Genomic DNA, 57,671 nt, shown 5'->3' on the forward strand with positions numbered 1-57,671 from the left:
CCACTTCCTTTGCGACGGCGTCGGCCGCGAGGTCCACCAGCATCGCGACCGTCCGCGCCACGATCAGTCCGGGGACCAGCCGGATGACGCTGACCTGCTTGCCGAGCGCCTGGAAGAGCCCGACGGCCTCCGCGAGCGCCGCGTCCGGCACCTCCGGGGTCCGCGCGAGCGCCATCCTGGTGGCCGTCGTGTAATCGGCCGCCAGGTCGAACTGGATACCCGGCTCCAGGGTGCCGTCCGCCGGGTAGAGATACGTTCCGTCACTCAACTCGAAGCCCTGGACGCCGTCGTCCTCGGTGACCTCGATCCCGGCCGCGCGCACCAGGCCGACGAGGGCCTCCGCGGGACCCAGATCGCCGTGCACCACGCGCCGCGGCGCGTCCGCGGGCTCCGCGGTGTGCGGTCCGGGCGCCGCGCCATGCTCCGGCGCCGGTTCGTACACGAACCAGCCGCGGCCCGTCTTGCGGCCGAGGCGGCCGGACTCCACCAGGCGGCGCTGGGCGAGCGACGGCGTGAATTTGGGGTCGTGGAAGAACGACTCCCACACCGATCTGGTGACCGCCTCGTTCACGTCCTGGCCGATCAGGTCGGTGAGCGCGAAGGGGCCCATGGCGAAGCCGCCGCATTCGCGCAGCACCGCGTCGATGGTGGCGGGGTCCGCGGCCCGCTCCTCGTGGACACGCAGGGCCTCGGCGTAGAAGGGACGGGCGATCCGGTTGACGATGAAGCCGGGGGTGTCGGCGCAGCGCACCGGGGTCTTTCCCCAGGCGGCGGCCGTGTCGTAGGCGGTGTCGACGGCTGCGGGGTCCGAGGCGGCGCCCGCGACGACCTCGACCAGCGGGAGCAGCGGGGCCGGATTGAAGAAGTGCAGGCCGACGAGGCGGCCGGGCAGCCGCAGGGCGCCCGCGACGGCGGTCACCGACAGGGAGGAGGTGTTGGTCGCCAGCAGGCAGCCGTCGCCGACGGTCTCCTCCAGTTCGGCGAAGAGCCGCCGCTTGACGGCCAGATCCTCCACGACGGCCTCGACGACGAGCGCGGCCGGTGCCAGGTCCGCGATGCCGTCGGCGGGGACGAGCCGGTCCAGCGCGGCCCGGTGTTCGGCCGTGTCGAGGCGGCCCTTCTCGGCCAGCCGGGCCAGCCGCGCCCCGACGCCCGCCGCGGCCTTCGCGGCCAGTCCCGGCGCGGCGTCGTACAGCAGCACGCGGTGCCCCGCGAGCAGCGCGACCTGCGCGATTCCCTGGCCCATGGTGCCTGCGCCGACGACGGCGACGACACCGCCGCGGTCAAGTGCGGTCACGGTGGCACAGCTCCTTCCCGAGGTACTGCGGAGATCCTGCCGGGTCTTTCCGAGTTATCCACAGGCCGGGACGTCCCTCTTGTCCCGACCGAACATTCGGTTAATCTAGCGTTGTCTCTGCTACTCAGCCCAGCTCGACGAGGAGTTGGTCCGCCATGTCCGCCACTGTCTCCGCCGTGACCTTGATCGAACGCCATCGTGACACGCTTGACAAGGCGCTCGATGCCGTCAGGACCCGGGCGTACTGGTCGCCCTACCCCGAGCACCCCAAGGCGTACGCCGACGCCGACGAGGGCAAGGCCGCCTTCGACGCGCTGCTCGGCCACCGCTTCGAGCTGGACCAGCCCGGCACGGACGGCTGGACGGGCACCGAGCGCTCCCCGTACGGGCCGGACCTCGGCGTGGAGTACCCGCACCCCGATCCGGACGTGCTGCTGCCCGCGATGCGCGCCGCGATGCCCGCCTGGCGGGACGCGGGACCCGAGGCGCGCGCCATGGTGTGCCTGGAGATCCTGGCGCGGATCAACGCGCGGACGCACGAGTTCGCGCACGCCGTGATGCACACCTCCGGGCAGGCGTTCACGATGTCCTTCCAGGCCGGCGGCCCGCACGCGCAGGACCGCGGCCTCGAAGCGGTGGCGTACGCGTACGTGGAGCAGGTCCGCACCCCGGAGACCGCGGAGTGGATCAAGCCGCAGGGCAAGCGCGACCCGCTCAATCTGCGGAAGTCCTTCACCGCGGTGCCGCGCGGCATCGGCCTGGTGATCGGCTGCAACACCTTCCCGACGTGGAACGGCTATCCGGGGCTCTTCGCCTCCCTGGCCACCGGCAACGCGGTGCTGGTCAAGCCGCACCCGCGCGCGGTGCTGCCGCTGGCCCTGACCGTACGGGTGGCGCGCGAGGTGCTGGCCGAGGCGGGCTTCTCGCCCGACCTGGTCTGCCTGGCCGTCGAGCGGCCCGGCGAGGGCCTGGCCAAGACCCTGGCGCTGCGCCCCGAGGTCCGGGTCATCGACTACACCGGCTCCACCGCCTTCGGCGACTGGCTGGAGGCCAACGCCCGCCAAGCGCAGATCTTCACCGAGAAGGCCGGCGTCAACACCGTGGTGATCGACTCCACCGACGACTACCGCGGCATGCTCTCCAACCTCGCCTTCTCGCTGTCCCTCTACAGCGGCCAGATGTGCACCACCCCGCAGAATCTGCTGATCCCGCGCGACGGCATCGACACCGACGCGGGACGGCGGAGCTACGACGCGGTGGTCGCCGACATCGCTGGCGCGGTCGACGGGCTGCTCGGCGACGACGCGCGGGCCAACGCGCTGCTCGGCGCCCTGGTGAATCCGGACGTCAAGACACGGCTCGACGCCGCCCCCGGGCTGGGCGAAGTCGCCCTCGCCTCCCGCTCGGTGACCCACCCGGACTTCCCCGACGCGGTCGTCCGCACCCCGGTGCTGGTCAAGCTCGACGGCGCCAAGCCGGACGCCGAGGCGGCGTATCTGTCGGAGTGCTTCGGCCCGGTCGCCTTCGCCGTGGCCGTGGACTCGACCGCCGACGCGCTGGAGCTGCTGCGCCGTACCGTCCGCGACAAGGGCGCGATGACGGTCGGCGGCTACACCACCTCCGCCGAGGTGGAGCGCGGCCTGGAGGAGGTCTGCTGGGAGGAGTGCGCGCAGCTCTCGCTCAATCTGACCGGCGGTGTGTACGTCAACCAGACGGCCGCCTTCTCCGACTTCCACGGCTCCGGCGGCAATCCGGCGGCCAACGCGGCGCTGTGCGACGGCGCGTTCGTCGCGAGCCGCTTCCGGATGGTGGAGGTGCGGCGGCCCGCCTGATCGCGGGGTTCAGGGGCGGCCGGGTACCCGCGGCGAGCGGGACGTGGCCGCCCAGTGGAAGAGCGCCATGCCGACGCTGGTGGCCAGGTTGTAGCTGGAGACCTGCGGACGCATCGGCAGCGCGACCAACTCGGCGGCGCGTCCGCGCAGTTCGGCGGAGACGCCGTGCCGCTCCGAGCCGAAGACGATGAGCGCGTCGTCGGGGAGTTCGACGGAGCGGATGTCCTTGCCCTCCGGGTCGAGGACGTACAGCGGTCCCGGCGGCAGCGCGTCGGCGGCCGTACGTTCCACCGCGGTCGCGTAGTGCAGTCCGGCGCCCGCGCGCAGGGCGTTGGGGTGCCAGGGGTCGAGATCTCCGGTGCTCACCACGCCGGTGACGCCGAATCCGGCCGCCAGCCGGATCACCGCCCCGACGTTGCCGAGATTGCGCGGGCTGTCCAGGACGACGACCGGTGCCTGCCGGGGCCGTTCGGCCAGCAGCGCCAGATTGGCCGCCCGGTCGCGCCGGTCGGCGAGCGCGGCCACCGCGGTGGGGTGCACCCGCGTCACCAGCCCGCGCAGCGCCGCGGCGGGGATCTCGGTGACGCCCGCCGCCAACTCCTCGGCCAGGTCGGGGGCCAGCTCCGCCGCGAGGCGCAGCACGGCCGCCTTGTCGCTGCTGACCGCGGTGCGCACGCGGGCGCCGAAGCGCAGCGCGTGCTTGAGGGCGTGGAAGCCGTCGAGCAGCACCGCGTCCGGCGCGGCGGCCTGCCAGGCGAGGACGGCGGCCGTGGCGCTTGTGGTGGCCGCGTCGGCCCCGGTGGCCTGAGCGGCTCCGGTCGCCGGGTCGGCTCCGGCTGCGGCGCCGGGTCGGTGGCGGGCCTCGTCCTCGGTCATGGCCTCAGCGTACGGTGCGGCCCGCCTGCCCGATCACGTCATGTCACGGCGCTGGGCGGCGGTGGTCCCACCGCCGGTTCCCCCGGCCCGGCGGACGCGTCGTCGGGGGCGGTGCGCTGCCCGTGGACCACCGGCCGCGGGCGCGCGGCACCCGGCCGCAGCCGCCGTACGAGCCGGTCCCCGGCCCAGACCAGGAAGGCCGTCGGCAGGAACACCGCGTCGGCGGCGATCATCGCGAGCGAGAAGAAGGGCAGGCCGAGCACGACGGCGATCGAGGCGTGCTCCAGCATCATCGCGACCAGCAGCACGTTCTTCACCCGGCGGTTGAACAGGGTGAAGGGGAAGGCGACCTGGACGATGACCGTGCCGTAGGTGATGAGCATGACCATCAGCTCATTGCCCGCCAGGGCGTGCGACAGGGCGGGCCAGGGGGTGAAGTCGTCCAGATGGAGCGGGTAGTAGAGCGCGGTGCCGTCCTGCCAGCGGCTGCCCTGGATCTTGTACCAGCCCGCGGTGGAGTAGATCAGGCAGACCTCGGCGACGATCACGAGCATCGCGCCGTTGTGGATGACATTGGCGACGATGTCGAGCACGGTGCGCGGCTCGCCGGGCGCGACCCGCCGCACCGCCCACCACAGCGCCTGGACCAGCCAGAACAGCCAGAACAGCACCGCCCATCCGGTGCTGAGCTTGCCGAACAGCGTCGCCGCCACGAGCGCGAAGCCGAACACCGCCCACAGGGCGACGCCGACCGGATCGGCGCCCGGCTCCGCGTCGGACGCGGAAACGGCCGACGGTCCGGCACCCGCCTCGGCCGCCTCCCCGCGGGCCGCGCGGCGCCGGTCGAGCGACCAGACCTGGCCGCAGCGGGTGAAGACGAGGTAGATCGCCATCAGGTGGATGACGTTGTCGCCGCCGTCGCCCTCGAAGACGCTGCGGTTCTGGAGCGACAGCACGCCGATCATGAAGAACACCGAGGCGGTACGGGTCCGCCAGCCCAGGAGCAGCATCGCGCTGGCGACGATCGCGAAGGCGTAGACGCACTCGAACCAGGCGCGGCCGTCGTTCCACAGCAGCACGGTGAAGGCGTGGTTCCCGGCGACCAGCCGCTTGGCGAGGTCCCAGCTCCAGGGCGCGTCGGGGCCGTACAGCTCGGCGCGGTGCGGGAATTCGCGCAGCAGGAACAGCAGCCAGGTCAGCGAGAAGCCGATCCGGATGATCGCGCTCTGGTACGGGCCGATGGCCCGGCCGGTGATGGCGTTGATCCCCCGCGCGACGGCGCGGTCGAGTCCTTTGCCGAGTCCGGCGAACGGCGAGGGGACGAAGGAGGCGCGCGCGCTCACGATGCGTTCTCCTGACCGGCGGGCGCGGTGGTGACCGGCCACCAGGGCAGTTCCCGGTAGTAGGGCTGGGTGCCGGTCTGCTGCCCGTTGCCCGACGGCGGCGGGACCGCGGTGGTGGCGGAACGTGCCTGCACGCGGACGACGTCACCGCCGTTGAGCCGCGGGCCGAAACGCTCCTGCAAAATCCGCTGGAGATACGTACGGCTCATGTCGCTGCGGTCGCCGCCGGTGGGCTGCTCCTTGTCGTCGTGAGTGTCGGTGTAGAAGCTCCAGGCGCGGCGCAGCTCGTTCTGCTGGGTGTGACTGGGGGCGGGGTTGTGCCGCATCGCGGCGACGTCCATCGCGGTGAGGTCGACCCAGCCCGTGGTGGAGAGGCTGCCGTCGGGCTTGCGGACCTCGGCGCGGGCCTGCACATGGATGTTCTGTTGCAGCGGGTCGGGCGCGAACAGCTTCCAGTTCTGCTCGAACTCCGGATAGACGTAGTCGTCGACCGCCGCGCCGTGCTCCCTGCTGAGCGTGTTCGAGGGCGCGACGTGCAGGAACACCATGCCGAGGTGGTACAGCGCGCCCACGACGACCGCGCCGATCGCCAGGGCGACGGCTATGCGCGCGGGCGTGGACAGCGCCGCGGTCCGGGGCGGCGGCCCCTCGAATGACTCCATCGTCTCTCCGCTCTCACCCGTGCCGGGCACGCACGCCTGCCGGGCAGCACGCTACCCACCGCAGGTCCCGGCGGGGACCATACCGAGTTATCCACAGGCGTGGGAGGTGGCCTTGACACCCTTCGGCCCGCCACCGACCATGGAATGAACCGAACGATCGGTCGGTCGGTTGAGGAGTCGGCCGGCCGGTCGTCCGATGGAGCCGGTGACGGTGACGGGACGGGTGGTCGAGCCCGCGCCGAAGCCCGAGTGGCACGCCTGATGGCACCGATGACGGTGATGACGAAGGAGGGGTCCGCATGACGACGACGGCAGAGCCGGCGGCGACCGCAGGGGAGGCGGTGGCGGCAGGGCAGGACGCCTTCCTGGCCGCGTTCGACGCCGCGGTGGCCGAGGACGCCAGGATTGAGCCGCGGGACTGGATGCCGGACGCCTACCGCGCCACCCTCGTCCGCCAGATGGCCCAGCACGCGCACTCCGAAATCATCGGGATGCAGCCGGAGGCCAACTGGATCAGCCGCGCGCCCTCGCTGCGCCGCAAGGCGATCCTGATGGCCAAGGTGCAGGACGAGGCCGGGCACGGGCTCTATCTGTACAGCGCCGCGGAAACCCTCGGGGTCAGCCGCGAGGAGCTGCTCGACAAGCTGCACGCGGGCCGCCAGCGCTACTCCTCGATCTTCAACTACCCCACCCTGAGCTGGGCTGACGTCGGCGCCATCGGCTGGCTGGTGGACGGCGCCGCGATCACCAACCAGGTGCCGCTGTGCCGCTGCTCCTACGGTCCCTACGCCCGCGCGATGGTGCGGATCTGCAAGGAGGAGTCCTTCCACCAGCGGCAGGGCTACGAGCTGCTGCTGACGCTCAGCCGCGGCACCCCGGCGCAGCACGCGATGGCGCAGGACGCGGTGGACCGCTGGTGGTGGCCCTCGCTGATGATGTTCGGCCCGCCCGACGACGAGTCCGCGCACTCCGCCCAGTCCATGGCCTGGAAGATCAAGCGGCACTCCAACGACGAGCTGCGGCAGCGCTTCGTGGACATCTGCGTCCCGCAGGCCGAGGTGCTGGGGCTCACCCTCCCCGACCCCGACCTGCGGTGGAACGAGTCGCGGGGCGGCTACGACTACGGGGCGATCGACTGGACGGAGTTCCAGGAGGTGCTGCGCGGCAACGGGCCGTGCAATGAGGAGCGGATCGACCGGCGCCGCGCCGCACACGACAACGGCGCCTGGGTCCGGGAGGCGGCCACCGCATACGCGGCCAAGCACGGGGAGGCACGGGCATGACCGAGCAGACGGGCGGCGACTGGCCGCTGTGGGAGGTCTTCGTCCGCAGCCGCCGCGGCCTGAGCCACAGCCACGCGGGCAGCCTGCACGCGCCCGACGCGGAGATGGCGCTGCGCAACGCGCGGGATCTCTACACCCGGCGGGCCGAGGGCGTCTCGATCTGGGTGGTGCCGTCGTCCGCGGTCACCGCCTCCTCCCCCGACGAGAAGGACCCGTTCTTCGAGTCGGCCTCCGACAAGCCGTACCGGCACCCGACGTTCTACGAGATCCCGGAAGGGGTGAAGCACCTGTGAACACGGCACCGAACCCCGCACCGGGCCCGGCCTCGGCTACGGCTACGGCTACGGCCTCTTCTACGACCACGGCATCGGCCACCGCGGCGCGCCCCGCACGGGCCTCCGCCCCCGCCGCGCTCGCGCTGGGCGACGACGCGCTCGTGCTCGCCCAGCGGCTGGGGGAGTGGGCGGGGAACGCGCCGGTGCTTGAGGAGGACGTCGCCCTCACCAATATCGCGCTCGACCTGCTGGGGCAGGCCCGCACCCTGCTCTCGCTGGTCGGCGACGAGGACGAGCTGGCGTTCGGCCGCGAGGAGCACGAATTCCGCAATGTGCAGCTCGTGGAGCGGCCCAACGGGGACTTCGCCGAGACGATCGTTCGGCAGCTCTTCTTCTCCGTCCACCAGGAGCTGCTGTTCACCGCCCTGGCGGCCGGGGACGGCGAGCTGGCGCCGCTGGCCGCGAAAGCGGTGAAGGAGGTCGCCTACCACCGCGACCACGCCGAGCACTGGACGCTGCGGCTGGGCGACGGCACCGAGGAGAGTCACCGGCGCACGCAGCGCGCGGTGGACGGCCTGTGGCGCTACACCGGGGAGCTGTTCGAACCGCTCGACGGGCTCGGCACCGACCTTCCGGCGCTGCGCGAGCCGTGGCTGGAGCGCGTCACCGACGTCCTGCACCGGGCCACGCTGGAGATACCCCAGGGCGTCGACCGGACGCCGTGGTCGGCGGGGGCCGGACGGCAGGGTGTGCACACCGAGGCGTTCGGCCGGATGCTCGCCGAGATGCAGCACCTGCACCGCGCTCACCCGGGTGCGTCATGGTGACCGGAAGCGCGCCCGCCGCCGAGGCGACGAGCGCGCTGGAGAAGGAGCTGCTGCGGCTGGCCGGAGCCGTGCCGGATCCCGAGCTGCCGGTGATCTCGCTGGCCGAGCTGGGGGTGCTGCGCGACCTGCGGGTGACCGGGCCCGGCCGGGTCGAGGTCGAGCTGACGCCGACGTGGACGGGCTGCCCGGCACTGGACACGATGGCCACCGACATCACCGAGGTGCTGACCGAGCACGGCATGTCGGACGTCGAGGTGCGCACCGTGCTCTCCCCCGCCTGGTCGACCGACGCGATCAGCGCGGAGGGCCGCCGTAAGCTCGCCGAGCACGGTGTGGCGCCGCCGCGCCCGCTGGCCGGCGCGCGACCGGCGGGCGGCGGACCCGTCGCCGTGGAGCTGACCGTGCGCTGCCCGCACTGCGGCTCCACCGACACCCGGCTACTCAGCCCGTTCTCGTCCACCGCCTGCAAGGCGCTGCGCCGCTGCGAGTCCTGCCGCGAGCCCTTCGACCACTTCAAGGAGCTGTGAATGTTCCATCCGCTCCGGGTGACGGAGGTCAGCCCGCTCACGGACGACTCGGTGACCATCGCCTTCGAGGTCCCCGAGGAGCTGCGCGCGGAGTACCGGTACGCGCCGGGGCAGCACATAGCGGTCCGCCGGTTCGCCGACGGGGTGGAGATCCGCCGCACGTATTCGCTGTGCGACCCGGTGCTGCCCGAGGAGGGTTTCGGGAACGACGGCGTGGAGACCGGGCCGCGGACCCTGCGGGTGGGGGTGCGGCTGGTCGAGCAGGGGGAGTTCTCCACCTACGCGCTCAAGGAGCTGGCCGCGGGCGATGTGCTGGAGGTGATGACGCCCGCGGGGCGGTTCGTGCTGGAGCCGAGGCCGGGGCGGTTCGCCGCGGTGGTCGGCGGCAGCGGCATCACACCGGTGCTGTCGCAGATCGGCACCGCGCTGGCGCGTGAGCCGGGGGCGAGTTTCTGCCTGGTGCGCAGCGACCGTACGGCGGCGTCCACGATGTTCCTGGAGGAGGTCGCGGACCTCAAGGACCGCTGGCCCGACCGCTTCCACCTGGTGTCCGCGCTGTCCCGCGAGGAGCAGCAGGCGGGGCTGCCGTCGGGGCGGCTGGACGCGGAGCGGCTGACGGCGCTGCTCCCGGCGCTGATGCCGGTGGCGGCGGTGGACGGCTGGTATCTGTGCGGCCCGCTGGGACTGGTCGGCGCGGCCGAGCGGGCGCTGCGCACGCTGGGTGTCCCCCGGTCCCGCGTCCATCAGGAGATCTTCCATGTGGACGAGGTACCGGCGGCCGTCACCGCGGCCGAGCCGATACCCGGCGGCGGCACTGTACGGGCGACGCTCGACGGCCGTGGCGGTCAATGGCCGTCCCTGGCAGGGGAGTCGGTGCTGGAGACGGTGCTGCGCAACCGGTCGGACGCCCCGTACGCCTGCAAGGGCGGGGTCTGCGGGACCTGCCGGACGCGGCTGGTCAGCGGCGAGGTGCGGATGGACCGGAACTACGCGCTGGAGCCCGAGGAGACGGAGGCCGGATATGTGCTGGCCTGTCAGTCGCACCCGGTGACTTCCGTCGTCGAGGTGGACTTCGACGCCTGACCGCCCTAATCTGACGCATCGTCAGAATTGGTGGCGGGAGGAGCGGATCGTGGACTTCGGCTTCACCGAGGAGCAATTGGCGGCGGTCGAGGCGGCGAAGTCCGTCCTCTCCGGGGTGGCGGTGGACGGGGTGCCCAGCCCCGCGCTGACCCCCGGAGCGGTCGCCGAGGACTTCGACCGCGCGCTGTGGCGCAAGCTCGCCGACGGCGACCTGCTGAGCCTGACGCTGGACGAGGCGTACGGCGGGGCGGGGCTCGACCCCATCGCGCTCTGCCTCGTACTGCGCGAGGCGGGGCGGGTGCTGGCGCGGGTCCCGCTGCTGGAGAGCTGCGCCGGGGCGCTCGCCGTCCAGCGCTACGGCTCCGCGCCCCTGCGCGAACGGCTGCTGGCGGCGGCCGGTCGCGGCGAGACCGTCCTCACCGTCGCCGCCAACGGCCGCAGCGGGCACGACGGGGCCGAACTCGCCGTCCGGGCACAGCGGGTGGACATCGGCGGCACCGACGGCGGCGGCTTCGTGCTCGACGGGGTGCAGACCGGGGTGCCGTGGGCGCGGAGCTGCGACCTGGTGCTGGTGCCCGCGCACACGGCGGACGGCGCGGCGGTGGTGGCCGTCGTTCCCCTGGACGCGGACGGGGTGGCGCCGGCGGAGCAGGTCTCCACCAGCGGCGAGCGGTTCGCCGAGGTCACGCTGGACGGTGTGGGGGTGCCCGCGACGGATGTGCTGGACGCGGACGGCGCCTGGGAGTGGCTGCGGCAGGCGCTGACCGTCGGCACCTGCGCGCTGGCGCTCGGGCTGGGGGAGGCGGTGCTGGGGATGACCAGCGCGTACGCCTCGAAGCGGCAGCAGTTCGGGTATCCGATCGCCACGTTCCAGGCGGTCGCGGTGCAGTCCGCCGACCGTTACATCGACCTGCGGGCGATGGAGGCCACCTTGTGGCAGGCGGCCTGGCGGCTCAGCACCTCGGCGTCCGGACCCCTGCCGGTCGCGGGTGATGTGGCGGTGGCGAAGATCTGGGCGGCCGAGGGCGTCCGCAGGGTCGTACAGACCGCGCAGCACCTGCACGGCGGATTCGGCGCGGACACCGACTATCCGCTGCACCGGTACCACGCGTGGGCCAAGCAGTGGGAGCTGGCGCTGGGCCCGGCCGCGGCCCACGAGGAGGCGTTGGGCGACCTGATCGCCGCCCATCCGCTGACCACGTGACCCCTGCGGGGCTGCTTACAGGACGAAGCCGTCGCTCCCGCTGCCGTCCACCACCGGGCGGCCCGCGGCCTCCCAGTCGAGCATGCCGCCGCTGACGTTCACCGCGTCCACGCCCTGGGCGATCAGGTACTGCGCGACCTGGGCGGAGCGACCGCCGACGCGGCACACCACGTGCACCCGGCCGCCCTCCGGCACCTCACCGATCCGCGAGACGACCTCGCCCATCGGGATGTGCACGGCGCCCTCGGCGTGACCGGCCGCCCATTCCTCGTTCTCCCGCACGTCCAGCAGGATCGCGTCGGCCGGTACGGCGGCGGCATCCACCGCGGGCAGCTCAGAGCGGAACATCGGACGCGGCCTCCTGGGCACGAAATCGCGGCCCGCGAAACCGCGACCCGCTCACCTTGGCTCACCAGATCACTGGCTGACCCGAAAAAACCTACCTCAGCCCCCAACCACCCCCCGCCCCGCCCGATTCCCCGGGGTCCCCCCGCGCCCGCACCGGGACCGGGCCCGCAGGGGGCGTCCGGGCGGAAGCGCGGGTCGTGCGAGCGGGCCGCGGAGGGCGCTATTCGGGGTCGCGGACCAGTTCCGCCAGGCGGGCCTCGCGTTGGGCGACCTGGGTCAGGAGCTGTTCGGCGATCTCGTTGAGGAGGGCGTCGGGGTCGTCCGGGGAGAGCTTCATCATCTGGCCGATGGCGCTCTCGTCCAGCTCGACGGCGATGGCGGCCAGCTTCTCCTTGCGTTCGGCCAGCCACTCCAGCCGGGCGTAGAGGACCTCGGCCTCGCTCGGCAGCTCCTCGTCCGCGACGGGACCCGCGTCCCACTCCGCGGACAGGGCGCGCAGCGTGTCCTCGTCGGCGTAGGCGTACGCCTCGTTGACGCGGGCGATGAAGGCGCTGCGGCGCTCCTTCTCCTTCTCGTCCTGGGCGAGGTCGGGGTGCGCCTTGCGGGCCAGCTCGCGGTAGAGGCGCTGCGCCTCCTTGCCAGGGCGGACGCGGCGCGGCGGGTTCGGGTCGTCGACCGGCCGTACCCCGTCCGTGCCGAGCAGCCCGCCGAACAGCTCCTCGACGCCCGGCATCGGCATCACCAGCGCCCTGGCCTCCCAGGCGCGCTCGATGTCCTCCCGCTCACCGCTGTGGGCGGCGACGGCCTCCGCGACCAGCGCGTCCAGCTCGTCCAGCCGCGCGTACATCGGGCCGAGCCGCTGGTGGTGCAGCCGGGAGAAGTTCTCCACCTCGACCCGGAAGGTCTCGACCGCGATCTCGAATTCGATCAACGCCTGCTCAGCCGCGCGTACCGCCTTCGCCAGCCGATCCTGCGAGCCGGGCTCGGAGGGTCCGGCGAAGGTGGCGGAAGAGGCGGAGGACTCGGTTCCTGAGCTGTTCGTCACTCGGACAGCCTAGGCCCTGCACGGCCGATCTTCGCGGGGCCGCGGGGCGCGGCAGCGCCCGCCCGCCCGGATCACGCCACGGTGCCCCGCCCACCTGCGCCGACCCGCGCGCCCGCCCCCGTACGGGCTCGCACCGCCCGGCCCTGACACCGCCCTGACAACCCGGACGCCCCAGGCAACCCGGACGCCCCCGGCAACCCGGACACCCCGGACACCCCGGCCGGGGAACCCCCCTACACCCCCAGCTCCGCCGGCAGCCGCCCCGACCGGACCGCCGCCAGCAGCTCCGCGTGGTCCGCCTCCGTACGGTCCGCGTAGCCGACGGCGAAGTCCGCGACGGCCTCGTCCAGCGCCTCGCCCTTGCCGCAGTAGCCCGCGATCAGCCGGGGGTCGGCGCTGTGGGCGTGCGCCCTGGCCAGCAGGGCGCCGGTCATCCGCCCGTAGTCGTCGAGCAGGCCCGGCTCCAGCCCGGCGGGATCGACGCTGCCCTTGCGGTTCCTGAACTGCCGCACCTGGTACGGCACCGCGTCCACGTCCGTCCACCCCAGCAGGAAGTCGCTCACCACCTGCATACGTTTCTGGCCCAGCACCACTCTGCGGCCCTCGTGCCCCACCGGATCGGCCGGAAATCCGGCCTTGGCCACGTACGGCAGCAGCGCCGACGCCCTGGCCTCCTTGATCTGGAGCACCAGCGGCTCTCCCAGGTGGTCGAGGAGCAGCACCACGTACGAGCGGGTGCCGACGCTTCCGGTGCCGACGACGCGGAAGGCCACGTCGTGGACGGAGTAACGGGCGAGCAGCGGCAGCCGGTCCTCGCCGACCGTCCGCAGATAGCCGTCCAGGGCGCCCGCGACCGCCGTCGCCTCGCGGTCCGCGACCCGGCGCAGCACGGGCGGCGCGTCGGTGAAGCGCCGCCCGCCGCCGTCCACGGCCGCCGTGGCCTTCGCCGCGAATCTGGCGCTGGTGTTGGCCATGGCCTTCGCCGAGACCCGCTCGATCGTGCCGAGCAGGTCGCGGGCGTCGGCGTGGGTGACCAGTTCCTCGTCGGCGATGGCGTTCCACGCGTCGAGCACGGGCAGCGTCGCCAGCAGCCGCATCGTCCGCCGGTACGCGCCCACCGCGCCGTACGCCGCCGCCCGGCACACGTCCTCGGCCGCGCCCGCCTCCCGCCCGGCCAGCACCAGCGAGGCCGCGAGCCGTTTGACGTCCCACTCCCAGGGGCCGACGACGGTCTCGTCGAAGTCGTTGATGTCCATGACAAGACGGCCGCGGGCGTCGCCGTAGAGGCCGAAGTTCGCGGCGTGCGCGTCACCGCAGATCTGCGCGCCGACACCGGTCACCGGGCTGTCGGCGAGGTCGGCGGCCATCAGCCCGGCGGACCCGCGCAGGAAGGCGAAGGGGCTCGCGGCCATACGGCCGACGCGCAGCGGTATCAGCTCGGGTATCCGGCCCGCGTTGGAGTCGTGGACGGCCCGGAGCGCGGCCGAGGTCCAGGGCGCGGCCGAAGTCCAGGGGGCAGCCGAGGTCCGGGGCCCGGTCGAGGTCCGGGGCGCGGTCGAGGTCCGGGGCGCGGTCGCCGCGAGCGCGCCGGCCACCGCGGGGACGACGTCCGCCGTGTCGCGCCACATGCCGGAGGGCGGCCGGCCGTGCGCGGCGCGCGGCACCTTCTCCCGCAGCGCCTTCCCCGCCCGCTTCGGCGACGCCCCGTGCGGCCATCGCGCGAATCCCGCCACATGCGGCACTCTCGAATCCACCGGTCACCCTCCCCACCGCCCACGTCAACGGACGGACGCCAAATCCCCACCGCCGGGGGTAATCCGGCCAATAGGTCGACCCCGCACAGGGTTTCGTGCTTGCCTTGACGTCAGGACCCTACTCAGCGCCGAACCGCAGGTGCACGACGTTGGACGAGATCACCCGGCAGCCCGCAGCCAGCGACGCAGAACACCGGACGGACCGCTCCGCCCGCTACGAACAGCGCGAACAGCAGGACCTCCACGACCAACCGGAGCATCCGGAACCCCGGGCCGACGAGTCGGCACAGGCAGACCGGCCGCGCCAGGGCACCGAGCGGCACCCACGGCGCGGCCCCCATGCCTCCGACCACCCGCCGACCGGTGGCAGCGACACCAGCAGCCGTACGGAGGACGTCGATACGGACAGGGCCGGTACGGAGCACGCCGGTACGGACAGCGTCCGTACGAGCCTCGACGCGCCCCACAGCGCAGGTCACGACAGCGCGGGTCACGAAAGCGCGGGTCCCCACACGCGAGAGTCCGACGGCCAGGTTCCCCATGCCCAAGGCCCCAACGCCCCAGACCCCACCACCCAAGTCCCCGGCGGCCGGAGCGCCAACGGCCGGAGCCCGCTCGGCGACGGCCTCACCGGAGTGGCCGCCCTGCTACGCCTCGCCGTCCTCTGCGTCGACCCCGACGGCCGGATCTCGTACTGGAACCGCGGCGCGGAGGAGCTGTTCGGGCACCGCTGGGATCACGTCTTCGGCCACCGGGCCTCGGGGCTGCTGACACCCGCCCGGTCCGCCGCGGGCGCCGCGCGCACCTCGTCCTCGCCGCACCAGGACACCCTCGACCTGCTGGACGACCTCACGCAGCCCGCGTGGGCGGGCGCGCTCGCGGCCACCGACCGGGACGGCGCGCTGAAGGACGTCCTGTGGTGGACGTACCGCGTCGCCGAGCCGGGCGGACGCAGCCTGCTGGCCATCGCGGCGCACGCCAAACCGCTGCGCACGGGCGGCCTGCGGATCGCGCTCGGCGGTCGCTTACTCCCCTACACCGCGGAAGGCCCGCAGCGTCAGGACATCTCGGTGGCCGCCGTCCTGGGCAGCGTCGCCGACCCGGCGCAGGCGCTGGCCCTCGCGGCCCGGCTGGGCACCGTACTGCCCGGCGTCAGCGCGGGACGGCTCGACCGGCTCGTCCGGCAGATCGCGCCGCTCGGTCCCCCGGCGCTCGAAGTGGACGGCGGCACACGGCTCCCGGTCACCCCGCACGACTACGCCCGCATGGCCGCCGCCGCCCGCGCCGACCAGCAGGACCCGTCCCTGCGCAGGGAGTTGCTGCCCGGCCCGCGCCCCGGAGCGGAACACGGCCCCGGACCCGCACCCGCACCCGGCCCCGGACCCGCACCCGGACCCGGCCACGACCAGCCCCCCGACCAGACCCCCGGACACGCCGCCGCGTACGGCCCCGGCCGCGACCCCGAGTACGTCCACGGGGCGAACGGCGGCGCGGAGGCCGCCCCCGCAGGCGACCGTTCCAGCGCCTCGGCACTGACCGCCGTGCCCTTCGCCTCCCTCACCTCCCTGACCTCCGACCTCGGCCCCAACGGCTCGGCGGACGCCCTGACCGGCCAACAGCCGCTGTCCCCGACCGAGTTCACACCTGGTCTCGCCCCCGGCTTCGCGCCCGGCCTCGCCCCGGTCCTCAGCGGCCCGCCGTCCGTCCAGCCGCTCGGCACGCCACCGGGCCAGGCCCCCTTCGGCCAACCGCCCTACGGACAGGCCCCGTTCGGACCCGAACCCGGCGCCCCCGCGTCCGGCGCCCACCCGCTCGGCGGCCACGTACTCGGCCGCCCCTACGGCTCCCACCTGCCGGGCACCGCGCTGGACGAGCAGTTGGCGCTGCTGCGCGAGACCGGCGCGGTGGTCGGCTCCACGCTCGACCTCCAGACCACCGCCCGCGAGCTGTGCGCGGTGACCGTGCCGCGCTTCGCGGACTTCGCGGCCGTCCTGATCGTGGACCAGCTCTTCTCCGACTCCGAACCGCCCAAGGACGACCGCCCGGCCGCCACCGTGCTCGTCCGGCGCGTCGCCATCGCCCACGACGGACCGCCCGGACCGTGGGAAACGGCCCTGCCGGAGGGCGAGTTGCTCTCCCTCGCCGTCGACGGGATCGTGCCGCGGCTCGGCGATCACGTCCTCGTCCCCGTCGTGGACTCCTCGGTCGCACCCGACATAGCGCTCGACCTCGGCGTGCCCGCGCTCGGCCCGCTGCTGCCCGGACACTCGATGATCGTGGCGCCGCTCACCGCGCGCGGCACCGTACTGGGCCGGGTCTGCTTCCTGCGCGGCCCCGGCCGCCGCCCGTTCGACGCGCGGGACGCCGCCACGGCCACCGAGGTCGTCGCGCGCGGCGCCGTCCACATCGACAACGCCCGCCTGCACCGCCAGGAATCGCGCGCCGCCGCCACGCTGCAACGCTCGATGATGCCCACCCGGCCGCCGCGGATTCCCGGTGTCCGGATCGCACACCACTACATGCCAGGCGACCGGCAGGCCCAGGTCGGCGGCGACTGGTTCGACGCCATCCAACTGCCCGGCGGGCGCGTGGCGTTGATCGTCGGCGACGTGATGGGCCACGGCCTCCAGGCAGCGGCCGTGATGGGCCAGTTCCGTACGGCGGTCATCACCATGGCCGCCCTGGACCTGCCGCCCGCCCAGTTGCTGCGGCACCTGGACAACCTGGCGCACCGGCTCGGCACCGAACACCTCGCCACCTGCGTCTACGCCGTCTACGACCCGATCCACCGCAGCCTCACGCTCGCCAACGCCGGTCACATCCCGCCGGTCCTGGTCGGTTACGACGGGCGGGCCGAGCTGCTGGAGATCCCCGGCGGCGCGCCGATCGGCGTCGGCGGGGTGCCGTTCGAGACGGTGGAGATCCCGGTGCCCGACGGCAGTTGGCTGGTGCTGTGCACGGACGGCCTCGTCGAGGTGCGCGGCCAGGGCATAGACGCGGGGCTCGCCGCGCTGTGCGCCACCGTCATCGAGCCGGAGCAGACCCCCGAGGACGTCTGCGCGCAGATCCTCGCGCGCCTGCACTCGGAGGACCGCAGGGACGATGTGGCGCTGCTCGTCGCCCGGTTCGAGGGCATCGCACCGCGGGACGTGGCCGAGTGGACGCTGCGGCTCGACCACGCCGAGGTCGCCACCGCCCGCGACCTGACCCGCCGCCAGCTCGCCGCGTGGGGCCTCGAACGCCTCAGCGACACCACGGAGTTGCTGGTCAGCGAGCTGGTCACCAACGCGATCCGGGCCGCCTCGTACGAGGTCGAGCTACGGCTGATGCGGGTCGGGAAGCTGCTGGTCGAGGTCAGCGACGACAACCACAATCTGCCCCAGTTGCAGCGCGCGGACGCCGACGACGAGCAGGGGCGCGGGCTGGCGCTGGTGTCGAATCTGTCGCGGCGCTGGGGCACCAGCAGGAAGGCGGTCGGGAAGGTCGTCTGGTTCGAACTTCCGTTGCCCGCTTGATACCGTTGCGTCCCACAACGGCGCAGGTGGAGACGGGATGGAGTGGCCGCGATGTCCGCACGGGAGGCGTCCGTGGAGAGCATCCAGCGGGAGTTGACCGCCTTCGCGCGCCGGGCGCGTGCCACGGCCGCGCGCATGCACCCCGAGCTGTCGCTGGTGTCGTTCACCATCCTCGCGCACCTTGAGGAGCAGCAGGGCTGCCGGGCGACGGACCTCGCCGCGCACTATCTGCTCGACAAGTCCACGGTCAGCCGCCAGGTGGCCGCGCTGGAACGGCTCGGGTACATCGAGCGCCGGGTGGACGCCACCGACCACCGTGTGCAGGTGCTGCACCTCGCGCAGCACGGCATCGAGACGCTGGCCGCGGCGCGGGTCAGCCGCAAGGAGATCTTCCAGGAGCGGCTGGCCGCCTGGGACCCGGAGGATCTGGCGCGCTTCGCCGCGTATCTGGTCCGCTACAACGCGGACGCGGCGGCGCACCCGCTGCCGTAACCCGCGGGCGGCCCCGTCCTACAAGGGCCCGTCACGCACGGGCCCCTCACAAGGACCCGTCGCACAGGGGCCCGTCACGCACCGGCCCGTCACGCGCAGCCTCGTCAAGCACGGGCCCTCCAAGCGAAAACGGCCCCGCCCGCGACCTGCACGGTCGCGGGCGGGGCCGCTACGAGCCCGACTCTACGTCAAGCGCCGCGTCGAAAACGACGGCGTCACGTCAGAGGTTGACGCCGAAGTCCTGGGCGATACCGCGCAGGCCGGAGGCGTAGCCCTGGCCAACGGCCCGGAACTTCCACTCGGCGCCGTTGCGGTACAGCTCGCCGAAGACCATCGCGGTCTCCGTGGAGGCGTCCTCGGTGAGGTCGTAGCGGGCGATCTCGGCGCCGCCCGCCTGGTTGACGACGCGGATGAACGCGTTGCGCACCTGGCCGAAGCTCTGCTGACGGCTCTCGCCCTCGTAGATCGAGACCGGGAAGACGATCTTGTCGACCTCGGCGGGCACGGTGGCCAGGTTGACCTTGACCGCCTCGTCGTCGCCCTCGCCCTCACCGGTGAGGTTGTCACCGGTGTGCTCGACGGAGCCGTCCGGGCTCTTGAGATTGTTGAAGAAGATGAAGTGCTTGTCCGACAGGACCTTGCCCGTGGCGTCGAGCAGCAGCGCGCTCGCGTCCAGGTCGAAGTCCGAACCGGTGGTCGTGCGCACGTCCCAGCCCAGGCCGACAGTGACCGCCGTGAGTCCGGGGGCCTCCTTGGTCAGTGAGACATTGCCGCCCTTGGAGAGGCTGACACCCATGGTGTATCTCCCTGCTCAATCCGGCGCGGGCCGCGCCACTTGACGATTCCTTTGCCCAATGACTCCAACGCACACCACCCTGCACCGGTTCCCGCCCCGATGCCACCATTCGCCGCCGTTCGATCCCCCGGGCCTTCAGTACGTCACCGGGATGCGCCGCGCGGGGCCGTCCGCCGTGACCGATCCGCGGGGATCGGCGGGGATCGGCGGGGGAAGGCGACCTGCCGGCCGGAGCCGGCCCGCCGGGGAATGAGAAACGGACCCCCGGCCGCGACTTTCGTCACTTCCGGAGGCCCGTGTCGTCGGTACCTCTTTGTGGTCCACCGACGAAAAGCCCCGGTCAGGGGCCATGCAGAGCCGCTGAAGATCGTTTCCCACAGCCCAGGTGGGCCCAGCACTCAGCTATTGATCCCGCGCTCGCGCCCGGACCCGGGGGCTCAGTCGTACGACGTTCGTGCGCCAACCAGACCCCAGGAGGGCTTGGGCCGCAGTTGCTCGTGCGGCTCTCTTCGATGGGCCGGTGCCATCGGCCGTGCGGCCAGTGCGAGTGCGTGCGATGGCGCCGACTTCCGTAGAGGGCCGGCCCAAGTAGGGCCAGACGGCGGCAACGAGCCGACTGGCGACCTCGTGCTCATCGCAGAGGCTTAGAAGTCGTCTCATTTGGCAGTTCGGTAGTCTGCGGCCGTGGGGATCGTGGAGCGCCTTGGTGCCGGATGAACGGTGGGAGCTGTTCCAGAAAGTCGTTTTCCCTGCGCCGTCGCGGCCGCAGGGTGGCGGCCGGCGTCGGTACGGAGACCGTGAGGTGCTGGCGGCCATCGTGTTCGTCGCGACCTCCGGCTGTACCCGGCGCCGGCTGCCGCCTTCCTTTGGTCCTTCGGGACCCACGGCCTACGACGCGGCTGTACGGCCGGATCGACTCAGATGGTGGACGACCACTCCCCAGGCGGTCGGTTCGAGCGGCGACTCTGGCGGATGTTCCCTTGCTGTGGCGCGGGGACGGGAGCCGATGGTCAGCGCGTTGCAACCTTCCTGTTGGGGCCTTGCTACTCCGCCCGGTGTTCCTCGGCGCCTCAATGCCAGTCAGGATTTCATGCAGCTCGGTAGTGAGCCAGGAGGGGAGACCTGCTGACGGCCCCCCTCCGTCGAAGAAGTCTCCGACCAGGTCGATGCAGTACGCGTACCGGTCCCACTCGTCCCGACTGGCGTGGTCCTGGCCGAGCGTCCACAGCGCGGAGCGCATCCGCGAACACGGCACCGTCCGGCCACCGAGCTCGTATGACGTGCGCGTTCGCGCGGCCTCGATCATGCCCATGCCGAGGCACTCGTGACCTGGCTCGGAGGGCAGCCCAATGTCGCCGCCTCGGCGCGGCGGGCCGCGGGTGTCCGTTGAGATCTCGACCATTTCGCAGCGCTCGGGTTCTTGCAGGGCCTGCTCACAGTGCTGCGCGACTGCGGGCACCCGGGGCTGCTTGTCGTCCTCGACGAGACGGAAACCCTTCAGCGTGTCCGCTCCGACGTGCGGGAGAAGGGACTCAACTCGCTGCGCCAGCTCATTGACGACGTGGACTCCGGACGCTTCCCCGGCCTGTACCTGGTCATCACAGGTACGCCCGCCTTCTACGACGGCACTCAGGGCGTGCAGCGCCTGGCCCCGCTGGCACAGCGCCTCAGCACGGACTTCATCACTGACGCGCGGTTCGACAATCCCCGGGCGGTGCAGATCCGGCTAGCTGGTTTCGACCTGGCCGGCCTGGAGGAGCTGGGACGCCCAGTCCGCAACCTGTATGCAGTGGATGCCCGCCACCAGGAGCGGATCGCGGTGCGTGTGGACGACCGCTACCTCGGCGAGCTGGCGCGCCCCGTCACCGGGGACCTCGGCGGGAAGGTCGGCGTCGCGCCCCGCGTCTTTCTGCGCAAGCTCATCGCCGACGTGCTCGACCGCGTGGACGAGTTCGAGGACTTCGACCCCCGCCGCAACTATCGGCTCACTCTTTCGGCCACCGAGTTGACCCATGTAAAGCGCAGCGCCGCCGCGGGCGCCTGGCCCGTGCGTCGACAGCCTCCAGCGCGGACGACGTGGAGTTGGACCTTTGACGGACAGTCCGCTCGACGCACTGCACCCCTCCAACAATTTGGAGCCGCGCCTGACCGCCTACGCGGCGTGGCTGGGCCACACGGTCAGCGTCTGGCACGGGGACATCGGCGACTCCGGGCGGCGGCGGATGCTCGCCGAGCCTCCCGATGTCCTGCTCACCACACCGGAGTCGCTGGAGTCGATGCTTGTCTCCACCCGGGTCGACCATCACGAACTCTTCCGACACGTGCGGACCATCGTCGTGGACGAGGTGCACGCCTTCGCCGGGGATGACCGCGGCTGGCACCTGCTTGCTGTGCTGGAACGGCTGACAAAGGTGGTAGGTCGGCCGATCCAGCGGGTCGGGCTCTCGACGACCGTGGGCAACCCCAACCAGATGTTGACCTGGATCCAGGAATCTGGAGCGGGGACGCGGCCGGGCGAGGTGATCGCCCCGCGATCCGCGGCCGTACCGGCTAGAACAGCGGTCGGGGCCACAGAGGGCGTCGACGTCGAAGTGAATTTCGTCGGCTCGATCGCCAATGCGGCCACCGTCATCGCCGCTCTCCACCGAGGTGAGAAACGCCTGGTGTTCTGCGATTCCAAGCGACGCGTGGAAGAGCTCGGCGAGGCGCTGCGCGCCCTCGGTGTCAGCACCTACCTGTCGCATGCCTCGCTCTCCAAGGACGAGCGCCGTCGCGCGGAGCAAGCATTCGCCGACGACCGCGACTGCGTGATCGTCGCAACCTCAACGCTTGAACTCGGCATCAACGTCGGAGATCTGGACCGGGTCATCCAGTTGGACGCACCCGTCACCGTCGCAGCCCTCCTGCAACGCCTCGGCCGCACGGGACGGCGCACGGGATCAACCCGCAACTGCCTCTTCCTCGCGCTCTCCGAGCCCGGGCTGCTCGACGCTGCGGGTCTGTTCCTGCTCTGGTCACGCGGGTATGTCGAACCGATCGTGCCGCCGTCCGCCCCCCGGCACATCGTCGCCCATCAGTTGCTGGCTCTATGTCTGCAGGAGCACCAGGTCGCGAACGCACGTGGCGCGAGTGGTGGGGGGGATCTGCCGCTCTTCGACGAGTCGACATCCCGCATCGTCCAGCACCTGCTCGACGAAGGCTTTCTGGAGTGGGACAGCGAAATGCTGTTCATCGGCCCGGAAGCGGAGAAGCAGTTCGGACGGCATCATCCCATGGGCATAACTGCGGTCTTCTGCGCTCCGCCCCAGTTCCGCGTCATCTCCGGGCGCGCCGACATCGAGCTCGTCGAGGTGGGAATGTTGGTCGAGGAGGTTCCCGGGCCCCGGTTGATCCTGCTGACAGGACGCACCTGGCGGGTCACCCATATTGACTGGCGGCGACAACGCTGCTTCGCGGAAGCGTATGACGGTTCGGGCGGCCGCGCCCGGTGGACAGGACGTGGCGCGGTGCCCAGCTTCGCTATGTGCCGAGCTCGACGTGATGTGATCCTCGGTGCCGACCCACCAGTGCGGCTGACCGCCCGAGGGAAAGAAGTACCTGACTACCATCCGCGAGGATCAGGAACTCGCCGCCCGGGCTGGCAGCACCGTCGCAGTCCGCGGCGCCGACGGCACTGCACGCTGGTGGACCTGGGCCGGCCGCCGGGCTACGTCGTCCTCGCAGCCTCGCTGCCCCAGTACGCAGATCCGGAGCAGCAGGTCGGCGACTACTGGCTCCGGCTGCGCCAAGACCTTCCTTCCACCACCCGCGATCGACTCGTCAGCGAATCGCTGGACCCTGACGGGCCGCGCGTCCTCCTACGGCCGCCCGTGATCGACATCAAGGCCCTCGATGGATTGAAGTTCAACGAGGTGCTACCGCCCGACTTGGTCGCGGCGACGCCGGCGGAGCGCATTGCCGACGCGGACGGGGCGCTTGCGGCGCTGCGCGAGCCGATGACCTGGATCAACTCGTCGCCGAGCTGACTCCTCCGGAGCCAGCAGCGTACCGACCCTCCTGCTTCCAATCGCTCACTGCTGCCCTTCCTGCCCGCCCATCACCAGCCGATGCGTTCACGTACCGTCAGCTGGGCCGTCGCCATGGCCGCAGCCCAACCGCAGATGCCAGCAGCAGCACGGCCGCGCCCCACATCGGTGCACGCAGGCCCTCTTCGCCGGCGACGAGGCCGCCTGTCAGGGCACCCAGCCCTGCGGCTCCGACGCCGAAGAGGCGGAAGGCGGAGACCACACGTCCGAGGAGGTCATCGGGTGTGAGCGCCTGCCGAGCGGAGCCCGCCGCGACGCTGGTGAGGGTGGAAGCGGCACCCAGTATCGCGAGGAAGGCTCCCGCGGCGAAGGCGTTGGGGACTGCGGCGATGCCGCTCCAGGCGAGGGCTTGCAACACGCTGGCGATGGCCATCATCTGTCGGTAACTGAGCGGGCGGGTCAATGGGGCCGCGCGCCAGCCCGCAGCGACTCCGCCAAGGGCAGCGACTGCGAGCAGGACGCCGTAACCAGCCGTCGCGACATGCAACTTGCTGGTCGCGTACAGCACGAAGGTCGCCATGGAGAGGTTGTAGGCGAAGTTGTACGCGGCCATGCTCGCCGCGAGCATGCGCAAGTCAGGGGTCGTGCGCAAGTGTCGGAGTCCGGCGCGTATCGCCGTAGCGAGCGACCCGGTGTGCGGCGTGCTCGGGACCATCTCTGGCAGGCGGCTGATGAAAGCGGCGGAACAAATAAAGGAAGCGGCGTCGGCGGCGAAGGGCAGCGTGGGGCTGAGCGCGAAGGCGCCCGAGCCGAGTGGCGGTCCGGCCAGTGAACGTCCGATGGTGTCGATGGCCCAATACCGCCCGTTCACCTTCGTGAGTGCTTCTTTGCCCCGGCCCACCAGGAGCGGGATAACAGCTTGTGAGGAGGCGTCGAAGAAGCACTGAGCGACACCAACGATCAGGATCGTCGCAGCGAGCAGCGGCAGCGTGGCATGGCCGCTCACTACGACCGCAGCGAGGGCGCCCAGGACCACGGCGCGCAGAAGGTCGGCTGTGATCATGACGGTCCTGCGCGGCCAGCGGTCGGCGAGCGCCCCGGCGGGCAGACCGACAAGCAGCCAGGGGAGGTAGAAGGCCGCGGTGACCGTAGAAATGGCCAGCGGGTTGCGTGTGAGGGACGCCGCCAGCAGAGGGGCTGCGGCCATGAATGCGCCGTCGCCGGTGACGGAGATCCCGGTGGAGGTCAGGAGCGGACCGACCGGGCCGACCGTGCTTACGGGTGGGTCCGCTGTCTGTGCCGCGTGGTTCTCCTGGCTCGCACTCAGGTCGCGCTCTCCTCGTATTCGAAATCGCCCGCTCGCACGCCACCTATGAAGGACGTCCATGCATGGCGACTGAAGGCGAGTACGGGTCCAGTGCCGTGTTGTTTGGTGTCTCGGACCCCGATTGAAGGGGTGTTCAGCGCGACTTCCACGCACCCTGTGTCGCCACTGTTGTTGCTCTTGCGCCAGAGCGCAGTATCGAAGTTCACGTCAGCCACAAGTACCTCCGCCTTGGGATGATGGTGAGCGTTGCCACACAACCCGACCGGCGGTGCCACGCGCAAGGTGATCGATAGGGCGATTGTGAGCCAACATCGCGAGGAGCCCAGCCCAAGGCATCGCGAACTGATGGACTGAGTGCAGCGGAGTCACGTCGCAGTGGAGGGTTGGATGGATCCGGAGATTGCTGCGCTGGCGGGTACGGCGGGAACCACGGTAGTCACACTTATGGCTACCGATGCCTGGCAGCGTACTCGCGAGGGACTCGTCGCCATGTGGCGGCGGGTCCATCCCGACCGCGCGGATGTCGTCGACGCCGAGTTGGAGGCAACGCGTGCGGACCTGCTCGCGGCCCGCGCCGCCCATGACGACCAATCCGAAGATGAGTTGCGCGTTGAATGGCAGGGACGGCTCCGCAGACTGCTAGCCGCCGACCCCGCCGTTGCCGATCAGCTACTGCGCTTGCTGGAAGAAGTCACCCCGCAGGATCCGGTCGCTGCCTCGGAGGTTCGGATGAGGGCAACCGCGACCGGACACGGCCGGGTGTATCAGGCGGGCCGCGACCAGCACATCACCGAGGCGTGAACCCGGCAGGCTCGGGTGACTACCCGGCTTCCAGCGCTTCGATCGAAGGCCAAGCCTCCGGGCAGGGCCGCGTCTACCAAGCCGCCCGCGATCAGCTGATTACCGAGCATCACCACCACTATTCGCAGCCTTCCTCCGACAACCCATGGCCAGGACCAGACTCCGTACGTGTCGCACTGGCCGAACGAGCCCCGAAGATCCTCCGCAATCGATCAAGCCTGCGAGCCGCGCTCACTGCGGCGATCGGCGAGGGCCACGGCATCCACGTCGTCCATGGCATGGGCGGTTGTGGGAAGACCTCGCTCGCGTTCTGGGCCTTTCACGAGGCCTTGGAACAGGGCCGTATAGCACTGTGGGTAAGTGCATCGGATCGGGTGACGCTGCGGGCAGGGATGCTTGCTGTTGCCGCCGACCGCGGCGCTGATCCCGGAGAGGTGGCTGCCGCCCAGCTCGGCCAGCGCGCAGCCGCTGACTTGGTGTGGCACTACCTAGACCGCTCGCTCCAGCCCTGGCTGCTGGTCATCGACAACGCGGACGAGCCAGCGGTCTTGGATGAAGGTGGTTGGCTACGCGCGAGTGCGGCCGGAACCGTCCTGGTCACCTCCCGCCGCTCCAGCGCCACGCTGTGGCGGGGCGCCAGCCTGCACCAACTCGATGTCCTGCCTTTGGATGATGCCGCGCAAGTCCTGTGTGATCTCGCCCCAGATGCGGGAAGCCTCCAGGATGCGAAGACCGTCGCCCGCCGGCTGGGCTGCCTTCCGTTGGCGCTGAACCTCGCCGGAACGTATCTGGCCCACCAACTCCTGGAGTCGTGGACGATGAGCGACTACCACGATCGACTACAAGAAGAAGACGCCGCTGACCTGATCGACCAAGGCGCACAGGTACAGGACTCCCGCCACCTGATTTCCCGAACCTGGCAGATCAGCCTGGAGAACCTCTCGACTCAAGGCCTGCCCGAAGCCGCCACGCTGCTGCGACTTCTGTCCTGCTGGGCCTCGGATCCCCTTCCCTTGACGGTCTTCGCATCCAACGCAATCAACACGGTCGACCTTGAATCACTCGAACCACCACTCCATGCAAGACAGTTAGAGCCAGCGCTCCGGGGCTTGCTGGACCACTCGCTGGCCACCATGCACCAACGCTCGGACGGAACCCGCTGCGTCCAAGTGCACGGTCTCCTTCTGGAGGGCGTATACAGCAGCATCCCCGTGGAGCACCGACCCGGCCACGTAAGCGTCGCCACAAACCTGCTGCGAGCAGTTGCCCCAGCGCAGGACACCACGTCAGTCGATGCCGAGCAACTCAGGCTCATCACACCGCATGTCACCGCGCTACTCCACCACGTCGACGAGGCCACTGTCTCTCCGGCCGTTGAACTGTCCGTGCAGGTGGCCCAATGCATCCACGAAATGGGCGACTACGCCGCTGCAATCGCCCTCACCACTCTCTCCGGCGACACCTCACAGCGCCTCCAGGGAGCGACGCACCCCGACACTCTCACCGCGCGGCACCAGCAAGGCGATTCGCTACGCCGGGTTGGCAGGCTTGCCGACGCCGAGCAGCTTCTGCGGCGCGTCCACGAAAAGCGCACGGAAGTCCTCGGCGGTGAGCACCCTGACACGTTGCGCACCGCGGCGTTGGTGAGCCTGCCGCTCTACCTCCTCGGTCGGCATGATGAAAGCTTGACCTGGCTCGGTGGCGCCATTGACGGCCAGCGCCGAGTCCTGGGCGAGGACCACGTCGACACCCTCAAGAGTCGTGCCCTGAGCCTGGAGTTCCTCGCCGAGACCGGCCACACCGACGCGTTCGTACGCGAGGGCCCGGACACCGTCGCCACCTGCGAGCGCGCCCTTGGCCCCGAACACCCCGTAACCGTCATCGCCTACAGCAATTACGCTCTCGGCCTGCTCCACACCGCCGCTCCCGAAGAGGCCGAAACCGCAGCGCGACGTGCCGTGGAGGCCCGCATCCGCCTCCACGGCGTGGACCACCCCCTGGTTTACTCCGCCAAACTGGTCCTGAGCTGGGCCCTGATGCTGGGCGGGCAGCATGACGAAGCTGTCGCCATGATGCGCGAAGCCGTAGCAGGCCGCGAACGCCTCCTGGGTCCCGAGCACCCCCTCACGACGAAAGCCCGCATTCTCCTCGCTGAACGCCTCGCGGCAGCTGACCAGCACGAAGAGGCCCGCCAACTCCTGCACGAGAACCTCCCTGCCGCCGAAGGCATCTACGGTCTGAACGATCCGGACCTGGTCCGTATCCGGAGACTCCGATCGGGTTGAGGAAAAAAAGAGATCGAGGTCAGTACCCCAGCCGACGACAATCCTTGGCCAGAGTGGGGCGAGGGAGCCTTCGCGTTCGGGACGTACTGCAAAACGGTGCGCTCCGGGGATCTCAGCCTTGCACTTATCCCAATCAGGGCTGCCAACGGGCGCGGTACCGGATCCGGCTGGATCACCTCCAGCGTCTGCTCAGGGAACGCGCCCCGCCGGGGCCTCAGGTCTTGGTTCATGACTGGTGGGCACGCAGCCATAACGATGCTCATGAACATGGACTTGTTGGCACCGCCCGCTCCGACGGCAACCACGTGGAAGGCGCGCCCCACGCGGCCGACCCGGCCTGTCTACGGTGGTTGGAGAAGCATCCCTCCTTCGCGAAGTGGGTCTCGGCCGCAGCCAGATCAGTGAGTGTTGAGCGAGCCGCTGGTCACGGAGAAAACCCGACTCAACATGTGGGTCGAGTATCCAACCCGAGCTCGGCTCTCGAAGTCGCGAACCGCCGCTGGATACAGCTCGCTTGCGCGCGATGTCGAAACGAATTACCTCGAAACGCATGCCACGCTGTTTTCCATTGACGACGAGGATGAAGCTGGCTCGATCCAAGATGCGCCGCCGGTCTTCGTCTACGTCACCGATGAGCGCGCGTCGGATTCTCTAGACGATGAGCGGCTGGAGCTTGAGGAGATCATCGAGCTCCTGGAGTTCGTCTACACCATCGCCAAGTGGGTGGAGCAGGTAGCGCCCCATGCCAGGGTGTGGTGGAACGAGCAGGCGCTCCCGGTCGTGAAGTTGACATGGGGCAGGGTCGCCAGGGTCCGCAGGGACGGCAGCCGCTCCACAGTCGTTGCGACAGACGCCGCCGTCGAGTCCTCGGCCGAAGAACCTCAAGTCGATATGAGTAGCGCCGAGGCGCGAGAGCGTCTGGTCGCGGCCCTGAAGGCCCGGCAGTTCAGCGACGAGCAGTTGCGGGTGCTGCGCAATGCCCGGATCGAAGGTGACGCCGAATCCTTCGAGCTGAGCAAGGCGATGGGAGACCGTGCGCTTGTGCAGCTTCGGAATGAGATCAGGTTGATGATCGAGACTCATCCGGAAGCTCGCAGCGAAGAGATGCCACTGAAGGAATCAACGAGTCGATATTATCTTCAGCGCTTGAGCATTAGGGCTCTGAAAAAGCGTTAACCTCGCTTTTGGTATCCCTCATCCACGCCGCGATCCGCACCGCTGAACCGCTGCCTGGCGAGAGGGTTCGGCCGTCAGCCAGCGGCCATGGGATTCTGGATGAATCCGGGGCTGATCAGTTAACCACGAAGTTTCGTGATGGGCCGCCGACGAAGTCGGCGGCCCATCACGTTGTCGGTGGTGGAGGGCGGGCAGGCTGAGGGCCCGTCGGTGATGTCACGGGTCCAGGGCCGGTGGTGGGGAGGCGGAGAATGCGGTGCCGGCCGGTGGTGACGAGCTGTCCGGCTGCGGAGAACAGGCGGAGCCGCAGGCGACGGGGTTCCCAGAGTCGGGCTTTGCCGGTCAGAGCGAGCATGGGCATCCAGGCCAGCAGGTCGAGCGCGATCTGGACGATCTCCAGCCAGACCTTGTTCTGCGCGGTGTGGTGGAGGGGCAGGTTGCGCAGGCCGGTGGCCCGGGCGGCCCGGATCCGGACCTCCGCCCGGGCCCGCAGACGGTGACGAAGCTCGAGCTCGGCGATCGGCCGACCGGTCGTATTGGTGGCGAAGCAGGTGATCCGCATGCCGTCCGCGTCCGTGATTCCCAACTGGGCGCCGGGGTGGGGTCGTTCCTTGCGGACGATCAGCCGCATGCCGCTGGGCCAGCCGTCCAGCAGCTGGCCCGTGAGCTCGGCGACCCAGGCTCCGTCGCGGACCTGGCCGTCGGCCTCGACGGCCGCCGTCTATGCCGGGCCGTGGATCTTCAGCACGTGCTGTGGATCGCCTCGGTGATCACCATGCCGACCGAGTAGGACAGCCATCGGCCTCGCTTCGCGAGCCGGGACACGAAGTCGTGGGTGCCGCTGGCGGAGTCGGTGCGGATCAGCGTCCTCCGTCCTCGCCGGTACTTCTTCGGCACTTGAGCCAGGGTCAGTTGGGCGGTAGTGATGTGGTCGGCGGCCGTGTTCGAGCCCGCGTTACCCGGTCTGGGGAAAGCGGCGACCGGTTCTCCGGTTCCGCGCGGGCCGTGGTCGACGAAGGCCGTCAGGGGGGACGGCCGTAGGTCTTCTTCCAGGTCGCGGCCGCGTCCTCCTTGTCGGAGCGCGCGATCACGAGAACACCGTCGATGTCGACCGTGACCCGTCCATCAGCGTCCGGGGCGTTCTTGCCCGCCAACGACCTGACCCGGCTGCGGACTTCGTCCCGTGCCGACCGGATGGCTGCAGGGCCTTCTCGTCGGAGCCGACGAGGGCGTCGATCAGGCGGGAGACCGTCGGATCGGAAGCGACCGGCCCGAAGACAGCCGGCTCACACCGCAGCATCGCGACGTCCGCGAGGCAGTCACCGCCCAGCGCGACCGCGAGAGAAAGGTCCAGAAGGATCTTCCCAGGATCGTGAACAGCCCGCGGCTTGCGCCAGGACACCAGGGCTGTGGATATCGCCTGGTCAAAGCCGATCTCTTGCAGCCAACAGGACCCTCAACAAGTCTAATCGTTGCAGGTCAAGGGAACTTTCTGCGTTTCTGATCAACTCCTGGACAGCTCACCTCGTGAAAGCCCGGGGCTAACTCCCGCCTCCAGATCACTCACATCGGTGATCTCCTATCGAGCGGCGCGTGGACAACGCCGCACCGGCACAGGATTCACTCATGGCCGCCACGAACTCCCGGACGCTGCGAACCGATGCACCCCAACCGCGTGCACCCGAGGCCGGGTCTGGTGCAGGTTTGGGTGACGTCTTGACCTGCCCCACGGTTCGGATTCCAGCTGCGGTGGCTAACTGGCGGCGGGGATGCTGTCTTGTTCGGAGAGCAGCTCGTACTCGATCGGGGTGCGGTAGCCCAGTGCTGAGTGGCACCGTTGTCGGTTGTGGAAGACCTCGATGTACTCGAACATCGCGTTCGCCAATTTGACCCGGGTCTTCCACCGTTTGCGGTTCAACAGTTCGATCTGCATCGAGGACCAGAACGACTCCATCATCGCGTTGTCCAGCCGTCTTCGACCGTGCCGAACGATGGTGGGAGCCCGGCGGAGCGAATCCTTTCCCCGAAGACCCGGGAGGTGAACTGAGTGCCGTGATCGGCGTACACTATCGCGCCCGGTTCGGGGCGCCGGTTGCGGATGGCCATGTCCAGCGCGTTGACCACGAGTGTGGAGTCCTGTCTGGAGTCGATCGACCAGCCCACGATCTTGCGGCTGAACGCGTCCGGGACCGCCGCGCAGTACACCCACCCTTCTCTGGTGCGGTGCTGCGTGATGTCGGTGACCCACAGCTCGTTGGGACGCAGCCGATGGAACTTCCGGTTGACCAGGTCATCGGCGGTGACGACACCCCGCAGGCGCTTGATCCGCACCGGTCCGGGCAGTCCGTAGATCCCGGCCTGTGTCATCAGGACCGACACGGTCCTCGAGCACACCTGGATGCCCGTGCCCAGGGTGAGCTCGGTGTGGACGCGGCGGTAGCCGTAGGTGTCGCGTGAGGCGAGGTGGACCTCCCGGATCAGCCCGGTCCGCCACTCCCGTCGCAGCTGCCGCGGTGTGGTCGGGGTGCGCTTGTGTATGTAGTAGTTCTGCCGGGCGACCCCGGGGATCCGGCAGCATCGGTCGACTGGTGCCCCGGCATCGACAAGACGGTCGATCACCGGGTAGAGCCTTTTGGGGCCGGCTTGTCCTCGCCGAGGAATTTGTCGGCCTTGCGGACGATCTCGAGCTCGGTTTCCAGCTCGCGGATTCGTCGCCGCGCTGCTCGCAGCTCTGCGGACTCCTCCGAGCCCCTGCCAGGGCGCCGGCCGTTGTCGATGTCGTCCTGGCGCAACCACTTCGACGACGTGACCGGATGGATGCCGAGGTCGACGGCGGTCTGCTTCTGTTCTTTTCCTGCCCGCACCAACGCGACGGCGCGGGCGCGGAACTCAGTGGGGTAGGCGCGGGGCATGTCCGGCAGCCTCTCGTGAAGGCCGTCAGTTAGCCAGCAGAACTGAACCTGAGAGATGGGGCAGGTCAACCTGTCACCCAACCCTTGCACCAGACCCGATCGTTTCCCGCGATCCCTGTCACGTCTGTCTCAAGACCCCAGGCCTTGACCGGGGCCCCCGCAGCGCACCACAAAGCGAAACGGACCCCCGGTCGCGACTTTCGTCACTTCCGGAGGCCCGTGTCGTCGGTACCTCTTTGTGCGCGAGGGGGGAGTTGAACCCCCACGCCCTTTCGGGCACTGGAACCTGAATCCAGCGCGTCTGCCTATTCCGCCACCCGCGCATGGGTGTTGCCGTTTGATTCTCACACACGGTCCGGACCGGTGGGTCCGAGTGGTGTGGGAGGGCCTCCCGACATGCAGAAGATTAGCACGAGGTCCGGGGTGGAATCACATGCGTTCGGGCGGCCCGGGGAGTGCCGGGAGCCGGGCGGGGGCAGGTGGGAGAGGGACCCGGGGGCGGTGCGGGACACTGGGAGGGGACAGGGCGGCGGTGAACGACGGCGAACCGGGCACCATGGACAGAACGCGCATCTACCATCCCAGTGGGGGACGGCGGAGGAGGCGCGGGCGGTGTGAGGGTTGACACTGCCCGGTCCAGGGGATTCGGGGAACCACAGGTTTTTCCCGCGCGTGGATACGATCAGTAAGCAGTATCGGAAATCGTTGGGCCGGAAGGTCGCGAGGAGGGAGGTGCCCCGTGGGAGTACTGAAGCGCTTTGAGCAGCGCCTGGAGGGCCTGGTGAACGGCACCTTCGCCAAAGTGTTCAAGAGCGAGGTGCAGCCCGTCGAGATCGCGGGCGCGCTCCAGCGCGAGTGCGACAACAACGCCACGATCTGGAACCGCGACCGCACCGTCGTGCCCAACGACTTCATCGTGGAGCTCAGCTCCGGCGACTTCGAGCGGCTGAGCCCGTACGCGGTGCAGCTCGGCGACGAGCTGGCCGGGATGGTCCGCGACTACGCCAAGCAGCAGCGCTACACGTTCATGGGCACCATCAAGGTGCACCTGGAGCGGGCCGACGACCTGGACACCGGGCTCTACCGGGTGCGCAGCCGCACGCTGGCCTCCAGCGAGTCGCAGCACCAGGGCGGCGCGCCCCAAGCCGCCCACCAGGCCGCCCACCAGGCCCCGGCCGCCCCCTCGTACCAGCAGAGCCCGCAGCACCAGCCGCAGGCGCCGCAGCGTCCGACGTACGCGCAGCCCGGCGGACCGCAGCGGCCCTCGGGTCCGCCGCCGATGCCCGCCGCCCCGCCCCCCGGCGGCGGTGGCGCCCGTCACGGTGTGGCGCCCGTCACGCGGCTGCCCGGCACCGGCGCTCCCGCGGGGGCCCCCGGCGCGGCCACCCGCCGCTGGATCGAGATCAACGGCAACCGCCACCAGATCTCCCGCTCGACGCTCGTTCTCGGCCGTTCCACCGAGGCCGACGTGCGGGTGGACGACCCGGGCGTATCGCGCAAACACTGCGAGATCCGGGTCGGAACGCCGTCCGTGGTCCAGGACCTCGGGTCGACAAACGGCATTGTGGTGGACGGACAGCACACCACGCGCGCTACGCTCCGCGACGGCTCCCGCATTGTCGTGGGGAGCACCACCATCGTGTACAGGCAAGCCGAAGGGTGAAGCGGGGGCAATGTCAGAGCTGACCCTGACGGTCATGCGGTTGGGTTTCCTCGCCGTTCTGTGGCTGTTCGTGATCGTCGCGGTGCAGGTCATCCGCAGCGACCTCTTCGGTACCCGGGTGACCCAGCGAGCGGCGCGCCGCGGGGACGGCCAGTCGCGTCCTCCGCAGCAGCGCCAGCAGCAGGCCGCCGCCGCGCAGGCCCAGCCGCGGCAGCAGCCGCAGAACAACCGCCAGCGCCGCGGCGCCCCCACCAAACTGGTGGTCGCCGAGGGCTCGCTCGCGGGGACGACGGTCGCGTTGCAGGGCCAGACGATCACCCTCGGCCGGGCACATGACTCGACGATTGTGCTCGACGACGACTACGCGTCCAGTCGGCATGCCAGGATCTACCCGGACCGCGACGGCCAGTGGATCGTCGAGGACCTCGGATCCACGAACGGCACCTATCTGGACCGGAACCGGCTGACCACGCCGACCCCTGTCCCGCTGGGTGCGCCGATCCGCATCGGCAAGACCGTCATCGAGCTGCGGAAGTAGTCGCACTATGGGCGAGCGGAGCCACGACGCGCGAGCGAGAGGGTGGGCAGCGTGCGGATGTACCCGGAGCCGACGGGGGAGGTGCGCATGTCTTTGAGCCTGCGTTTCGCCGCCGGTTCGCACAAGGGCATGATCCGCGAGGGGAACGAGGACTCCGGCTACGCCGGTCCGCGTCTGCTCGCGATTGCCGACGGCATGGGCGGACAGGCCGCCGGCGAGGTCGCCTCGTCCGAGGTGATCTCCACCATCGTCACGCTCGACGACGACATCCCCGGCTCCGACATCCTCACCTCGCTCGGCACCGCCGTGCAGCGGGCCAATGACCAACTGCTGCACATGGTCCAGGAGGACCCGCAGCTCGAAGGCATGGGCACCACGCTGACCGCGCTGCTGTGGACGGGCCAGCGGCTCGGCCTGGTGCACGTCGGCGACTCCCGCGCGTATCTCCTCCGGGACGGCGTCCTCACCCAGATCACCCAGGACCACACCTGGGTGCAGCGGCTGGTCGACGAGGGCCGGATCACCGAGGAGGAGGCCACCACCCACCCGCAGCGCTCCCTGCTGATGCGCGCGCTGGGCAGTGGCGAACACGTCGAGCCCGACCTGTCGATCCGCGAGGTGCGGGTCGGCGACCGGTATCTGATCTGCTCCGACGGCCTGTCCGGCGTCGTCAGCCACCAGACGCTGGAGGACACCCTCGCCGGGTACCAGGCGCCGCACGAGACCGTGCAGGAGCTGATCCAGCTCGCGCTGCGCGGCGGCGGACCCGACAACATCACCTGCATCGTCGCGGACGTGCTGGACACCGACGACGGCGACACGCTGGCGGCGCAGCTCAACGACACCCCGGTGGTCGTCGGCGCGGTCGCCGAGACCCAGCTCCCGCTGAGCGACCCGCGGCACCTCCAGACCCCGGCGGGGCGCGCCTCCGAGCTCGGCCGTACGCCCCCGCCGCAGCAGCAGGGCCCCGCGGGCTCCTTCGGCCCGCCCGGCAGCGGCGAACCCGGCGCGGCCGGTGCCGCGCCGCTGGGCACCTTCGGGTCGTACGACGACGACGGCCAGACCAAGCCCGCCAAGACCCGTAAGTGGCCCAAGCGCACGGCGATCACCGTCATCGTGCTCGCCGTCATCGCCGGCGGTCTGTACGGCGGTTACGCGTGGACGCAGACGCAGTACTACGTCGGCGCCAAGGGCGACCACGTCGCCGTGTACCAGGGCATCGACCAGAAGCTGGCCTGGATCAAGCTGTCGAAGGTCCACAAGGACCGCCCCGACATCGAACTCAAGTACCTACCGGCCTACCAGCAGAAGCAGGTCCAGGACACCATCGCGCTCAGCAGCCTCGGCCAGGCCGACGACAAGGCCGACGAGCTGGCGACGCAGGCCGGTGTCTGCAAGAAGGTCGCGACGGCCAAGACCCTCGCCGACCAGGCCAAGGCGGCGGCGAAGGCCGCCGAGGACAAGATGCCCGCAGCGGGCACCACCGGCACGCCGGGTGCGAAGAAGAGCAGCGCCACCCCGACGGCGGACCCCACGCCGCCGCTGACGCCCGACGAGAAGAAGCTGGCCCAGCAGTGCGGTACGAGCCAGCAGTAGCGGCTGGTCGCGCACCGGAAGCCCCGCGGGGACCGGCGAGCGCGCCGGCGGCGGGACCAGCAGGAGGAGTCGGCTCGTCATGAGCGCCAGCAACACCACCACCATCACGTCGATCGGCGCGCCCAACCGTCGCAACACCGAACTGGCGCTGCTGGTCTTCGCGGTGCTCATCCCGGTCTTCGCCTACGCCAACGTCGGGCTCGCCAAGAACGACTCGGTCCCGGCGGGGCTGCTCAGCTACGGCCTCGGCCTCGGCCTGCTCGCGGGGATCGCGCACCTGCTGGTCCGTAAATTCGCGCCGTACGCCGACCCGCTGATGCTGCCGATCGCCACGCTGCTCAACGGCCTCGGCCTGGTGCTGATCTGGCGGCTCGACCAGGAGCCGTCGCTGGGCAAGGCCATGGCGCCCAACCAGCTCATGTGGTCCACGCTCGGAGTGGCGCTCTTCGTCGGCGTGCTGGTCTTCCTCAAGGACCACCGCATCCTCCAGCGGTACACGTACATCTCGATGATGGTGGCGCTGGCCCTGCTGGTCGCGCCGATCTTCTTCCCCGGGGTGAACGGCGCGAAGATCTGGATCACGCTGCCGGGCATCGGCTCGCTCCAGCCCGGTGAGTTCGCGAAGATCGTCATCACCGTCTTCTTCGCCGGATACCTGATGGTCAAGCGGGACGCGCTGGCGCTGGCCAGCCGCCGCTTCATGGGCCTGTACCTGCCGCGTGGCCGCGACCTCGGCCCGATCCTGGTGATCTGGGGCATCAGCCTGCTGATCCTGGTCTTCGAGACCGACCTCGGCACGTCGCTGCTCTTCTTCGGCCTGTTCGTGATCATGCTGTACGTCGCCACCGAGCGGACCAGCTGGATCGTCTTCGGCCTGCTGCTCAGCGCGGGCGGCGCGGTCGTCGTCTCCTCGATCGAGCCGCACGTCAAGGAGCGCGTCCACAACTGGCTGCACCCCCTGCAACTGGCGTCCAACGGCGGTGTCACCGAGACCGCGCAGACGATGTACGCGTTCGGCTCCGGCGGCATCTTCGGCTCGGGACTCGGCCAGGGCTACTCCCGGCTGATCGGCGGCATCGCGCCGAAGAGCGACTACATCCTCGCCACCGTCGGCGAGGAGCTGGGCCTGGCGGGCCTGATGGCCGTCCTGCTGCTGTACGCCCTGCTGATCGAGCGCGGTGTGCGGACGGCCCTCGCGGCCCGCGACCCGTTCGGCAAGCTGCTGGCGATCGGCCTGTCGGGCGCCTTCGCGCTCCAGGTCTTCGTGGTCGCGGGCGGCGTCACCGGGCTCATCCCGCTGACCGGTATGACCATGCCGTTCCTGGCGCAGGGCGGCTCCTCGGTGATCGCCAACTGGGCGCTGGTCGCGATCCTGCTGCGGATCAGCGACACCGCCCGCCGTCCGGCCCCGAGCCCGGCCCCCTCCCCCGATGCCGAACCGACCCAGGTGGTGCGCACCCAGTGAACAAGCCTCTCCGACGGGTCGCGGTCTTCTGCGGTCTGCTCGTCCTCGCCCTTCTGCTGCGCGTGAACTACGTGCAGTTCGTCCAGGCCGACCAGCTCTCCAACGACGTGCACAACCGCCGGGTCGCCATCAACCAGTACGCCCAGCCGCGCGGCGACATCATCGTCGACGGCGGCAAGGCGATCACCGGTCACACCGAGACCACGGGCAGCGACTTCAAGTTCAAGCGGACCTACGTCGACGGCCCGATGTGGGCGCCGGTCACCGGCCACGCCTCGCAGGCGTTCGGCACCACCTTCCTCGAAGGCGTCGAGGACAAGTTCCTCACCGGCAACGACGACCGGCTGTTCTTCAACCGCACCATCGACCTGCTGACCGGCAAGGAGAAGCAGGGCGGCAACGTCGTCACGACGCTGAACGCCAAGGCGCAGAAGGCCGCGTTCCAGGGCCTGGGGAACAAGAAGGGCGCGGTCGTCGCGCTCGACCCCGGCACCGGCGCGATCCTGGCCATGGCGAGCACCCCGTCGTACGACCCGTCGACCATCGCGGGCAACTCCAAGACCGACGAGAAGAACTGGGTCGCGCTCGACAAGAAGAACGACCCCGACGACCCGACGCAGAACCGCGCGCTGCGCCAGACGTACCCGCCGGGTTCGACGTTCAAGCTGGTGACGGCCGCCGCGGCGCTGGAGAACGGCGCGGTGACCGACATCAACGCGAAGACCGACACCCCGCTGCCCTACATCCTTCCCGGCACCACGACCCCGCTGAAGAACGAGGGCAACATCCCCTGCAAGGAAGCGTCGCTGATCGACGCCCTGCGGGTTTCGTGCAACACCGTCTTCGGCCACCTGGGCGCGGACAAGGTGGGCCTCCAGGCGATGGTCGACGAGGCGGAGAAGTTCGGCTTCAACAAGGAGCAGTTCGTCCCGGTCCGCGCGAACGCCAGCAACTTCGACACCAAGATGACCAAGGACCAGGTCGCGCTCTCCTCCATCGGCCAGTTCGACACCGCGGCCACTCCGCTCCAGATGGCGATGGTCGCCTCGGCCATCGCCAACAACGGCAAGCTGATGAAGCCGTACATGGTCGACAAGCTGGTGGCGCCGAATCTGAGCACCATCTCGCAGACCAACCCGAGCGAGATGTCGCAGCCGCTGTCGCCGGAGAACGCGCAGAAGCTCCAGACGATGATGGAGACGGTGGTCAACTCCGGCACCGGCACCAACGCCAAGATCTCCGGCGTCAAGGTCGGCGGCAAGACCGGCACCGCGCAGAACGGCATCAACAACGAGGGCACGCCGTACGCCTGGTTCGTCTCGTACGCGATGACCGACCAGGGGTCGCCGGTCGCCGTCGCGGTCGTCGTCGAGGACGGTGCGGCCAACCACGACGACGTCAGCGGTGGCGGTCTGGCCGCGCCGATCGCCAAGAAGGTCATGGAGGCCGTCCTCAACAAGTGAGGGCCGGCCGCCCGGCAGGCCCGGTCCCCCGCACGGTCCCGGGCCCGGCGTCAAACCCGGTGTCAGGCCCGGTCCCGGCGCCGGAAACGGTCCGGAGACCGCCCCCGGGACCGGCGCACGTACCGGACAGGTACCGGTCGGGTATCGGCGGGCGGGCAGGGCGCGAAGGGACCAGAAACGCCCGGTAGCGTATGCCCGAGCATCCGCAGGGCACGGCATTACCGGTTTTGGGTCAAGAACGGGTTTGAGGAGAGGGCAGAGCTATGGAAGAGCCGCGTCGCCTCGGCGGCCGGTACGAGCTGGGCTCAGTGCTCGGCCGTGGTGGCATGGCCGAGGTGTACCTCGCCCATGACACCCGGCTCGGCCGCACTGTCGCCGTGAAGACGCTGCGGGTGGACCTCGCCCGCGACCCGTCGTTCCAGGCCCGGTTCCGCCGAGAGGCCCAGTCGGCCGCCTCGCTCAACCACCCGTCGATCGTCGCCGTGTACGACACCGGCGAGGACTACGTCGACGGGGTCTCGATCCCGTACATCGTCATGGAGTACGTGGACGGCTCCACCCTGCGTGAGCTGCTGCACTCCGGACGCAAGCTGCTGCCCGAGCGCGCCATGGAGATGACGGTCGGCATCCTCCAGGCCCTGGAGTACAGCCACCGGGCCGGCATCGTGCACCGCGACATCAAGCCCGCCAACGTCATGCTCACCAGGACCGGCCAGGTCAAGGTCATGGACTTCGGCATCGCCCGCGCCATGGGCGACTCCGGTATGACCATGACGCAGACCGCGGCCGTGATCGGCACCGCGCAGTACCTCTCCCCCGAGCAGGCCAAGGGCGAGCAGGTCGACGCCCGCTCCGACCTGTACTCGACCGGCTGCCTGCTCTACGAACTGCTGACCGTGCGGCCGCCCTTCGTCGGCGACTCCCCGGTCGCGGTGGCCTACCAGCACGTGCGCGAGGAGCCGCAGCCGCCGTCGGTGTACGACCCCGAGGTCACGCCCGCGATGGACGCGATCGTCCTCAAGGCGCTGACCAAGGACCCGAACTACCGCTACCAGTCGGCCGACGAGATGCGGGCCGACATCGAGGCGGCCCTCGACGGGCAGCCGGTGGCCGCCACGGCGGCGATGGGCTCGGTCGGCTACGGGTACGGCTACCCGGACAGCCAGGCCACCACGGCGATGCCGTCGCAGAACGACCAGCACACGTCCATGCTTCCGCCGCTGCGCGAGGAGGACGGCGGTTACGGCTACGACGACCGCCCGGACCGCCGCCGGCAGAAGAAGGGCGGCAACAACACCTCCACGGTGCTGCTGGTCGTCGCGGGCATCCTGGTCCTGGTCGGCGCGATCTTCCTGGGCAAGGCGCTGTTCAGCGGCAGCGGCGCCGCGGACAACGGCACCGTGCCGAATCTGGTCGGCGCGTCCCTCACCGACGCGCAGGCCAAGGCCACCAACGTCGATCTGAAGATCGTCCAGGGTCCGGCCGAGTTCTGCGACAGCATCGACAAGAACCTCGTCTGCAAGCAGACCCCGGCAGCCGACGCCGCGATCCCGGACGACAAGACGGTCACGGTCGTCCTGTCCAAGGGCCAGGCGCCGATCGAGGTCCCGGACGTCAAGAACGACAAGTACGACTCGGCGGCGAGCCAGCTCACCGCCAAGGGCTTCGAGGTCGACCGCAAGAACAAGACGACCACCACGGAAGACCCGGACACCGTCCTCGACCAGACCCCGAAGGCCGGTACGAAGCAGCCCAAGGGCACGACGATCACGCTGACCGTCGCGGTGGCCCCCGAGAAGAAGGCGCCCACCGACGTCAAGGGCGTCCCGTACGACAACGCGGTCGCCCAGCTCAAGGCGCAGGGCTTCACCAACATCACCCGCGCGCCGCAGGACGTCCCCTCGGACACGACCGCCAAGGGCAGCGTCACCGCCCAGACCCCGGACCCGGGCGCGGGCCCGATCGCCCTGGACACCTCGATCGTCCTGACGGTCTCGTCCGGCCCGCCGCAGACGCAGGACCCGCAGAAGCAGATGCCCGGGGATCTGGGTGGCAAGACCGTGGGTCAGGCAAAGGCCGAACTCGACGGGCTCGGCCTGAACCTCCAGGTCTCCGCGGTCGGTCCTGGCGGCAACCCGGTCGGCGACAACGCCATGGTCATCTCGGTCGACCCCGGAGCGGGCGCGCAGCTCTCCGAGGGCCAGCCGGTCAAGCTGATCGCCGTCGGCGGCAACGGCAACGGCGGGGGCGGCTGACCCCCCGGCAGTACGTGAAGGGGGGCGGCCCGCACACCTGGTGTGCGGGCCGCCCCCCTTTCACGTGTGTCGCCGTACGCGCCTACCGCAGCTCGGCCGGCGGGGTGCGGGCCCCGTCGACCTTCTCGGTGCGGACGAGTTCGCCCCAGACGATGTAGCGGTAGCGGGAGGTGTAGACGGGGGTGCAGGTCGTGAGGGTGATGTAGCGGCCCGGCGTGGTCTTGCCGGACTCCTTGGGGACCTGGTCGGTGACGGCGACGTTGTACTTCGAGGTCTGGTCGAGGATCTTGTAGACCTTGTAGACGTACCAGGTGTCCTTCGACTCGAAGACGACCGGGTCGCCGTCGTGGATCTTGTCGATGTTGTGGAACTTGGCGCCGTGGCCGTCGCGGTGGGCGGCGAGGGTGAAGTTGCCGGTCTTGGCGGTCGGCAGCGCGGCGGGGACGGGGTCGGTGTAGTAACCGGCGACGCCCTCGTTGAGGACCTTGGTCGAGGTGCCCTTCTTGACCAGCACCTCGTAGTCCTTGCCCATGGCGGGGACGTGCAGGAAGCCGATGCCGTCCTTGGTGTCGAGGCTCCCCGGTCCCGCGTCGGGCGTCCGGGCCCAGTCCTGCCGGACCTTGTCCGCCGCCTTGTGCTCATGGCGGTCGGCGAGGACGTTCGTCCACCACAGCGAGTAGGCGACGAACAGCGCGAGCACCAGGCCCGCGGTGATGAGGAGTTCGCCGATGACGCTGATGGTGGCCGCGATGGGCCCCCGGCCGCCGCGTTTGGTCGTGGTCACGCCGTTCCGTTCCTCAAGTTCCGCTTGGAGCATGGATCACTCCACCAGCGCGTCGGGCTTGCCCTTGCTGCGCGGCCGTTCCTCGGTCAGCTTTCCCCAGACGATCAACCGGTTGGTGCTGGTGAATTCGGGGGTGCAGGTGGTCAGCGTCAGATAGCGGCCGGGCCCGGTGAAGCCGGAGCCGGTCGGCACCGGCTTGATCACGCTGATGTTGGACGGCGGGGTGGACGCCAGCGAACTGGTGATCTCGTACGTGTAGTAGGTGTCCGCCGTCTCGACCACGACCTTGTCGCCGGGCACCAGATGGTTGATGTAGCGGAACGGTTCACCGTGGGTGTTGCGGTGGGCGGCGACCGCGAAGTTGCCGGACTTGTCCCACGGCATCGCGGTGTTCAACACGCCGTCGTAGTGGCCGATCATGCCCTTGTCCAGCACATTGTGCTTCGAGACGCCCTGCGCGATGGGCGCCTTGACGTCCAGCTTGGGGATGTACATGATCGCGAAGCCCTGGCCGGGCGAGAAGGTGCCGGGGACCCGGTTCGGGTCGTCCTTCGTGGCGTCCCACTGGTGCTGGAGGTTGTTCGCGGCGCCGCTGGCCTGCTGGTGCGCGCGGACGTTGGTCCACCAGAGCTGGTACGTGACGAACAGCAGCATCAGCACGCCGGTGGTGATGAACAGCTCACCGACGATACGGCTGACGACGACCGCCGGGCTCTCCTTGGCGGCCTTCGCGGCCCTGCGGGCCTCGACCCGGCTGAGCGGGACGGCTCCGGCGGGGGCCGCACCGGCCGCGCCACCGGGCGTACGGCCCCTGGCGCGGTGGCCGCCGTGTCCGGCGCCGCCGCGCTGCTGTGCCTGCGCCGCCTTCCGCCGCGCGGCCCGCCCGCCCTCGCCGTCGGGGCCGAGCACGGGACCCGACGCCGGACCGGGCCCGGGACCCGCGGGCTCGGGGGCCGGTTCCGGGGCCGACTCCGTGGTGGGGAAGACGGATTCGAGTACGTCGTCCGCGGGCGGTTCGACGGCCGGCTGCTCGACCGGCCGCACGACGGGCTGCACGACCGTCGCCGTGCCGAGGTCCAGCTCCTCGTCCGCGGTGACGGGCCGGACCGGGGGCGGCGGAGGAGGCGGGGCCGCCTGCGGCGGCTCCTCGGGTACGAACCAGGGCGCGGCCGGCTCGTCGAACACCGGCTCTTCGTAGGCCGGTTCGGGGAAGACCGGCTTCTCGTACGCCGGTTCCGGGAAGACCGGCTCGTCGAACACCGGCTTCTCGTACGCCGGTTCGTCGTAGGTCGGCTCGGGAACCGCGGGGGGTCTTCCGGGGAGAGGGTCGTTCAGGGGGTCGTCGAGCTGCTCGACAACGGCTTTGAACTGCCCGGTGTCCTCATAGGACATCGGGCCGTCCGAGGGGCGCTCCGGGCGGAGCGTGGTCACGCCCCGGCCCTCCCCGCAGGACTCCCCGAACCTCCGGCGCCCCCCGCCGTACCGACCACGGGCGCCAGCCCCTCGGAGCGGCCGACGGCCCCCGGATCACCGCACTCGGCGAGCCAGTTGGCCAGCATCAGATGGCCCCACTCGGTGAGCACCGACTCCGGGTGGAACTGCACGCCCTCGACGGCCGCGTCCCGGTGCCGCAGCCCCATGATCACGCCGGACTCGGTCCACGCGGTGACCCGGAACTCCTCGGGCACGGTGTCGCGTTCGACGGCGAGCGAGTGGTAGCGGGTCGCGGTGAAGGGCGACGGCAGCCCGGCGAAGACGCCGGTCCCGTCGTGCGTCACCAGCGACGTCTTGCCGTGCAGCAGCTCCGGCGCGCGGTCCACGACCCCGCCGTACGCGACGGCCATCGACTGGAGGCCGAGGCACACGCCGAAGACCGGTACCCCGGTGTCCGCGCAGTGCCGCACCATGTCGACGCAGACGCCCGCCTCTTCCGGCGTGCCGGGGCCGGGCGAGAGCAGTACGCCGTCGAAACCGTCCTGCGCGTGCGCGGGCTTGACCTCGTCGTTGCGCCGCACCTCGCACTCGGCGCCGAGTTGGTAGAGGTACTGGACCAGGTTGAAGACGAAGGAGTCGTAGTTGTCCACCACGAGAATGCGTGCGCTCATCGGACAGCGGCCGTCCCCGTCTCGCGTACGACGGCCATCCCGTTGTCGACGGTGACCTCGTTGAACGGCAGCAGCGGCTCCGCCCACGGAAAGATGTACTGGAAGAGGAGGTAGACGACGGCCAGGGCGAGCACGAGCGAGATCAGAGCCCTCACCCACGCGTTACCCGGCAGATGCCGCCAGATCCAGCCGTACATGCGCTGCCTTCCTTCCTCTTCCCCGGAACAGAGTAAAGGGAGATCGGCGTGATAGGGGGCCCGGCTGGACAAAGGCTTCGGCATGCGTTCGCCAATGCTTCGGCCGGGGACGCCCGCCGCTCACGACGCCGGCTCCGCGTAGTGCAGGTCGGTCGAGCCCGAGTAACCGGGCAGCGTCGTCCGCTTCTGCGCGCCGACCTTCCAGCCGAGGCCGTACGCGTTCACGTACTGGAGGTAGTTCTGGATGGCCGGGCTGTCGTTGAGCGCCTTGCGCAGTTTGGCCTGGTCGCCGACGGCGGTGATGCGGTACGGCGGGGAGTAGACGCGGCCCTGGAGGATCAGCGTGTTGCCGACGCAGCGCACCGCGCTGGTGGAGATCAGCCGCTGGTCCATGACGCGGATGCCCTGGGCGCCGCCCTGCCACAGCGCGTTGACCACGGCCTGGAGGTCCTGCTGGTGGATGACCAGGTCGTTGGGCTGCGGGTCGGGGACGCCGGGGACCAGCGCGGTCGCGTTCGGCGGGGCGTCGTTGAGCGTCACGTCGATCGCGGGGCCGGTCAGCTTGCCGGTGCCCGCCGCCTTGTCGAGGGCGTCGAGCCTGGCCCGCTCGGCGGGGCTGACGCCGTCGCCCTGCCGGGTCAGCCGGTCCACGTCCTTGCGCACCCCGGAGAGCTGGTCCTCCAGCTGCTGATTACGGGTGTTCTTGGTACGTACGGTGTCGGACAGCTTCGGCAGCGGGTCGTCGCTGCGGATGTCGACGCCCTTGGCGGTGTTGAAGCTGGTCCAGAAGATCAGTCCGGCGAGCGCGAAGACTCCCGCACTCATGGTCCGCAGCGCTACGGTGCGGTGGGCAGGACGGGAGGAGGGGGTGGGGGATACCCCGTCTGAATCCGTCACCGTACCCTGTCTCCTTATAACCCGAGGAAGCACTACGCTAACGGACGCCCGGAAGCGGTAGTGACCCTTACCAGGCCCAGAACCCGCCCGGCTTACCCCGCACACCCGCGCGGTTACGCAGCGCATCGACAGGAGCGTCCCTCGTGCCGAAGTCACGGATCCGCAAGAAGGCCGATTTCACGCCGCCACCGGCGAAGACGGCCACCGCCATAAAGTTCAACACCAACCGCAACTGGGTCGCGCCGCTCATGCTGGCGTTCTTCATCGTCGGTCTGGCGTGGATCGTGCTGTTCTACGTGACGCAGGGCAGTCTGCCCGTCGAAGCGTTCGGCAACTGGAACATCGTGGTCGGTTTCGGCTTCATCGCGGGTGGGTTCGTCGTGTCCACCCAGTGGAAGTAGCCGTCCCCAGCGGGGTGCCGGGGGCCGCGTCGGCGTGCTGCCGGACGTTTGTCCACACGGTTATCCACAGTGGGGAAAAGGTCGGAAGATCTGTGGATAACCTCTACGAGGTTGACGCCGGTACGACCGGTGGCCAGGACGTCGGCCACCGGTCTTTCGCTGATCTTGGGCTTGCGCGGGCGTGAAACACGGTCTTCCGGCGACTTGTGCACAACTTGCGAAGACCCGCCTACACGCTGTGGATAACGTGTGATCAACGCCAATGGACACGGGTCCACGGCCGCGAATCCGTCCCTCAGGACGTGACCTGCGCCACAGCGATCACGCTGAGCGCGATCGAGACCACCAGGACCGCCGCCGTGGTCCCCCACTGCACCAGATCGCGGCGCTCGCGCGGCGCGTAGGCCATCCCTATGGCGATCGCGGTACCCGCCACCAGTCCGCCGATGTGGCCCTGCCAGCTCACGTCGGCCCAGGTGAAGGTGAACACGATGTTGAGCGCCAGCAGGATCAGCACCGGCCGCATGTCGTAGCGCATCCGCCGCATGAACACGGCCGTCGCGCCGAACAGACCGTAGACCGCGCCCGAGGCGCCCAGGGTGAGCGACGACGGGGCGAGCAGCAGCACCAGCGCGCTGCCGCCGAGCGCGGAGACCAGGTAGAGCGCGAGATAGCGGGCCCGGCCGAGCATCCGCTCCAGCGGGGCGCCGATCCACCACAGCGACAGCATGTTGAAGCCGATGTGCAGGACCGCCTGGTGCAGGAACGCCGAGGTGATGAGGCGGTACCACTGGTCGGGGCCCTGGGCGACGCCGATGCAGCCGTGCTGTCCGAACGGGTCGTTGCCGCAGACCGCGTACAGCCCGAGGTCGTAGACCAGCCGGTCGCCGACCGCCTGGACCAGCAGGAACACCGCGATGTTCAGGCCGATGAGGATCTTGGTGATCAGGAACGGGTCGGCCGCGACCGTGCCGCCGGCGACCGTACGCGGCGCCGCCGTGTGCCGGCTGGACTCGTTGACGCAGTCCGGGCACTGGAAGCCGACCGACGCGTTGACCATGCACTCGGGGCAGATCGGCCGGTCGCACCGGGTGCAGCGAATACCGGTCTCCCGGTCCGGGTGCCGGTAGCAGCAGACCGCCTGGTCCATGAGCCTTCTCCCTGAATGAAGCGCCTCGCGATGCGGCGCGGAGGCGCTGAGACGCCCCGCCCACTCCTACGTGCGGGCGGGGCGCGATGTTCCCGAAGACGTTCCCCTGAGACGTTCCCCGAAGGTGCTTCCGAAGGGTACGGGATACGGGCCGCGGGGCGGCGGGCCGCGTCAGCGCTTCTCGATCACGACCGTCTCGATGATGACGTCGTCCAGCGGCCGGTCGGTGCGCGGGTTGGTCGGCGCGCCGATGATCGACCCGACGACCTTCTTGCTGGCCTCGTCCGCGACCTCGCCGAAGATGGTGTGCTTACGGGTCAGCCAGGTGGTCGGCGCGACCGTGATGAAGAACTGCGAGCCGTTGGTGGCCGGGCCCGAGTTGGCCATCGCCAGCAGATAGGGCTTGTCGAAGGCCAGGTCGGGGTGGAATTCGTCGGCGAACTCGTAGCCGGGACCACCGGTGCCGTTCCCCAGCGGATCGCCGCCCTGCATCATGAAGCCGGAAATGACGCGGTGGAAGACGGTGCCGTCGTAGAGCTTGGCCGTGGAAGGCCGGCCGGTACGGGGGTCGGTCCACTCGCGGGTGCCCTCGGCGAGCCCGACGAAGTTGTCCACCGTCTTGGGCGCGTGGTTCGGCAGCAGCCGGATCACGATGTCGCCGTGGTTGGTCCTCAGGGTGGCGTAGAGCTGCTCGGCCACGGTCTACCTTCCATAGTCTTCGCTGACAGGGACAAATCCTTTCACGGACGCGGTGGCGCGCGCGGGGTTCCCCGAGGGTCCGTGGCAAGGGAGCCGGCGGCGCGTCCCGAAGGCCCTCCCGGACACCGGGACGGACCGCTCGGAACGGGTACCTGACCCGTATGCGCGTCCACACATGCCGGACCCGCCATCGACAGGCATGATTTCAAACTGGGTGGAAAGGCGAAAACCGTACGCCACCGAGGAGGAGGATCCCGTGACCCGCATCGACAGCGTGCGCCACGCAGCCGACGTGACCAAGGACAGCGTGCGGCATGCCGCGGAGGTGGCGGCGCCGTACGCGAGCACGGCTAAGGACAACGCCGCGTACTACGCGCAGCAGGCCGGCGCACTGGCCAGGCAGCAGTACGACGCCCATCTCGCCGACCGGGTCGACCAGGCCCGCGAACAGGCGAAGTCGGCCGTGCCGCCGAAGGCCGCCGACGCGCTCGGCACCGCCGCCAAGCGGACCCGCCGCAGCGCGCGGGCCGCCGCCGACTACACCGCGCCGAAGGTGCGGGCGGCGGCCGACTACACCGCGCCCAAGGTGGAGTCCGCCGTGACCGCGACCCGCTCGGTCGCCGGTCCGGCCAAGGACGAGGCGGTGCTGCGCGGTGCCGCCGCGCTGCACGCCCTGCGCGGCCAGGTGACCGCGGCCGAGATCGACGGGCTGGTCCGCAGGCGGGTGCGCCGCGAGCGCACCGGCCGGGTCTTCCGCGGGCTCGTCGTCGCCGGTCTCGTCGGCGGTGCGGCCTTCGCCGCCTGGAAGTGGTGGTCGAAGCAGACCAACCCGGACTGGCTGGTGGAGCCGCCCGAGGCGACCGACGTCGCCGACCGCGGTCCCGTGAACAGCAGCGGCACCCTCACCGTCGTCGAGCCGGTCGGCCACCCCAACGGGTCCTCGCCGAACGGCACGATCGACCAGGTCGACGGCTCCCTCGAGGCCGATGGCCTCGACCCCGAGGTCGAGGCCAAGCAGGCCGACGCCGACCGCCCCGACGACGAGGGCCGGGGCGGCACCTACCCCTAACCGCCGACGAGGGACGAATCGCGCGATCAGCCGTGACGTGTGTGGCACGTCACGGCTGATCGCGCCGTGGCGCGGGTGAGAACCGTCCCCAGCGGGGCGGTTGCTGTCGTTTTCGGGCTCAAAGCCCGGCGGGGGCTGAGCGCGCCGTTCCCCGCGCCCCTTCGGGGCTCGTACCCACCGTGCGCACAAGTGCGCCGTCGTCAGACGGCAGGGGCAGGTTGGGGGGCCTGCTCCGCGGGGGCTTCGGGGACGTCGAGCACGGCGGGGACCCCGCGGAGGGCGAACAGGGCGGCGACGGCACCGGCCAGCATCAGCGCGGCGGCGATGTAGAGGGTGCCGTGCAACCCGTCGGTGAAGGCCGACTTGGCGGCGGCGACGACCTGCCGCCCGGTGGCGCCGGGCAGGGCGGCACCGGTCTCGACGCCGGAGGTGACGGATTCGCGCGCGGTGGCGGCCCGGTCGGGGGAGAGCCCGGCGGGCAGGGTGAGGCCGTTGCGGTAGAAGGCGCTGAGGACCGACCCGAGGATGGCGATACCGAGGGCGCCGCCGAGCTCCATGGCGGTCTCGGAAATGGCGGCGGCCGTACCGGTCTTGGTCCTGGGCACGCTGGCCAGCAGGGTGTCGGCGGTGACCGAGAAGACGAAGATCAGTCCTGCGCCGTTGACGACGAGCGCCGGAAGCAGCAGCCAGTAGCTGGTGTCGGCGCTGATCAGCCCGAACGCGGCGGTGCTCAGCGCCATGAGCAGCAGGCCGAACGAGACGGTACGGGCCCGGCCGATCCTCGGGATCAGCAGCGCGGACAGCGGCGCGGCGAAGGCGGCGGACAGCGGTCCCGGCAGCAGCGCGAGCCCCGCGGTCAGCGGCGACCAGCCGCGTACCACCTGGAAGTACAGGGAGAAGCCGAGGGACAGGGTGGTGGCGGTGAACAGCGTCACGACGTTGGAGCCGACGGCCCCCGCGAAGGCGGGGTTGCGGAAGAACCTCAGGTCGAGCAGCGGTTCGGCGAGGGTGGTCTGGCGGCGCAGGAAGAGGACGAGGGCGGCGAGGCCGACGGCCGCCGAGATCCAGACGGCGTGGTCGTCGACGCCGTCGCGTGCGGCGGCCTTGATCGCGTAGATCACGCCGAAGAGCCCGGCGATCGACAGGGGCACGCTCGGCCAGTCCAGCCGTCCCGGGTGCGGATTGCGGGACTCGGGGAGCAGGACGGCGCCCGCGACGAGGACGGCGGCCATCACGGGGACGTTGATCAGGAAGACCGAGCCCCACCAGAAGTGGTCGAGCAGCGCGCCGCCGACGACCGGGCCGAGCGCGAAGCTGGCCGCGCCGATGCCGCTGCTGATGCCGATCGCGGTGGTCCGCTCCTTGGGGTCGTCGAAGACGCTGCGGACCAGCGACAGGGTCGACGGCATGATCGTGGCCCCGGCCAGGCCGAGCAGCGCGCGGGACGCGATCAGCATGCCGGGGCCGTCGGCGTAGGCGGTGAGCGCGGAGGCCGCGCCGAAGCCCGCGACGCCCAGCAGCAGGAGCTTCTTGCGGCCGATCCGGTCGCCGACGTTGCCCGCCACGATCAGCAGGCCGCCGAGGACGAAGCCGTAGATGTCCACGATCCACAGGAGCTGCGTGGAGGACGGGCCCAGCTCGCGGGACAGGGACGGGATCGCGTAGTTGAGGACGCTGTTGTCGATGCCCAGCAGCGCGGCGGCCACGCAGCAGATGGCCAGGACGGCCCAGCGCCGCCGGTGCGCCTGTTCGGCGGCGCTCCCGCCGCCCCTCACGTCGTCGTTCGGTGTCGTCGTCATGGCAAGCAGCGTGCGGCGGCCCGCTGACGGCCGGCGCACCGTCGGCTGACAGGGCCGGGGCGCGATCCGGTCAGCGGGCGGTCGGGGCTGGGCCGGGGCGCGGGTCCCAGGACGGGAGCCGCACGCGGCAGGCGGTCGGAGAGCGTCAGGGGCGCGGGTCTCGGGCCCGGTCTCGCCCACGCGGCGGCCGGTTCGCCGTCCGCTCAGTCCGCCGTGAGGTACGCCGTCAGGACGGCGAGTGCCGCGTCGCGGTCGAGGGCGGCGGCCCGCGCGCGCTCGCGCTCGTACGCCTCGTCGCCCAGCGCGGCGCGTACGGCGGCGACGGTCGCGGCGGCGTCCGGCCCGGTGGGCGGCCGGCCGCGCAGGGCCTCGGCGGCGCCGAGGAGGGCGGCGGCCCGTGGCGCGTCGCCGTTGAGCAGGGCGAGGCCCGCGGTGGCCTCGGCGGCGACGGCGCCGTTGAGCGGGAGCCGCATGGCGACGCTGTCGAGGGTGACCGCCTCGCGGAAGTGGCCGCGGGCCAGGTCCGGGTCGCGGTCGGCGACGGCGACCCGGCCCAGGGCGACGAGGACGGCGGAACGGGTGCCGTTGCTGGAGAACCAGCCGACCGGGCACTCGGCCAGCGCCTGCTCGTACAGCGCGCGGGCGCCGTCGCCGTCGCCGCGCAGCCGGACGGACTCGGCCAGCGCCAGGTGGGCGAGTGCCAGGCACTCGGGGGTGCCCGCCCGGCGGGACAGCTCCACGGCCCGCTCGCTGTACGCGGCGGCGGTCGCGTAGTCGCCCGCCTTGGTGCTGTACGCGGCGCGGATGCAGAGCAGCTCCGCCATGTCGAGCGCCGAGTCCAGCTCCTCGGCGAGCAGCAGCGCGTCATCGAGGAGGGAGTCGGCGAGCGCGAGTTCACCGCGGTGGTCGGCGAGGTCGGCCAGCACGTTGAGGTTGGTGATCATGCCCCAGCGGTCGCCGAGGCGGCGGAACTCCTCGTAGGAGGCGGTGCAGTGGATCCGCGCGGCGACCGGGTCGGCGCGCGTCAGCCAGGACTGGAATCCGCTGCCGAGCAGGATCAGCGCGCGGTACCAGGGGTGGTCCCGCTCGGTGAGGAACTCGTCGAAGACCGCTTCCAGGACGTCGATGCCCTCGTCGGGGACCCCGGCGAAGGGCGCCCACAGCAAGGTGAGCACGGGGTAGCGGCGGGACAGCCGGTGCATCGCCTCGACCACCCGGGTCGCCGCCGCGACATGGTCGGCGAACTCCTCGGGGTCGGGCAGCATCCCGACCACCGCCATCACGCACAGCGCGTACTCCTCCTCCATCCCCTCCGGCGGATTCGGGCCGACGGCGGCGAGGACCTGGCGGGCGGGTCCGAAGCCCTCGTAGCGCACGCCGCGCAGCAGCCAGTACGAGGACAGGGCCGCGATCAGCCGCATCGCGGTACGCACCTCGCCCGCCTCCAGGCTGCGGTGGAGCGCGGCCTGGAGGTTGTCGCGCTCGTCGCCGAGCAGCCGCAGCCACTCCAGTTGCTCGGCGCGGCGCAGGTGCGGGTCGGCGGTGAGCGCGAAGTCCAGGAAGTACGCGGCGTGCGCGCGCACCGTCGCCTCGCGCTCCCCCGCCTCCGCCAGCCGCTCGGCGCCGTACGCCCTGATCGACTCCAGCGCGCGGTAGCGGATCCGGCCCGCGCCGTCCGGCTGCTCGGCCACCACCAGGGACTTGTCGACCAGCGCGTCCAGCAGGTCCAGCACGTCCTCGGCGAGGATTCGCGCGCCGTCCGCGCACACCGCCTCCGCGGCGGCGGGCGTCCAGCCGCCCGCGAAGACCGAGACACGGCGGAGCACGGCCCGCTCGTCGTCGGGCAGCAGGTCCCAGCTCCAGTCGACGACCCCGCGCAGGGTGCGCTGGCGCGGCTGGGCGGTGCGGCTGCCGCGCGACAGCAGCCGGAAGAGCGCGTCGGGCCGTACGCCCAGGCTGTACGGGGCGTCGTCGTCGGGGAGCGCGCCGAGCCGGTCGGCGATGTCGGTCACCGACAGCGAACGCAGCCGGGCCGCGGCCAGTTCGATGGCGAGCGGCAGCCCGTCGAGCGCGGTGCACAGCCGCAGGACGGCGTCCACGGTGGCCGGGTCCGCGGTCGCGTCGAGGTCGAGGTCGGGGCGTACGGCGGCGGCCCGCTCGGTGAACAGCCGCACGGCGGGGGAGCGCAGCGCCTGCTCGCGGTCGGTGCCGGGCCGGGGCACGTCGAGCGTGGGCACCGGGCACAGCGTCTCGCCGTTGATGCCGAGGGCTTCCCTGCTGGTGGCGAGCAGCCGCAGCAGCGGTGACCCGGCGAGCAGCCGCTCGGCCAGCCGGGCCGCGTCCTCCACCACGTGCTCGCAGTTGTCGAGGACCAGCAGCAGCGGGCGGCCGTCCAGGGCGGCGGTGATCCGCGCGACGGGGTCGTGCGGGCCGGGGTCGTGCCCCTGGCCGCCGGACGCGGCCGATCCGGCCGCCAGCAGCCCGCCGGCCCGCAGGCCGAGCGCGCCCAGGACGGCCTGCGGGAGTTCCGCGCCGTCGCTGAGTCCGGCCAGCGGCACGAAACAGGCGTCGTGCGCGTACCGCCCCGCGGCCTCCACCGCCAGGCGCGTCTTGCCCGCGCCGCCGGGGCCGGTGAGTGTGACGAGCCGCTGGCGCGCCAACTGCTCACCGATCCGCTCCAGTTCGGCGGACCGGCCGATGAAGCTGGTGAGCTGGGCGGGGAGTTCGTGCCGGGGCGGGGCCGGGGCGGGCGCGCCGTCCCCTGAACCTCCCGCGCCTTCCGTCGATGTTCCACGTGGAACATGTCCGTCGGCGCCCACCCTGTCCGCCGTGTCTGTTTCACGTGGAACATCCTGCGGCGCGTCCCGTGGAACATCCCGCCGGGCGGCCCGCGGCGCGTCCCGTGGGGCCTCGCGTGAGATGTCCCGTGGAAGCAGCGCCGGGTCACCGCGCAGCACCGCGAGGTGGACGGCGGCCAGTTCGGGTCCGGGGTCGGCGCCGAGGGAGTCGGCCAGTTCGCGCCGGGCCTCCTCGTACGCCTCCAGCGCCTCGCTCTGCCGTCCGCTGCCGTACAGCGCGCGCATCAACTGGCCGCGCGGGCGCTCCCGCAGCGGGTGCGCGGTGACGAGTTCGCCGAGTTCGGCGACCAGGGAGCGGTGGCGGCCGAGGGCGAGGTCGGCGTCGACTCGGTCCTCGACGGCGCCGGTCCGCAGCTCTTCGAGCCGGGTGATCTGCGCGGCGGCGAAGGGCGCGGGGCCGACGTCGGCGAGTGCGGGGCCGCGCCACAACGCGAGGGCGGTGCGCAGCAGTCGCTCGGCCAGGACCGGGTCGCCCGCGGCCAGGGCGGCGCGGCCCTCGGCGCTCAGCCGCCGGAAGCGGTGGGCGTCCACCTCGTCCGGTGCGACGGCGAGCCGGTAGCCCGCGGGGAGCCCTTCGAGCGGCACCGGCAGCACCTGGCGCAGCCGGGAGATCTGGGACTGCACGGCGTTCCCCGCGCCCGCGGGCGGCTCGTCGCCGTAGAGGCCGTCGATCAGCCGCTCGGCGGGCACCGCCCGGCCCGCGTCGAGCAGCAGCAGGGCGAGCACCGCGCGCCGCCGGGGGCCGCCCAGCGCGACCTCGGCGCCGTCCGCGCCCACCACCCGCGTCGCGCCCAGGATGCCGAACATCACGCCCCCGTTCTCCGCCCGGGAGCGCGGGCCGACGCCGCCCGTTGCTCCCCGGGCACCGTCAGCAGGTCTCCGTGTCCCCCGCCTCGCCCAGGCACTCCGGCACGGCGGCCGGGGCGTCGGTCACGCAGCTCAACGCCGCGTCCGTCGCCGTCCCGTCCACGCCGTGTCCCGACGCGGCGAGCTGGAGCAGATCGTAGAGGGTGTCGCGCTGGCCGGTGTCGAGCGCGCAGAGGACTTCGTCCTCGACGCGGGCGAGCGCGAATTCGGCCTTGGCCAGCCGCTTGCCGCCCTCGTCGGTGAGCTGCACCAGGTGGCGCCTGCGGTCCTCGGGCGAGCGGAGCCGTTCGATCAGGCCGTCCGCCTCCAGATCGTTGAGCAGGCCGACGACATTGGCGCGGTCCATCATCAGCGTCGTGGAGAGCGCCTGCTGGGTGCTGCCGTGCTGGTCACGCAGGACGGTGAGGGCCACCAGGTGCCGTGGGCGCAGGCCGAGCGGGGTCAGCACGGACTCGGCGTGCAGTCGCATCCGGCGCGTCAGCTGTTCGAGCAGCGCGCCTGAACGTCGCGGGGGCTGGTTGAGCACGGGCAGTGAGGCCACTTCCTCAGTCTATCGGGCGGCGTGGAATCATGACGTGCTATAAATCGTTGGCGTTACACAAACCAAGTATGAAGGGTTAACGAGATGCCTCACCTCCTGCACATCGATTCCAGCGTCCAGGGCGACCGATCCGTCAGCCGCCGGTTGACCGCGCGGGCCGCCGCCGCCTGGAAGGCCGCCCACCCCGATGGCACGGTCACCTACCGCGACCTGGGCAAGGACCCGATTCCGCACATCCACACCGGCACCGTGGGCGTGGCGATGATCCCGGCCGAGGACCGCACCCCCGAGCAGGCCGCCACCTACGCGCTGTCCGAGACGCTGATCGGTGAGGTCAAGGAGGCGGACACCGTTCTACTCGGTCTGCCCGTCTACAACTTCGGCGCGCCCAGCAGCGTCAAGTCATGGGTCGACCACCTGATCGTGCCCGGTCTCTCCGTCGACGCCGAGACGAGGGACCCGCTGCTGACCGGCCGCGACTTCGTCGTCCTCGCCTCGCGCGGCGGCGGCTACGCCCCCGGCACCCCCCGCGAGGGCTGGGACCACGCGGAGCAGTGGCTCCCGCACGGCGTGGTCATGACCGGCCTGGTCCCGCGCTTCATCACCGCTGAGCTGACCCTCGCGCCGGTCACCCCGGCCATGTCCGAGCTGATCCCGCTCGCCGAGAAGAGCCTCGCGGCGGCGGAGGAGGCGGTCGACGCGCTGTGGCAGCCGGTGCGGGCCGCCTGATCCCTCGGGATTCCCTGACCCCTCAGGGGCTCGCGGAATGACGCCCCGGCTCCACCTGCCCGGGCCACGGCTACGCCTGCGCCACCACGATGTAGAAGGTCACGGCCGCGAGGAAGGGCCCTGAGGCCAGGTGGTCCAGCCAGCGACGGGCCCCTTCGACGGTGAAGTACCCGGCGGCGAGGGCCCGTTGCGTGGTCCGCTCCAGGCCGAGGACCTTGTCGGCGGCGCCGACGTCCCGGAAGGCGGGCGTCACCGGGACGACCGTCGGCACCGTGAAACCGGCCTCCGCCGCCAGCCGGGGGAGCTGCCTGCCAATCCGGGCGTTACGGATCACCTCGTCGGTCACGTACCGCGTGTAGGCGCGCGACAGCTCGTCGTCGGGGTGGTCGACGGTCAGCGTGTCCCAGTCCGGCTCGCCCAGCACCAGCCGCCCGCCGGGCCGCAGCACACGGCGGGCCTCGCGCAGCGCCCGTACGGGATCGGCGACGTGTTGCAGCACCCGGTCGGTGCGGGCGCGGTCCACGCTGCCGTCGGCCAGGGGCAGTTCGTGGACGTCACCGAGGTGGACGGTGACGGTGTCCCGGTCGGCGGTACGTTCCCTGGCGGTGTCGACGGCGACCTGGTCGTGGTCCACACCGATGACCGCGCCGGGGGCGGAGCCCGTGCCCGTACCGCTGACCGCGTCGGCGAGGGCGCCGAGGTCGGTGCCGGGGCCGCAGCCGATGTCCAGGACCGTCTGGCCGGTCCTGACATCGAGTGCGTCGAGCATGCGGCCCTTGTAGAAGCGGCCCAGGTCCGTCGCGGCGAGACGGTCGAGGTAGACGACGGAGCCGGGAGCGACGGTCTCGAAGACGGCTGAGGTCGGTGAACTCGGTGAGCTCGATGAGGTCGATGACGTCATGGCGCCAGTCAACCAACCGCCCCGCGTCGGCGGGCTCCTTCCCCCGAAGGGGCGGCTACCAGGAGATCGCGTCGTTCATCGACTGCTGCCAGTAGCTGACCTTGAGCGAGTCGTCGATGTAGGTGCCCCCGGCGGGCAGCGACGGGTGGGCGCCGGTGCCGACGCTCTCGTTGCCGGAGCGGCCGTGGAAGTAGACGTTCAGGGTCTTCACGGTGCGGCCGTGCCCGGCGCTGCCGTCGGCGGCGGCCAGGACGATGACGGCGTAGCCGGACTCACCCGGGTTCAGGGTGACGACCGCCTGCGGCTGGGACTCCTCGATGACCGGCGGCTCGGCCTGCGCGTCGGTGAACTGCACGGACGGGTACGTGTAGAGGAGGCAGGGGTTCCCGCCGGTGTTGGTGACCGTGAGCAGCATGTGGTTCACGGGACGGTTCAGCGGGGACGCGACCGTCTTGGTGTTGGAGCCCTGGCAGGTGACCGCCGTGTCCTTGGCCCCGGGCTTCTTCGGCGCGGGTGCCTTGGCCACGGGCTTCTTGGTCGAGGCGTCCGCGGCGGGCTTCGAACCGACCGGCGTGCCCCCGGCGTCCGCAGTGGTGGAGCCGGAACCGGGAGTGAGGGTCGGGGTGACCGAGGGCGAGCCGTCAGAGGAGGAGGACGAAGAGGCCGGCGAGGCGCCCTCGTCCCTGCTGCCCGACCCGTCGTCGCAGGCGGTCAGGGCGAACGCGGCGAGCGCCACGGTCGCGGCGGCGGTGACGAAGCGGGTACGGGTACGGGAGTTCCGGATGCTGGACATGTGGCGGGTGCCCCTTAGTCGTTCGGGTGGTGGTGCTGCTTGGATGACTGGAGCTTGCGGGGCAATCCGTCCCAGCCACCACCGTCGGCGGGCAGTTGGGGACGCTGGGATGGAGAAACCGGCTCTGAGCAGGGGGAACGCACATCCCCTGGAATGCGTGACTGGGACGCGGGGGGATGGAGGAACTGATGTCGGTGGCAACAGGGGCCGGTGAAACGAACGAGTTCGCGACCCTGCTGCGGCAGCTCAAGGACCGTTCGGGCCTGAGCTACGGGGCGCTGGCGAAGCGGCTGCACATGAGCACGTCGACGCTGCACCGCTACTGCAACGGCACCGCGGTGCCGAACGAGTACGCGCCGGTCGAGCGCCTGGCGCGGGTCTGCCGGGCGACGCCCGAGGAACTGATGGAGCTGCACCGCCGCTGGATCCTCGCGGACGCGGCGCGCGACCGGCGCGCGGAACAGGCCGCGGCGGCGCGGGCGGGGGCGGCAGCGGCGGAAGCCGGGGCGGCGGCACCGGGTACGGAGCAGGCGGCGCCGTTGTCGCAAGCGGCGGAGGCGGGCGCCGGGGCCGAGACCGAGACCGAGACCGGGACCGGGACCGGGACCGGGACCGAAGCCGGGACCGGGGCCGAAGCCGGGACCCCGGCCAAGGCCAAGGCCGAGACCGACGGGAACGGTGACCTCGTCGTCACCGACCTGCCGCGCACGCCCGCGCCCGCACCGCCGTCACGCCGCCGCCGTCACGCCCTGATCGCGGCCGTCACCGTGGCCGCCGTCCTGGGAGCCGTGGTCCTCGCCGTGGACCGGCCCTGGGACGGCGGGAACGGCGGGGGTTCCGCCGACGGAAAGCAGCGGGCCGTCGGCGCCACCGGCACCACCGCCGCCACGACCACCGGTACGGCGGCCACCGCGACGCCGCCCGCCACCCCGTCCTCGACCGCGCCGAGCCGCACCCCGTCCACCACGCCCTCGGCCACCAGGACCGGCGGGGCCGCGCCCGCCACCAGGACCGGCGACGGCGAAGGCGACGGCAAGGCCCCGCCGGTCAGCGTCGACGTCCACCCCTACGTCCGCGCCGAGGAGAACCCGTGCAGCCAGCACTTCCTCGTCGACGCCGAGCCCTCGCACATGGGGCCGCCCGCCAGCGAGCAGGACTCACCGCGCTGGGCCGCCGCGTACGGCGCGGTCTCCTCCGACGAACAGCGCCTGTCCCT

At 71.0% G+C, this 57,671-nt stretch carries 45 protein-coding genes, 1 tRNA gene and 4 pseudogenes (2 of these 50 running past the window's edge); 25 read left to right on the forward strand and 25 right to left on the reverse strand.

The window, feature by feature from the left end; genetic code table 11:
• Positions 1–1,297, reverse strand: partial view of a 3-hydroxyacyl-CoA dehydrogenase gene (locus ACFY9V_RS01830; protein ID WP_391158721.1) — the 5' portion only. It extends 191 nt beyond the left edge of the window; 1,297 of the gene's 1,488 nt are visible here — the first part of the coding sequence; it begins with the start codon at positions 1,295–1,297; its stop codon lies beyond the left edge, outside the window.
• 155 nt (positions 1,298–1,452) lie between these two features.
• On the opposite strand from ACFY9V_RS01830, the gene paaN reads away from it, so the two are divergent.
• Complete coding sequence (gene paaN, locus ACFY9V_RS01835; protein WP_391158724.1) at positions 1,453–3,129, forward strand: phenylacetic acid degradation protein PaaN; 1,677 nt, start codon at positions 1,453–1,455, stop codon at positions 3,127–3,129.
• 9 nt (positions 3,130–3,138) lie between these two features.
• Here the strand turns inward: paaN and ACFY9V_RS01840 are convergent, their stop codons facing one another.
• Genes ACFY9V_RS01840 through ACFY9V_RS01850 form a run of 3 tightly spaced genes read right to left on the reverse strand, consistent with a single transcriptional unit; the run spans position 3,139 to position 6,010 of the window.
• The gene (locus tag ACFY9V_RS01840) at positions 3,139–4,005 is read right to left on the reverse strand and encodes a TrmH family RNA methyltransferase (protein WP_391158726.1); all 867 of its coding nucleotides are present in this window, start codon (positions 4,003–4,005) and stop codon (positions 3,139–3,141) included.
• Positions 4,006–4,043: 38 nt separating this feature from the next.
• Complete coding sequence (locus ACFY9V_RS01845) at positions 4,044–5,348, reverse strand: HTTM domain-containing protein (RefSeq protein ID WP_391158729.1); 1,305 nt, start codon at positions 5,346–5,348, stop codon at positions 4,044–4,046.
• Complete coding sequence (locus tag ACFY9V_RS01850; RefSeq protein ID WP_355336715.1) at positions 5,345–6,010, reverse strand: DUF5819 family protein; 666 nt, start codon at positions 6,008–6,010, stop codon at positions 5,345–5,347. The genes ACFY9V_RS01845 and ACFY9V_RS01850 overlap by 4 nt, the downstream gene beginning before the upstream one ends.
• Positions 6,011–6,309: 299 nt before the next feature.
• Between ACFY9V_RS01850 and paaA the strand changes: the two genes are divergently transcribed.
• From paaA to ACFY9V_RS01880, 6 genes are read left to right on the forward strand one after another with little or no spacing between them, the layout of a single operon-like run.
• A complete protein-coding gene (paaA, locus tag ACFY9V_RS01855; RefSeq protein ID WP_391041937.1) occupies positions 6,310–7,293 on the forward strand; it encodes a 1,2-phenylacetyl-CoA epoxidase subunit PaaA in 984 nt (327 codons plus the stop codon).
• Positions 7,290–7,586 carry a 1,2-phenylacetyl-CoA epoxidase subunit PaaB gene (gene paaB, locus ACFY9V_RS01860; protein ID WP_188279883.1) on the forward strand — a complete coding sequence of 99 codons (297 nt, stop codon included), beginning with the start codon at positions 7,290–7,292 and terminating at the stop codon, positions 7,584–7,586. Before paaA ends, paaB begins: the two co-directional genes overlap by 4 nt.
• Positions 7,583–8,395: a 1,2-phenylacetyl-CoA epoxidase subunit PaaC gene (gene paaC, locus ACFY9V_RS01865; protein ID WP_391158733.1), complete on the forward strand. Its 813-nt coding sequence runs from the start codon at positions 7,583–7,585 to the stop codon at positions 8,393–8,395. Before paaB ends, paaC begins: the two co-directional genes overlap by 4 nt.
• On the forward strand, positions 8,389–8,922 hold the full coding sequence (paaD, locus tag ACFY9V_RS01870) for a 1,2-phenylacetyl-CoA epoxidase subunit PaaD (RefSeq protein WP_391041941.1): 534 nt from the start codon (positions 8,389–8,391) through the stop codon (positions 8,920–8,922). Before paaC ends, paaD begins: the two co-directional genes overlap by 7 nt.
• Positions 8,923–10,005, forward strand: coding sequence for a 2Fe-2S iron-sulfur cluster-binding protein (locus ACFY9V_RS01875; RefSeq protein ID WP_391158735.1), 1,083 nt, complete (start codon positions 8,923–8,925; stop codon positions 10,003–10,005). It abuts the gene before it with no gap.
• A 49-nt stretch (positions 10,006–10,054) separates the two neighbouring features.
• Complete coding sequence (locus tag ACFY9V_RS01880) at positions 10,055–11,209, forward strand: acyl-CoA dehydrogenase family protein (protein ID WP_391158737.1); 1,155 nt, start codon at positions 10,055–10,057, stop codon at positions 11,207–11,209.
• A 15-nt stretch (positions 11,210–11,224) separates the two neighbouring features.
• Here the strand turns inward: ACFY9V_RS01880 and ACFY9V_RS01885 are convergent, their stop codons facing one another.
• From ACFY9V_RS01885 to ACFY9V_RS01895, 3 genes are all read right to left on the reverse strand, one after another.
• Positions 11,225–11,557, reverse strand: a complete 333-nt coding sequence (locus ACFY9V_RS01885; protein ID WP_355336710.1) for a rhodanese-like domain-containing protein — start codon at positions 11,555–11,557, stop codon at positions 11,225–11,227.
• A gap of 220 nt (positions 11,558–11,777) precedes the next feature.
• Entirely contained in the window at positions 11,778–12,602 is an 825-nt protein-coding gene (locus ACFY9V_RS01890) for a hypothetical protein (protein ID WP_355336709.1), read from the reverse strand.
• Positions 12,603–12,835: 233 nt separating this feature from the next.
• Positions 12,836–14,356, reverse strand: coding sequence for a DUF2252 family protein (locus ACFY9V_RS01895; RefSeq protein ID WP_391158739.1), 1,521 nt, complete (start codon positions 14,354–14,356; stop codon positions 12,836–12,838).
• A gap of 149 nt (positions 14,357–14,505) precedes the next feature.
• On the opposite strand from ACFY9V_RS01895, the gene ACFY9V_RS01900 reads away from it, so the two are divergent.
• Positions 14,506–17,871, forward strand: coding sequence for a SpoIIE family protein phosphatase (locus ACFY9V_RS01900; RefSeq protein ID WP_391158742.1), 3,366 nt, complete (start codon positions 14,506–14,508; stop codon positions 17,869–17,871).
• 51 nt (positions 17,872–17,922) lie between these two features.
• Complete coding sequence (locus ACFY9V_RS01905) at positions 17,923–18,363, forward strand: MarR family winged helix-turn-helix transcriptional regulator (protein WP_355336706.1); 441 nt, start codon at positions 17,923–17,925, stop codon at positions 18,361–18,363.
• A gap of 220 nt (positions 18,364–18,583) precedes the next feature.
• On the opposite strand, the gene ACFY9V_RS01910 is transcribed toward ACFY9V_RS01905, so the two are convergent.
• Entirely contained in the window at positions 18,584–19,159 is a 576-nt protein-coding gene (locus ACFY9V_RS01910; protein WP_355336705.1) for a TerD family protein, read from the reverse strand.
• 703 nt (positions 19,160–19,862) lie between these two features.
• On the opposite strand from ACFY9V_RS01910, the pseudogene ACFY9V_RS01915 reads away from it, so the two are divergent.
• The 3 genes and pseudogenes from ACFY9V_RS01915 to ACFY9V_RS01925 form a co-directional block, all read left to right on the forward strand.
• A pseudogene (locus ACFY9V_RS01915) lies at positions 19,863–20,087 on the forward strand (transposase); the annotation flags it as partial.
• Positions 20,088–20,459: 372 nt separating this feature from the next.
• Positions 20,460–21,253: pseudogene (gene brxD, locus ACFY9V_RS01920) on the forward strand (BREX system ATP-binding protein BrxD); the annotation flags it as partial.
• Positions 21,250–23,184: a helicase-related protein gene (locus tag ACFY9V_RS01925; protein WP_391158744.1), complete on the forward strand. Its 1,935-nt coding sequence runs from the start codon at positions 21,250–21,252 to the stop codon at positions 23,182–23,184. The pseudogene brxD and the gene ACFY9V_RS01925, both read left to right, overlap by 4 nt.
• A gap of 97 nt (positions 23,185–23,281) precedes the next feature.
• On the opposite strand, the gene ACFY9V_RS01930 is transcribed toward ACFY9V_RS01925, so the two are convergent.
• The gene (locus tag ACFY9V_RS01930; RefSeq protein ID WP_391158746.1) at positions 23,282–24,571 is read right to left on the reverse strand and encodes an MFS transporter; all 1,290 of its coding nucleotides are present in this window, start codon (positions 24,569–24,571) and stop codon (positions 23,282–23,284) included.
• Positions 24,508–24,786, reverse strand: a complete 279-nt coding sequence (locus tag ACFY9V_RS01935) for a DUF397 domain-containing protein (protein WP_391041960.1) — start codon at positions 24,784–24,786, stop codon at positions 24,508–24,510. The genes ACFY9V_RS01930 and ACFY9V_RS01935 overlap by 64 nt, the downstream gene beginning before the upstream one ends.
• 112 nt (positions 24,787–24,898) lie before the next feature.
• Between ACFY9V_RS01935 and ACFY9V_RS01940 the strand changes: the two genes are divergently transcribed.
• The 3 genes from ACFY9V_RS01940 to ACFY9V_RS01950 all read left to right on the forward strand — a co-directional run bounded on the left by ACFY9V_RS01940 (position 24,899) and on the right by ACFY9V_RS01950 (position 28,773).
• Positions 24,899–25,312, forward strand: coding sequence for a hypothetical protein (locus tag ACFY9V_RS01940; RefSeq protein ID WP_391041961.1), 414 nt, complete (start codon positions 24,899–24,901; stop codon positions 25,310–25,312).
• The gene (locus ACFY9V_RS01945; protein ID WP_391158749.1) at positions 25,309–27,597 is read left to right on the forward strand and encodes a tetratricopeptide repeat protein; all 2,289 of its coding nucleotides are present in this window, start codon (positions 25,309–25,311) and stop codon (positions 27,595–27,597) included. Before ACFY9V_RS01940 ends, ACFY9V_RS01945 begins: the two co-directional genes overlap by 4 nt.
• Before the next feature lie 408 nt (positions 27,598–28,005).
• Positions 28,006–28,773, forward strand: coding sequence for a hypothetical protein (locus tag ACFY9V_RS01950; protein WP_391041965.1), 768 nt, complete (start codon positions 28,006–28,008; stop codon positions 28,771–28,773).
• A gap of 119 nt (positions 28,774–28,892) precedes the next feature.
• Here the strand turns inward: ACFY9V_RS01950 and ACFY9V_RS01955 are convergent.
• The 3 genes and pseudogenes from ACFY9V_RS01955 to ACFY9V_RS01965 all read right to left on the reverse strand — a co-directional run.
• Positions 28,893–30,214 (reverse strand): annotated as a pseudogene (locus tag ACFY9V_RS01955) (IS1380 family transposase); the annotation flags it as partial.
• Between the two features lie 312 nt (positions 30,215–30,526).
• Positions 30,527–31,685: pseudogene (locus ACFY9V_RS01960) on the reverse strand (IS3 family transposase).
• A gap of 239 nt (positions 31,686–31,924) precedes the next feature.
• Positions 31,925–32,008: transfer RNA gene (locus ACFY9V_RS01965), tRNA-Leu, on the reverse strand.
• A gap of 416 nt (positions 32,009–32,424) precedes the next feature.
• On the opposite strand from ACFY9V_RS01965, the gene ACFY9V_RS01970 reads away from it, so the two are divergent.
• From ACFY9V_RS01970 to pknB, 6 genes are all read left to right on the forward strand, one after another.
• Positions 32,425–33,348, forward strand: coding sequence for a DUF3662 and FHA domain-containing protein (locus ACFY9V_RS01970; RefSeq protein ID WP_355336704.1), 924 nt, complete (start codon positions 32,425–32,427; stop codon positions 33,346–33,348).
• Between the two features lie 10 nt (positions 33,349–33,358).
• On the forward strand, positions 33,359–33,886 hold the full coding sequence (locus ACFY9V_RS01975) for an FHA domain-containing protein (protein ID WP_355336703.1): 528 nt from the start codon (positions 33,359–33,361) through the stop codon (positions 33,884–33,886).
• A gap of 57 nt (positions 33,887–33,943) precedes the next feature.
• Positions 33,944–35,482, forward strand: coding sequence for a Stp1/IreP family PP2C-type Ser/Thr phosphatase (locus tag ACFY9V_RS01980; protein ID WP_355336776.1), 1,539 nt, complete (start codon positions 33,944–33,946; stop codon positions 35,480–35,482).
• 79 nt (positions 35,483–35,561) lie between these two features.
• Positions 35,562–36,947 (forward strand): FtsW/RodA/SpoVE family cell cycle protein, encoded by a 1,386-nt coding sequence (locus ACFY9V_RS01985; protein WP_355336702.1) that lies wholly within the window; start codon positions 35,562–35,564, stop codon positions 36,945–36,947.
• Entirely contained in the window at positions 36,944–38,410 is a 1,467-nt protein-coding gene (locus tag ACFY9V_RS01990; RefSeq protein WP_355336701.1) for a penicillin-binding protein 2, read from the forward strand. The genes ACFY9V_RS01985 and ACFY9V_RS01990 overlap by 4 nt, the downstream gene beginning before the upstream one ends.
• A gap of 263 nt (positions 38,411–38,673) precedes the next feature.
• Complete coding sequence (gene pknB, locus ACFY9V_RS01995) at positions 38,674–40,665, forward strand: Stk1 family PASTA domain-containing Ser/Thr kinase (protein WP_391158751.1); 1,992 nt, start codon at positions 38,674–38,676, stop codon at positions 40,663–40,665.
• A gap of 82 nt (positions 40,666–40,747) precedes the next feature.
• Here the strand turns inward: pknB and ACFY9V_RS02000 are convergent, their stop codons facing one another.
• The 5 genes from ACFY9V_RS02000 to ACFY9V_RS02020 all read right to left on the reverse strand — a co-directional run bounded on the left by ACFY9V_RS02000 (position 40,748) and on the right by ACFY9V_RS02020 (position 44,576).
• Positions 40,748–41,449 carry a class E sortase gene (locus tag ACFY9V_RS02000; RefSeq protein ID WP_391158754.1) on the reverse strand — a complete coding sequence of 234 codons (702 nt, stop codon included), beginning with the start codon at positions 41,447–41,449 and terminating at the stop codon, positions 40,748–40,750.
• A gap of 36 nt (positions 41,450–41,485) precedes the next feature.
• Positions 41,486–42,880, reverse strand: a complete 1,395-nt coding sequence (locus ACFY9V_RS02005) for a class E sortase (RefSeq protein WP_391158756.1) — start codon at positions 42,878–42,880, stop codon at positions 41,486–41,488.
• A complete protein-coding gene (locus ACFY9V_RS02010) occupies positions 42,877–43,554 on the reverse strand; it encodes an aminodeoxychorismate/anthranilate synthase component II (RefSeq protein ID WP_391041973.1) in 678 nt (225 codons plus the stop codon). Before ACFY9V_RS02010 ends, ACFY9V_RS02005 begins: the two co-directional genes overlap by 4 nt.
• Positions 43,551–43,751 (reverse strand): hypothetical protein, encoded by a 201-nt coding sequence (locus tag ACFY9V_RS02015; protein ID WP_355336696.1) that lies wholly within the window; start codon positions 43,749–43,751, stop codon positions 43,551–43,553. The genes ACFY9V_RS02010 and ACFY9V_RS02015 overlap by 4 nt, the downstream gene beginning before the upstream one ends.
• Before the next feature lie 120 nt (positions 43,752–43,871).
• Positions 43,872–44,576 (reverse strand): DUF881 domain-containing protein, encoded by a 705-nt coding sequence (locus ACFY9V_RS02020; protein ID WP_355336695.1) that lies wholly within the window; start codon positions 44,574–44,576, stop codon positions 43,872–43,874.
• Positions 44,577–44,791: 215 nt separating this feature from the next.
• Here ACFY9V_RS02020 and crgA point away from each other — a divergent pair, with 215 nt between their 5' ends.
• Positions 44,792–45,049 carry a cell division protein CrgA gene (gene crgA / locus ACFY9V_RS02025; RefSeq protein ID WP_188281586.1) on the forward strand — a complete coding sequence of 86 codons (258 nt, stop codon included), beginning with the start codon at positions 44,792–44,794 and terminating at the stop codon, positions 45,047–45,049.
• A 295-nt stretch (positions 45,050–45,344) separates the two neighbouring features.
• On the opposite strand, the gene ACFY9V_RS02030 is transcribed toward crgA, so the two are convergent.
• Entirely contained in the window at positions 45,345–46,199 is an 855-nt protein-coding gene (locus tag ACFY9V_RS02030; RefSeq protein ID WP_355336694.1) for a rhomboid family intramembrane serine protease, read from the reverse strand.
• 171 nt (positions 46,200–46,370) lie between these two features.
• A complete protein-coding gene (locus ACFY9V_RS02035; RefSeq protein ID WP_355336693.1) occupies positions 46,371–46,898 on the reverse strand; it encodes a peptidylprolyl isomerase in 528 nt (175 codons plus the stop codon).
• Between the two features lie 256 nt (positions 46,899–47,154).
• On the opposite strand from ACFY9V_RS02035, the gene ACFY9V_RS02040 reads away from it, so the two are divergent.
• Complete coding sequence (locus ACFY9V_RS02040) at positions 47,155–47,967, forward strand: DUF5324 family protein (protein WP_391158759.1); 813 nt, start codon at positions 47,155–47,157, stop codon at positions 47,965–47,967.
• 200 nt (positions 47,968–48,167) lie between these two features.
• Here ACFY9V_RS02040 and ACFY9V_RS02045 read toward each other — a convergent pair whose 3' ends face one another.
• The 3 genes from ACFY9V_RS02045 to ACFY9V_RS02055 all read right to left on the reverse strand — a co-directional run bounded on the left by ACFY9V_RS02045 (position 48,168) and on the right by ACFY9V_RS02055 (position 54,032).
• A complete protein-coding gene (locus ACFY9V_RS02045; protein ID WP_391158761.1) occupies positions 48,168–49,766 on the reverse strand; it encodes an MFS transporter in 1,599 nt (532 codons plus the stop codon).
• Between the two features lie 203 nt (positions 49,767–49,969).
• The gene (locus ACFY9V_RS02050; protein ID WP_391158764.1) at positions 49,970–53,431 is read right to left on the reverse strand and encodes a BTAD domain-containing putative transcriptional regulator; all 3,462 of its coding nucleotides are present in this window, start codon (positions 53,429–53,431) and stop codon (positions 49,970–49,972) included.
• A 61-nt stretch (positions 53,432–53,492) separates the two neighbouring features.
• The gene (locus tag ACFY9V_RS02055; RefSeq protein WP_391041982.1) at positions 53,493–54,032 is read right to left on the reverse strand and encodes a MarR family transcriptional regulator; all 540 of its coding nucleotides are present in this window, start codon (positions 54,030–54,032) and stop codon (positions 53,493–53,495) included.
• 84 nt (positions 54,033–54,116) lie between these two features.
• Here ACFY9V_RS02055 and ACFY9V_RS02060 point away from each other — a divergent pair, with 84 nt between their 5' ends.
• Positions 54,117–54,761 (forward strand): NAD(P)H-dependent oxidoreductase, encoded by a 645-nt coding sequence (locus tag ACFY9V_RS02060; RefSeq protein WP_391041984.1) that lies wholly within the window; start codon positions 54,117–54,119, stop codon positions 54,759–54,761.
• Positions 54,762–54,831: 70 nt separating this feature from the next.
• Here ACFY9V_RS02060 and ACFY9V_RS02065 read toward each other — a convergent pair whose 3' ends face one another.
• Positions 54,832–55,662, reverse strand: a complete 831-nt coding sequence (locus ACFY9V_RS02065; RefSeq protein ID WP_391158766.1) for a methyltransferase domain-containing protein — start codon at positions 55,660–55,662, stop codon at positions 54,832–54,834.
• A 55-nt stretch (positions 55,663–55,717) separates the two neighbouring features.
• Complete coding sequence (locus ACFY9V_RS02070) at positions 55,718–56,455, reverse strand: DUF4232 domain-containing protein (RefSeq protein ID WP_391158768.1); 738 nt, start codon at positions 56,453–56,455, stop codon at positions 55,718–55,720.
• A gap of 188 nt (positions 56,456–56,643) precedes the next feature.
• Between ACFY9V_RS02070 and ACFY9V_RS02075 the strand changes: the two genes are divergently transcribed.
• A protein-coding gene (locus tag ACFY9V_RS02075) for a helix-turn-helix domain-containing protein (protein WP_391158770.1) crosses the window boundary here: on the forward strand, positions 56,644–57,671 show its 5' portion. It continues 427 nt past the right edge of the window; only the first 1,028 of its 1,455 coding nucleotides appear in the window; it begins with the start codon at positions 56,644–56,646; its stop codon lies off the right edge, out of view.

Source organism: Streptomyces sp. NPDC008317 (assembly GCF_042955955.1).
Classification (GTDB): Bacteria; Actinomycetota; Actinomycetes; order Streptomycetales; family Streptomycetaceae; genus Actinacidiphila.

Coding starts and splice junctions, on each gene's coding strand:
- paaN (WP_391158724.1), top strand. CDS start 1,453: ATGTCCGCCACTGTCTCCGCCGTGACCTTGATCGAACGCCATCGTGAC.
- ACFY9V_RS01840 (WP_391158726.1), bottom strand. CDS start 4,005: ATGACCGAGGACGAGGCCCGCCACCGACCCGGCGCCGCAGCCGGAGCC.
- ACFY9V_RS01850 (WP_355336715.1), bottom strand. CDS start 6,010: ATGGAGTCATTCGAGGGGCCGCCGCCCCGGACCGCGGCGCTGTCCACG.
- paaA (WP_391041937.1), top strand. CDS start 6,310: ATGACGACGACGGCAGAGCCGGCGGCGACCGCAGGGGAGGCGGTGGCG.
- paaB (WP_188279883.1), top strand. CDS start 7,290: ATGACCGAGCAGACGGGCGGCGACTGGCCGCTGTGGGAGGTCTTCGTC.
- paaD (WP_391041941.1), top strand. CDS start 8,389: ATGGTGACCGGAAGCGCGCCCGCCGCCGAGGCGACGAGCGCGCTGGAG.
- ACFY9V_RS01875 (WP_391158735.1), top strand. CDS start 8,923: ATGTTCCATCCGCTCCGGGTGACGGAGGTCAGCCCGCTCACGGACGAC.
- ACFY9V_RS01885 (WP_355336710.1), bottom strand. CDS start 11,557: ATGTTCCGCTCTGAGCTGCCCGCGGTGGATGCCGCCGCCGTACCGGCC.
- ACFY9V_RS01905 (WP_355336706.1), top strand. CDS start 17,923: ATGTCCGCACGGGAGGCGTCCGTGGAGAGCATCCAGCGGGAGTTGACC.
- ACFY9V_RS01910 (WP_355336705.1), bottom strand. CDS start 19,159: ATGGGTGTCAGCCTCTCCAAGGGCGGCAATGTCTCACTGACCAAGGAG.
- ACFY9V_RS01930 (WP_391158746.1), bottom strand. CDS start 24,571: ATGGACGTCCTTCATAGGTGGCGTGCGAGCGGGCGATTTCGAATACGA.
- ACFY9V_RS01940 (WP_391041961.1), top strand. CDS start 24,899: ATGGATCCGGAGATTGCTGCGCTGGCGGGTACGGCGGGAACCACGGTA.
- ACFY9V_RS01975 (WP_355336703.1), top strand. CDS start 33,359: ATGTCAGAGCTGACCCTGACGGTCATGCGGTTGGGTTTCCTCGCCGTT.
- ACFY9V_RS01980 (WP_355336776.1), top strand. CDS start 33,944: ATGTACCCGGAGCCGACGGGGGAGGTGCGCATGTCTTTGAGCCTGCGT.
- ACFY9V_RS01985 (WP_355336702.1), top strand. CDS start 35,562: ATGAGCGCCAGCAACACCACCACCATCACGTCGATCGGCGCGCCCAAC.
- pknB (WP_391158751.1), top strand. CDS start 38,674: ATGGAAGAGCCGCGTCGCCTCGGCGGCCGGTACGAGCTGGGCTCAGTG.
- ACFY9V_RS02010 (WP_391041973.1), bottom strand. CDS start 43,554: ATGAGCGCACGCATTCTCGTGGTGGACAACTACGACTCCTTCGTCTTC.
- ACFY9V_RS02015 (WP_355336696.1), bottom strand. CDS start 43,751: ATGTACGGCTGGATCTGGCGGCATCTGCCGGGTAACGCGTGGGTGAGG.
- ACFY9V_RS02020 (WP_355336695.1), bottom strand. CDS start 44,576: ATGAGTGCGGGAGTCTTCGCGCTCGCCGGACTGATCTTCTGGACCAGC.
- ACFY9V_RS02030 (WP_355336694.1), bottom strand. CDS start 46,199: ATGGACCAGGCGGTCTGCTGCTACCGGCACCCGGACCGGGAGACCGGT.
- ACFY9V_RS02045 (WP_391158761.1), bottom strand. CDS start 49,766: ATGACGACGACACCGAACGACGACGTGAGGGGCGGCGGGAGCGCCGCC.
- ACFY9V_RS02050 (WP_391158764.1), bottom strand. CDS start 53,431: ATGTTCGGCATCCTGGGCGCGACGCGGGTGGTGGGCGCGGACGGCGCC.
- ACFY9V_RS02060 (WP_391041984.1), top strand. CDS start 54,117: ATGCCTCACCTCCTGCACATCGATTCCAGCGTCCAGGGCGACCGATCC.
- ACFY9V_RS02065 (WP_391158766.1), bottom strand. CDS start 55,662: ATGACGTCATCGACCTCATCGAGCTCACCGAGTTCACCGACCTCAGCC.
- ACFY9V_RS02070 (WP_391158768.1), bottom strand. CDS start 56,455: ATGTCCAGCATCCGGAACTCCCGTACCCGTACCCGCTTCGTCACCGCC.